Source organism: Bradyrhizobium sp. B025 (genome assembly GCF_042257955.1).
In the GTDB taxonomy this organism is placed as follows: Bacteria; Pseudomonadota; Alphaproteobacteria; order Rhizobiales; family Xanthobacteraceae; genus Bradyrhizobium; species Bradyrhizobium diazoefficiens.
The window spans coordinates 1151522-1209192 of record NZ_CP170150.1; the positions used below are offsets into that span (position 1 = coordinate 1151522).

Genomic DNA, 57671 nt, shown 5'->3' on the forward strand with positions numbered 1-57671 from the left:
TCAAGGGTCGGGGGCATGAGCGGAAAGCAGGTCATCGAGATCGAGCGCGATATCCTGGGCAAGAATAATGGGATTGCGGCGGTCAACCGGGCCCTCTTCCTTGCCGATGACGTTCTCGTGTTTAATCTTTTATCCAGTCCCGGTGCAGGTAAAACGACGCTGCTGGTCCGTGCCGCGTCCGAGCTCAAGCGCAGCCGCCCGGTCGGTGTCATCGAAGCGACCAGCAGACCTCGAACGACGCTGAACGTATTCAGGCTGTCGGCGTGCCAGCCGTTCAAATCAATACCGGCAAGAATTGTCATCTCGATGCTGCAATGATCGGCGGAGCTTATCGCCGCTTGCCCCTGCTTTCAGGCGGCATTCTCTTCATCGAGAACGTCGGTAATCTGATCTGTCCCGCTGCCTTCGATCTTGGCGAGGCCTGCAAGATCGTGGTGTTCTCGATTACGGAAGGTGAAGACAAGCCCCTCAAATGTCCTGATATGTTTGCTGCTTCATCCCTCGTGGTGATCAACAAGATCGATCTGGCGCCGCTGCTTGAATTCGATTTGGAAAAGACCATCGAGAGAGCTGGCCCCGCAAATTCGGACAGTAGCTTGAGTGGATTTTCTGCCTGACAGCGGCGAGGATTCTTGCTGCGAATCAGGAGCGAAGATGACGAAGAAGAGCCGCCGGACGCATTCTCCGGCATTCAAGGCGAAGGTTGCTTTGGCTGCGGTCAAAGGAGACAAGACACTGGCGGAGCTGGCGCAACTGTTTGATGTTCATCCGAACCAGATCACGATCTGGAAAAACCAGCTCCTGGAAGGCGCCGCCGGCGTGTTTGGGCATGACAAGACATCGGCCGAGACGCCGGTCGATTTGAAGGCGTTGCATGCCAAGATCGGCGAGCTGGCGTTGGAAAACGATTTTTTGTCCGGCGCGCTCACCAAGGCGGGCCTGCTGAGCGCAAAGCGATGATCGACCGCGGTCATGATCTTTCTATCGTGCGCCAGGCGAAGGTCCTGAAGCTGGCTCGCAGCACGGTCTACTATGAACCTCGGCCAGTTTCGGCCGAGGACCTTGCCTTGATGCGTCGGCTCGATGAGCTGCATCTCGATTATCCCTTCGCGGGAGCGCGTATGCTGCGATCGTTGCTGCGGCGGGAGGGGGTATACGCCGGTCGCCGCCACATCGCGACGCTGATGAAGCGCATGGGGATCGAGGCGGTCTATCGTCGCCCGAACACGAGCAAGCCGGCTCCGGGTCACAAGATCTACCCGTACCTGTTGCGCGGATTGAAGATCGAGCGGCCCGACCATGCGTGGGCAATGGACATCACCTACATTCCGATGCGGCGTGGCTTCGTCTATCTCGCGGCGGTCGTCGATGTGTTCAGCCGACGGGTCCTGGCCCATCGCGTCTCGATCACAATGGAGGCGGCCTTCTGCGTCGAAGCGGTCCAGGAGGCGTTGGCGAAGCACGGCAGGCCCGCGATTTTCAACACGGACCAGGGCAGCCAGTTCACCAGCCTCGAGTTCACCGATGTGCTGCTGGACGCGAAGATCGCCATCAGCATGGATGGCAAGGGCGCCTGGCGCGACAACGTGTTTGTCGAGCGGCTCTGGCGCACGGTCAAATACGAAGAAGTTTATCTCCGCGCCTACGACAGCGTGTCCGAGGCGCGAGCGTCAATTGCCAAGTATCTGGCCTTCTACAATCAGGGACGCCCTCACTCGAGCCTTGACGGGCGCACGCCCGACGAGGCTTACTTCGGCACGCAAGCTATGGTGATGGCCGCATGACCGTCGCCGACGATTTTGTCGTCGCTCTGGTCGGGCTACGCCCTCCCGACGCAACGACAAAATCGTAAAGCCCCGCGTTCAGCATAACCCGGCAGGAATCCACTTAAATCCAGCGGGGCGCTGTCCAAACAACCGGGGCCAGCTCTGAGTATGCCAGACGGGTCAACCCAAAGATTGACGTGCTTGTCGTTTCGGCTCGTACTGGCGAGGGCTTTGGCGCGCTCTACGCCTGGATCAACAGGCAGGCGCGCCGTCAGAGGCGCGCCTTAGAGGACGCAAGGCGATGAGCGCCGCAGCCACCTGCGATCGAAAGCGACTGCGCGTGCGCGTGAGTGGAGCAGTGCAAGGGGTTGGCTTTCGTCCCTACGTCTATGGACTAGCCATGCGGTACGGATTGGCGGGATTTGTCATCAATGGTCCCGAGGGCGTTCTCATCGAGGTCGAGGGGCACCGTACGTCTGAGTTTATTGCCGCGTTGCCGCAGCGTGGAGAGGCTGGCCCGGTCATCGTTGTCACCAGTGCAAATCTCTACGGCGAACCCCTGCTGATCGATAACGTGGAGGCGTTGAGACAGCTCAAGGGGGTCGCCGACCTGGTCGTGACCCATGATCGCGATATCTTGGCGTGCGCTGATGATTCCGTGGTTTCGGTGGCCGCTGGCCGGGACCAATTCATCCGTCGTGCTCGCGGCTATGTTCCCGAGCCAATTCGGCTTGCAAGGTCTGTCCCGCCCGTGCTCGCCGTCGGCGGGATACTGAAGTCGACCGTCACCATCACGCGGGACGACCAAGCGTTCGTCTCTCAGCATATTGGCGATCTAAATACGGCCGAAAGCATCCGTGCGTTCGAGAAGACGATCCGGCACCTCACATCGAGCCTCGGCGTGGAGCCTGTCGCCGTCGCCCATGATTTGCATCCCGATATGGCTTCTACCCGGTTTGCGGAAGCAAATGCTCGCGCGCTAGTCGCGGTTCAGCATCACCATGCACACGCTGCCGCAGTAATCGCTGAGCACGGCCATGCGGGACCTGCGCTTGCCCTGGTGCTCGATGGCCATGGCTTTGGCTCCGACGGCGGTAACTGGGGTGGCGAATTATTGTTGTGCGAAGAGACGTCGTCCCAGCGCATCGGGCACTTAGCGCCCCTGCAGATACCGGGTGGAGATCGTGCAGCCCGCGAGCCGTGGCGCATGGCCAGCGCAGTATTACACGGGCTCGGCCGGGGTAACGAAATCGGGCAGCGCTTTGCCGCGCAGCGGCAAGCCGGCTGTCTGTCGGACTTGCTCGATCAGCCGGGCGGGACCACCACGACCAGTGCGGGACGGTTGTTCGACGCGGCAGCGGCGCTGCTAGGTATTGCGAATCTGCAGAGCTATGACGGCGAAGCAGCGTTGAAGCTCGAAGCGCTGGTGCGGGGTACTACGATTCTGGAAGCCGGCTGGACGATCGAGGGCGGCGTGCTGTCCCTTGGTCCGCTATTTTCACGTTTGATTGCTGATGACATTGACGCTGCCGGAGGAGCCGGGCTGTTTCATGGCACGTTAGCCGCTGCCTGCGTTGACTGGGTCACACGCTCTGCGCGGACAACCGGCATCAATACCGTGGTTCTGAGCGGCGGCTGCTTCCTGAACGCGGTGCTGGCGGACAAAATCCCGCGGGGGTGCAGCGATGCCGGTCTTACCCCCCTGGTACCGCGACGGCTGCCGCCCAATGACGGCGGTTTGAGCCTCGGCCAGGCCTGGATTGCGGCTCTAAAGATTGCTCAACAGCCGCCCGCCGGGCAGGAGCTGCCTGATATGTGTCTTTCGGTTCCGGCAAAGATCGCGAAAATTCTTCCCAACGAAATGGCCCTCGTGTTCATCGATGGCGTCAACCTGGAGATATCGATTGCCCTCCTCGACGAGCTCGACGTCGGCGATTTCGTCCTGGTCCATGTCGGCTATGCGCTCGCTAAGATCGATCCGGCGGAAGCCAAGCGCACGCTAGAGCTCCTGCAGGAGCTAGGCGCTGCGAAGGAATGCCGATCGTGAAATATTCCAGCGAATTTCGCGACAAGACTATCGCGCAGGAACTTGCGCGAGCAATTGACGCTGAGGTCAGTTCACAACGAGCCTACCGGTTCGTGGAATTTTGCGGTGGACACACTCATGCAATCTCCCGCTACGGTCTTGAGGATCTGCTGCCCGCGAACGTTCGGATGATCCACGGGCCCGGTTGTCCCGTCTGCGTTCTGCCGGCGAGCCGTATCGACATGGCGATCCGGCTCGCCGAGCGGCCAGAGGTCATTCTGTGCGTCTACGGCGACCTGATGCGCGCGCCTGGGTCGCAAGGGCAGTCCCTGTTGCTTGCCAAAGCGCTGGGTGCCCACATTCGGATGGTCTACTCGACCCTCGACGCTATCCGGCTCGCCGAACAGACGCCGGGCCGCGAAGTGGTCTTCTTTGCCATCGGATTTGAGACCACGACGCCCCCGACGGCGGTCATGATCAGGATTGCCGAGCACAAGCGGCTCGAGGGCCTTAGCGTGTTCTGCAATCACGTTCTTACGCCCTCTGCGATGCACCGCATTCTCGAGAACCCGAAGATCCGCAACACGGGCGGGGTCCCCATTGACGGCTTCATCGGGCCTGCACATGTCAGCACCATTGTCGGTACGCAGCCTTACGAGCCCATGGCGGAACAATTCGAGAAGCCGATCGTGGTCGCCGGATTTGAACCCCTCGACGTGCTGCAGGCTGTCCTGATGCTGGTGCGGCAAGTGAACCAAAACCGCCACGAGGTGGAAAACCAATACAGCCGTGCAGTGACACGCGAAGGCAACCGGCGCGCCAAGGAGGAGGTCTCGCAGGTCTTCGAGCTGCGTGAGCAGTTTGAATGGCGCGGGCTTGGACTGGTACCCAACAGCGGACTGAAGCTGAAGCAATCATATGCAAAATTCGACGCCGAGACGCGCTTTGCGATCCATGACCTGCGTGTCGCAGACAATCCGGCCTGCGAATGCTGCGCGATCCTGCGTGGCGCCAAACGGCCGATCGATTGCAAGTTGTTTGGCAATATCTGCACGCCGGAAACGCCCATAGGAGCCTGCATGGTGTCATCAGAAGGAGCTTGTGCGGCGTATTGGACCTATCGCCGAGTTCGCGATGAGCAGGCGAGGCAGACGTCATGAGCGTGAAAGCCTATCAACGCAAGCTCGATGTGGAGAACGGACGCGTTGAACTTTCCCACGGGGCCGGAGGCCGTGCCATGGCACAGCTAATCTCCGGCCTCTTTCATCAGGCCTTCGGTAATGAATGGCTCGCCGGCTCCAATGATCAGTCGGCGTTCGATGTTACCGCAGGCAGGATGGTGATGACGACTGATGGCTATGTGATTTCGCCACTGTTCTTTCCTGGCGGCAACATCGGGTCATTGGCTGTGCGCGGCACGATTAATGACATCGCGATGTCCGGTGCGCGTCCTCTCTATTTGTCGGCCAGCTTTATCATCGAGGAGGGTTTCCGGTTTTCGGATCTCAAGACGATCGCGGAGTCGATGGGCGCGGCGGCATGTGCCGCCGGCGTCTATATCATTGCCGGGGATACCAAGGTGGTCGAGCGTGGCAAGGCGGACGGTCTGTTCATCTCTATGACCGGGATCGGGCTGGTGGCCGATGGGCTCGATCTTTCCGCTGACAAGGCAAAGGTCGGGGACCGTGTGCTGCTGTCCGGTAGCCTCGGTGATCATGGGGTGGCGATCATGTCAAAGCGTCAGAACGTTGCATTTCAAACCGAAATCGTCTCCGACTCAGCAGCGTTGCATAGTCTCGCTGCGGCCATGGTTGCCGCTGGCGGTGGCGGCATCCGGGTGATGCGCGACCCTAAGCGCGGCGGGCTCGCTGCGGCTCTCAATGAGATCGCGCTTCAATCAGAGCTCGGCTTCCATCTGCAGGAATCGATGATTCCGGTGAAGCCTGCGGTTGCGGCTACCTGCGAACTGCTTGGACTCGAACCGATCCATGTTGCCAACGAAGGCAAGCTCGTCGCGATCGTGGCGCCGGATTCTGCCGATGCCGTTCTCGCAGCCATGAAGGCGCACCCCCTCGGGTCCAATGCGGCCGATATCGGTGAGGCGGAGGCTGACGATCACAAATTTGTGCAGATGACGACCGATTTCGGCGGCCGGCGAATCGTCGACTGGCTGTGGGGGGAACAATTGCCTCGGATCTGTTGAACAGGCTGCGCAACGTCCATTTCTTGGCCGCCATTTACTGACAACGCCATTAGCCCTCAGCTCAACAAGCGTTTCGCTTGATAGGCAATCCTACCTAATTGGCAAATTGCCGTCTTTGCTGCTTGAGGAGTTCGGCGAGGCTGGATTTCGGTTGTTGGCTTTTCTGCGGGCCGCGACTGCAATTCGGAACGATTCACCGGCATCGCGCAGTTTTCGACGGCTAAGTTCAGCGAACAGGATCACACGATCTACCCAGCACCCCTGGGTTTGAAATCCTGCGAAGCCTCGCAAATATCGCTGAATTCCTGCGCCATTTTGCCCGGCTGCGTCGCGATATCGCTGCGCGCTTCCGATAAGAAGGCGCGTCAGGCAGGGAGTATTCAAATGAAGGTCGGAGTTCCAAAGGAAATCAAGGCGCACGAATATCGCGTGGGCCTTACCCCAGGAGCTGCCCGTGAATACGTGGCAGCGGGCCACCGCGTGATGATCGAGACCAATGCCGGCGCTGGCATTGGTGCAACCGATGGCGATTATCGCAATGCCGGCGCAACGATCTTAACTTCGGCAGCTGAGGTATTCGCATCGAGCGAGATGATCGTAAAGGTCAAGGAGCCTCAGCCGGCCGAATGGTCCCAGCTGCGTGAGGATCAAATCCTGTTCACCTATTTGCACTTGGCCCCGGACCCGGAACAGGCTGCCGGCCTCTTGAAATCTGGATGCATTGCAATCGCCTATGAGACCGTAACTGATGCTCATGGTGGTCTTCCACTGCTGGCGCCGATGAGCGAGGTCGCGGGCAGGCTTTCGATCGAAGCGGCGGGTAGCGCTCTAAAGCGGAGTACAGGGGGGCGAGGGCTGCTGATCGGTGGGGTGCCCGGGGTTCAGCCTGCCCGAATCGTGGTGATTGGAGGTGGGGTCGTCGGTACGCACGCCGCGCGCATGGCGGCTGGTCTGGGCGCAGAGGTGACCATCATCGATCGTTCGATCATCCGGCTCCGTGAGCTGGACGAGCTATTCGAAGGACGGGTTCGCACTAGGTTTTCGACCATCGAATCCGTGGAGGAAGAGGTATTTGCGGCGGACGTGGTGATTGGTGCGGTGCTCGTCCCAGGGGCAAGCGCTCCGAAGCTGGTCCGCCGGAGCATGCTGAGCTCAATGCGCAAGAGAGCCGTACTCGTGGACGTCGCTATCGATCAGGGCGGCTGCTTTGAGACATCGCGCCCAACCACTCACGCTGATCCAACATACGAAGTAGATGGCATCATTCATTATTGTGTGGCCAATATGCCGGGTGCCGTGCCGCTAACCTCGAGCCAGGCACTGAATAACGCGACCCTGCCGTTTGGTTTGGCTCTGGCCAACAAGGGTTTTTCCGCCGTACTCGAGAATCCACATCTGCGCGCAGGCCTCAACGTCCATCGGGGCCGGCTAACATACAAGGCGGTGGCCGAGAGCCTCGGGCTGCCCTTCTCCCCGATCGAACAGGCTGCGGCCTGATCCCAGAGGCCCTCATGGGCGTTTCCTCCCTGACTAAGGCCACCCTTCGGGGTGGCTCTTTTTTTCGGCTATTAATCAACTGACCTCCGCCAGTATTGATTAGGAGTGCGGAACGAAGCAGAGGATCACCGGACGAACGCCTGCCTCAACCGCCGCCAGGATAGGGAGACGATGTACCTTCCGGTCCCATTGAGTGAAGCCGACAAGATGCGCCGCGGGCGACCTGATACTTGCCCGGACAGCTCCATGATGTCGCGACACATCGATCATAGCCGCGGCAGGCGGCCTTAAGGATCTCGGATCGTTCCCTAATGCTGGAGAAGGTGGTTTACCTGATCGCTGACGGCCGTGACACCGATCATGCGCAAACCACAGGATCGAGATCAGATTGTCATGTTCGTTGTAGGATTTGCGACACCGTATCGGGTCGGCGACCTGCGTTATCGAAATTTCTTCAGATGAATCAAGCTCAAGATGTCTGGCACAAGACTTGATAGCAAGAAACTGTTCCGCACCTTTTGCTTATGGAATAGCACTGATGGCCTACAAGATAATCGCATCCCAATGCACGGTCTGCGGTGCGTGCGAGTTCGAGTGTCCCAATGCCGCGATTAGCCTGAAGAACGACATCTATGTGATCAATCCGTCCCAGTGTACCCAATGTGAGGGGCATTCTGACGCGCCAAAGTGCGCCGTGGTTTGCCCCGTGCCAGATACTTGCGTGCCCGCATAGGAGCGGCAGCCGATGAGAGGGGCTCCTGCACGAAGCATGATGAAGATAATATCCAAAACAGCCGCCTTTGCGACCCGTCTCCCGTTTTCCTCGCTCGCTAGTACCCACTTTTCTTGGAACGTGAGTCGTGATTCAAGGTCGGGATGATACCCGAAGCAAGAGAAGTCCACCTTTCGAGGAAAGATCGCAAGGTGCTTGAGGCGTGCTGTCGCTCACCGGTGACGTTGCAGCGCGATTTGAAGCGGGCGCGGATAGTTCTGTTGGCGGCGGATGGGCGCAGCACCCGGTCGATCGCCAAGGAAGTTGGGGTCCAGCCGCGGATTGTCAGCCTTTGGCGGCATCGCTATGCCGACCATGGCCTTGAAGGGCTGCAAGACAAGCCGCGGCCTGGCAAGCAGCCGATCTATACGAAGACGACCGACAAGCGGATTCTGAAGCTGCTGGATAAGCCGCCACCGCAAGGGTTTGCGCGCTGGACCGGCCCCCTGCTGGCCGAGGCGCTGGGCGATGTCGATGTCCAATATGTCTGGCGGTTCCTGCGCAGCCACAAGATTGACCTGGTGGCTCGCAAGTCCTGGTGCGAGAGCAACGACCCGAACTTTACGGCCAAAGCCGCCGATGTTGTCGGCCTCTATGTCGCGCCGCCGGCGAAGGCCATTGTGCTGTGCGTGGACGAGAAGCCCTCGATCCAGGCTTTGGAGCGAGCGCAGGGTTATCTGAAGTTGCCCAATGGCCGCGCCTTAACCGGCCAAAGCCACGATTACAAGCGGCATGGCACCACAACATTGTTTGCGGCGCTCGAAGTCGCCACCGGAAAGATCATCGCGACCCATTCAAAACGCCGGCGCCGCGTCGAGTTTCTCGATTTCATGAACAGCGTCACCGCGACTTTTCCGAACCGCAAGCTTCACGTCATCCTCGACAACCTCAACACCCATAAAAAGAACGAGGACTGGCTCAAGGCCCACCCCAACGTGCAATTTCATTTCACGCCGACAAGTGCGTCATGGCTCAATCAGGTCGAAGTATGGTTTTCCATCTTGCAGGGGCAGTCGCTCAGCGGCACCTCCTTCACGAGCCTCAAGCAGCTTCAGGAACACATCGATACCTACGTCAACGCATACAACGACAGAGCCGAGCCCTTCGTCTGGACCAAGAAAAAGGTCCGTCAACGCCGTTTCAAAGGCCGCCGTATCACTCAGCTCTGATTCCGGGGACTAGCCCCGTGTTCGAAGAGAGCTGGCCCCGGTTGTTTGGACAGCGCCCCGCTGGATTTAAGTGGATTCCTGCCGGGTTATGCTGAACGCGGGGCTTTACGATTTTGTCGTTGCGTCGGGAGGGCGTAGCCCGACCAGAGCGACGACAAAATCGTCGGCGACGGTCATGCGGCCATCACCATAGCTTGCGTGCCGAAGTAAGCCTCGTCGGGCGTGCGCCCGTCAAGGCTCGAGTGAGGGCGTCCCTGATTGTAGAAGGCCAGATACTTGGCAATTGACGCTCGCGCCTCGGACACGCTGTCGTAGGCGCGGAGATAAACTTCTTCGTATTTGACCGTGCGCCAGAGCCGCTCGACAAACACGTTGTCGCGCCAGGCGCCCTTGCCGTCCATGCTGATGGCGATCTTCGCGTCCAGCAGCACATCGGTGAACTCGAGGCTGGTGAACTGGCTGCCCTGATCCGTGTTGAAAATCGCGGGCCTGCCGTGCTTCGCCAACGCCTCCTGGACCGCTTCGACGCAGAAGGCCGCCTCCATTGTGATCGAGACGCGATGGGCCAGGACCCGTCGGCTGAACACATCGACGACCGCCGCGAGATAGACGAAGCCACGCCGCATCGGAATGTAGGTGATGTCCATTGCCCACGCATGGTCGGGCCGCTCGATCTTCAATCCGCGCAACAGGTACGGGTAGATCTTGTGACCCGGAGCCGGCTTGCTCGTGTTCGGGCGACGATAGACCGCCTCGATCCCCATGCGCTTCATCAGCGTCGCGATGTGGCGGCGACCGGCGTATACGCCCTCCCGCCGCAGCAACGATCGCAGCATACGCGCTCCCGCGAAGGGATAATCGAGATGCAGCTCATCGAGCCGACGCATCAAGGCAAGGTCCTCGGCCGAAACTGGCCGAGGTTCATAGTAGACCGTGCTGCGAGCCAGCTTCAGGACCTTCGCCTGGCGCACGATAGAAAGATCATGACCGCGGTCGATCATCGCTTTGCGCTCAGCAGGCCCGCCTTGGTGAGCGCGCCGGACAAAAAATCGTTTTCCAACGCCAGCTCGCCGATCTTGGCATGTAACGCCTTCAAATCGACCGGCGTCTCGGCCGATGTCTTGTCATGCCCAAACACGCCGGCGGCGCCTTCCAGGAGCTGGTTTTTCCAGATCGTGATCTGGTTCGGATGAACATCAAACAGTTGCGCCAGCTCCGCCAGTGTCTTGCCGCCTTTGACCGCAGCCAAAGCAACCTTCGCCTTGAATGCCGGAGAATGCGTCCGGCGGCTCTTCTTCGTCATCTTCGCTCCTGATTCGCAGCAAGAATCCTCGCCGCTGTCAGGCAGAAAATCCACTCAAGCTACTGTCCGAATTTGCGGGGCCAGCTCTGTGTCCCTCGGCATGTACAACGCACGCGAAGACATCGATGTGATCGTGCGTGCCCCTTATCAAGGCGCGACGATGCTCGTGTGATCTAACGAGCCTAAGAAGTTCACGTGGCGTCGAGGTAGCTCGCCTTGAGATCTAGAGCGCGAGATCGCGCACGTCATTACATCGCAGGTGAGCACCTGTAGGTTTCAATAAGTATGAAGGATTGGAAGCCAGACTTGCGGCCTGCTTCCGCCTTACACCGCAGAGCGTTGCTGTCGCGCATAAACTCAAAAACTCCGCCGTGAATTTCACGCGCGGCCGCCTTGTTCCATTTCGAACACCGCCAAACCAAGAGTCCCTCGCAAAGGCGAGATGTCGGATTCGCAACAACAGCCCGTCACCGTACAAGTCGCGCTAAGAAACTGTTGTTGTTCTAGTTTTAGTGCTCATGAGACCCTGGCATGCCGGTTGCAAAGTCTTGGATCAAGAAGCCGCCCTCCCAACAGCTAACCTTTTAAAGGACACCAGATGAGTCTCGCCACGACCAACAGCGTCGCAGAAATCAGGGCTCGCAACAAAGAGCTGATCGAGGAGGTGCTGAAGGTCTATCCGGAGAAAACCGCGAAAAGGCGTGCCAAGCACCTCAACGTGCACCAAGCAGGTAAGTCGGACTGCGGGGTGAAGTCCAACATCAAATCCATACCCGGCGTGATGACGATAAGAGGGTGCGCCTATGCAGGGTCGAAGGGGGTGGTCTGGGGACCAATCAAGGACATGGTTCATATCAGCCATGGCCCGGTTGGCTGCGGCCAATATTCATGGGGCTCGCGGCGCAACTATTACGTTGGCACCACGGGCATCGATAGCTTCGTGACTCTGCAGTTCACCTCCGACTTCCAGGAAAAGGATATCGTATTTGGCGGCGACAAGAAACTGGACAAAATCCTTGATGAAATCCAAGAGCTGTTTCCACTCAACAACGGCATTACGATACAATCAGAGTGCCCGGTAGGGTTGATCGGTGACGATATCGAGGCGGTGTCAAGGGCGAAATCCAAAGAATATGGAGGCAAGACCATCGTGCCGGTCCGTTGTGAGGGCTTTCGGGGTGTGTCGCAGTCACTAGGCCATCACATTGCAAACGATGCGGTACGCGATTGGATTTTCGGGCATATCGAGGCCGAGGGCAAACCAAAGTTCGAGCCGACACCATACGATGTTGCGATCATCGGAGACTACAATATCGGCGGCGATGCTTGGTCGTCGCGAATTCTGCTTGAAGAGATGGGACTACGGGTAATCGCGCAGTGGTCCGGCGACGGTTCACTGGCCGAGCTCGAAGCAACGCCGAAGGCAAAGCTCAACATTCTGCATTGCTACCGTTCCATGAACTATATCTCACGCCACATGGAAGAGAAGTTCGGCATCCCTTGGTGCGAGTACAACTTCTTCGGACCTTCAAAGATCGCGGACTCACTGCGCAGGATTGCGGGTTATTTTGACGACGAGATCAAGGAAGGCGCCGAGCGAGTGATCGAGAAGTATCAGCCGCTGGTGGACGCCGTGATTGCAAAATATCGCCCGCGCCTCGAGGGCAAGACGGTGATGCTGTACGTCGGCGGCCTTCGTCCGCGTCATGTGATTGGCGCGTACGAGGACCTCGGGATGGACGTCATTGGCACTGGCTACGAGTTCGGTCACAACGACGACTATCAGCGCACAGCTCAGCACTACGTGAAAGACAGCACCCTCATCTATGATGACGTCAATGGCTATGAGTTCGAGCGCTTCGTCGAAAAACTCCAGCCTGATCTTGTCGGCTCAGGCATCAAGGAAAAGTACGTTTTCCAAAAGATGAGTGTGCCGTTCCGGCAGATGCATTCGTGGGACTATTCGGGTCCATATCACGGTTATGACGGCTTTGCGATCTTCGCGCGCGACATGGACATGGCCGTCAACTCGCCAATTTGGAAAAGAACGAAAGCTCCCTGGAAGGAAGCGCCGAGCGCCAAGCTCCAAGCTGCAGAATAACGCAACTCGTCTCGCTCTCCGGGAAAGCCCGGGCGATTCCAATCTGATAGTGAAGGATTTCACCGATGCCGCAGAGTGCCGAACACGTGCTCGATCATGTCGAACTGTTCCGCGGTCCAGAATACCAGCAAATGCTGGCGAAGAAGAAGATATTCGAGAATCCGCGCGATCCTGCCGAGGTCGAACGTATCAAGGAATGGACCAAAACGGCCGAATATCGCGAAAAAAACTTCGCGCGGGAGGCGCTGGCGGTAAATCCGGCGAAGGCGTGTCAGCCGCTTGGCGCCGTATTCGCCTCTGTCGGCTTTGAGCGCACGCTGCCCTTCGTCCACGGCAGCCAAGGCTGTGTGGCCTATTACCGCAGTCATTTGTCGCGGCACTTCAAGGAGCCTAGCTCCTGTGTCTCTTCGTCAATGACGGAAGATGCTGCCGTATTCGGCGGTCTGAACAACATGACCGACGGGCTCGCGAACAGCTACAAGATGTACAAGCCCAAGATGATTGCGGTTTCCACAACCTGCATGGCCGAAGTGATCGGCGATGACCTGAACGCCTTCATCAAGACGTCGAAAGAAAAGGGCTCGGTTCCGGCAGACTTCGACGTGCCGTTCGCCCACACGCCCGCATTCGTTGGCAGTCACGTCACCGGCTACGACAATGCCCTCAAAGGCATTCTGGAGCATTTTTGGGACGGCAAGGCCGGAACAGCGCCGAAGCTGGAGCGCAAACCGAATGGAGCGATCAACATCATTGGCGGGTTCGATGGATATACCGTCGGGAACCTTCGCGAGATTAAGCGCATCTTGGAATTGATGGGCATCCAGCACACAGTTCTCGCCGACAATTCTGAAGTGTTCGACACTCCGACAGACGGCGAATTCCGGATGTATGACGGTGGTACGACGCTGAAGGATGCGGCGAACGCGATTCACGCCAAGGCGACCATCTCCATGCAGCAATGGTGCACGGAAAAAACGCTGTCATTTGCGGCAGAGCATGGCCAGGACGTTCTATCCTTCAACTACCCGGTAGGCTTATCAGCAACGGATGACTTTATCGTCGCGCTGTCACGCATCAGCGGCAAGGAGATTCCGGAGCAACTCGCGCGAGAACGTGGCCGCTTGGTTGATGCCATTGCCGACTCAAGCGCTCATGTTCATGGCAAAAAGTTCGCGATCTATGGCGATCCGGATCTTTGCTATGGATTGGCTGCGTTTCTGCTCGAACTCGGCGCCGAGCCGACCCATGTGCTGTCCACCAATGGCAACAAAGCGTGGCAGGAGAAAATGCAGGCGCTGCTTGCAAGCTCGCCATTTGGACAGGGCTGCCAAGTCTATCCGGGGCGGGATCTCTGGCACATGCGTTCACTCTTGTTCACCGAGCCGGTCGATTTTCTGATTGGCAACACCTATGGGAAGTATCTGGAGCGTGATACCGCAACGCCACTGATCCGCATCGGCTTTCCGATTTTCGACCGGCATCACCATCACCGCTCCCCCATATGGGGCTATCAGGGCGGTCTGAATGTGCTGGTCAAGATCCTGGACAAGATCTTCGACGAGATCGACAACAAGACCAACATTCTTGGCAAAACCGACTACAGCTTCGACATCATTCGTTGATGAGCAACTACACGTGCCATCGTCCAGGACTGGACGATGGCACGAGCACATAACGGTTGAGTTTACAATTTGTTGCCCTGAGAGGAAGCAGGATGAGTTCACTGGCGGCCACGGTCCAGGATATCTTCGACGAGCCGGGCTGCGCCAAGAATGGCAGTAAGTCTGAGGCGGAACGCAGGAACGGCTGTACCAGACAGTTGCAGCCGGGTAGCGCTGCGGGTGGCTGTGCTTTCGACGGCGCGAAGGTTGCGCTGCAGCCGTTCACCGATGTCGCTCACTTGGTACATGGCCCGATCGCGTGCGAAGGTAATTCCTGGGACAATCGCGGCGCGGCGTCGTCCGGCTCGGATTTGTGGCGCACCGCTTTCACAACCGATTTGAGCGAAACCGATATTGTATTCGGAGGCGAGAAGCGGCTGTGCAAAGCGATCAAGGAGATCATCGACAAGTGCGATCCGCCCGCAATCTTCGTCTATCAAACCTGCATCCCGGCGATGATCGGCGATGACATCAATGCAGTCTGCAAGGCAGCGTCGCGAAGATTCTCAAAACCGGTGATCCCGATCAATTCTCCGGGCTTCGCCGGTTCGAAAAACCTCGGTAACAAGCTCGCGGGCGAAGCCTTGCTCGACTACGTGATCGGCACGCGAGAACCGGACTACACCACGCCGTACGACATCAATCTGATCGGAGAATACAACCTTTCAGGAGAGCTCTGGCAGGTGAAGCCAGTGTTAGACGAGCTTGGAGTGCGAATTCTCTGCTGCATTTCGGGCGATGGCAAATACCGCGAAGTCGCTTCATCTCATCGCGCGCGGGCGGCAATGTTGGTGTGCTCAAAATCCATGATCAACGTGGCACGCAAGATGGAGCAACGTTACGGGATCCCATTCTTCGAGGGGTCGTTCTACGGTATTCAGGATTCAAGCGAATCGCTACGCCAGATCGCCCGCTTATTGGTTGAGCGCGGCGCCCCGGCAGATCTGCTCGGGCGCACCGAAGCGGTGATCGCGCGCGAGGAAGCGCGGGCGTGGGCTGCCATCCAGCCGTACAAGCCGCGACTCGAAGGCAAAAGGGCCTTGTTAATGACCGGCGGTGTCAAGTCATGGTCGGTCGTCTCGGCGCTCCAGGAAGCCGGGCTGGAATTAGTCGGAACCAGTGTGAAGAAATCGACCATGGAAGACAAGGAGCGCATCAAGGAGCTCATGGGGCAGGATGCCCACATGATCGACGACATGACTGCGCGCGAAATGTACAAGATGTTGAAGGACGCAGAAGCGGACATCATGCTATCGGGCGGCAAGTCGCAATTTGTCGCGCTGAAGGCGGCGGTGCCATGGGTCGATATCAACCAGGAGCGTTGCCACGCCTATATGGGCTATGCCGGAATAGTCAAGCTGGTGGAGGAGATCGATAATTCGCTCTCAAGCCCGATGTGGGAGCAGCTACGTCGGCCAGCGCCATGGGAGGCTTTGGCCAAAGCGCGGGAGCAGATGCAGTCCATGGCCGCGATCGCCGGCGATCCGGTCCTCGCCGAAACAGCGCGCCGCGCGAGGAATATCTGCGTGTGTAACAGGGTTGATCTGGGCACGATTGAGGACGCAATCTCCGTGCACGGCTTGAGGAGCGTCGCAGCGGTCCGAGAGCATACCAATGCGGCCGGTGGCTGCTGTCAAGGACGCATCGAAGATATGTTGATGTCCGAGCCATCTGATATGCGACAGGCCGCAGAGTAGGGAGTCGCCATGGCCCTGGTCACGGCGCCGACAAAAGCCTGCGTTGTCAACCCGCTGAAGATGAGCCAGCCGATCGGCGGCGCATACGCCTTCATGGGGCTGCGCGGTGCGATGCCGCTTCTGCACGGCTCACAGGGGTGCACATCCTTCGGTCTCACGCTCTTTGTCCGGCACTTCAAAGAAGCAATACCGCTGCAGACCACCGCGATGAGCGAGGTCGCGACCGTACTCGGCGGATATGAAAATTTGGAGCAGGCGATACTTAACATCTCCAAGCGCGCTAAGCCGAAGATCATCGGAATCTGCTCGACCGGTGTCACCGAGACCAACGGCGACGATGTGGAAGCGTACCTCAAACTAATCCGGAGTGCGTATCCGCAACTCACAAAGTTGCCGCTCGTATATGTATCAACGCCTGATTTCAAGGGCGCGTTCCAGGATGGGTGGGAGAAGGCAGTTGCACGCATGGTGGAGGTGCTGGTGGACCGGCCAAGTGCCAATGGCCTGCGGGACCCCTCGAAGGTAAATGTTCTACCGGGGTGTCACCTGACGCCCGGCGACCTTGATGAACTCCGTGCCTTGCTGGAGGATTTCGGATTGTACCCCTCCTTTCTCCCTGACTTGGCGGGATCGCTCGACGGGCATATCCCCGATGAGTTTACGTCAACGACCATCGGCGGCATTGACGTCGACGAGATCGCGAGCATGGGGCGCGCAGGGTGGACCATTGCAATCGGTGCGCAGATGCAGCGCGCGGCTGAGGTCATGCAGACTAAAACCGGGGTGCCTTTTCGTGTGTTCGAGCGACTGTGTGGTCTTCATCCAAACGACGATTTCATGATGTTTTTGAGCGAGATTAGCGGGCGCCCGATACCCTCGAAATATCGACGCCAGCGCAGTCAGCTCGCCGATGCTATGTTGGACGCGCACTTCCATATTGGCGGCCGCAAAGTCGCGATCGGTGCCGAGCCAGACCTTCTGTTCGATTTATCCGGCATGCTGCACGATATGGGCGCGCAGGTGACCGTCGCCGTGACGACCACTCAGTCTGAGGTGATCGAGCGAATCAGGACCAAGGAGGTTCTCATTGGTGACCTCGAAGATCTGGAAGGATTTGCAAAAGAAAAGCATTGCGATCTGCTGATCACGCATTCGCATGGAAGGCAAGCGGCGGGGCGGCTGAAAGTGCCGTTCTATCGCGTAGGTTTTCCGATATTCGATCGGCTTGGCGCGGGCCACCAAGTATCCGTCGGCTATCGTGGTACCCGCAATGTGATCTTCCAAATCGCCAATCTCGTGATCGCGCATCGCGACGAGAATGACCGACCTACACCCGATAGGTGGCGGACCACGCCCGGACTGCCACAACACGTGGGGCATCGCCGCTCCACTGGCGCGCCTGAAAGGTCAATTGCATGAAGGTCGCTTTTGCCACTCAGGATCTGAGACGCGTCGATGCTCATTTTGGCTGGGCAAAGAATATTGCAATCTACGATGTCGCGCCCAGCGGGCATGTCTTTCTTAAAGCTATCGAGTTTGAGGGCGATCTTGAGGAGGACGGCAGTGGTGACAAGTTGGCGCCAAAGATCCAGGCGATCAAGGATTGCGCCATCCTATACGTCGCGGCCATTGGTGGTGCCGCGGCTGCGCGAGTGGTGGCCAGCAAAATTCATCCTATCAAGGTGAGCAAACCGGAAAGCATTCACGTGTTGCTGGAAAAGCTCGAGTCGGTGCTGAAGGGCACGCCACCTCCCTGGCTGCGCAAGGTCCTTGCAAAGGACCAACCGCGATCGTTTGAGTTCGACGAATGAGATGATATGACCGCAAAAATAGCGCAGCAGGGCAGCGTCGTCGACGCACCATTTCTAATCGAGTTAGTCAAGCTTTGGCGCGCCCAGGATACCAATGAAGCCTGGGAAGGGAAGAGCGACCTTGATCTGCTCGAACCCTATCCTGAACAGGGAGAGACGACGCGCATTGCCGATCATCGGTGATCCCGATCCCAATACACTATGGCGGCTTGAGTTGTTCTTCAATGCGGTCGGCCTGTCAGTAGAGAGGGAGACCGGCATTATGGTTCAGCCGATCCTGAAGCTGCATCATGAAGGCTTCGGGCGCATAGTGCTCATCGCAGGGCGGTTGGTCGCCGTAAACAAGCAGCTGCGCGACGTGCATCGCTTGGGATTCGATAATTGCGTCAAGCTGGCTCAAGAGGGGGATAGATATGTCAGCGAGGGAATTGGCCTGATTCGGAAATTTCCAGACGTGGCTAACTATTGAGGATACTCACTCATGGGCGATCAGTGAAATACTGAAGGCCGAACTAAAGAAAGTGTCCGCCAAGGCGATACAGGCCAAGATGGATCTGCACGACCTTTCGGAAGAATTGCCCATCAACTGGACGTCGATTATGGCGGTGGCGCAGAAGGCGTACGATGTCTATGTCGAACTGGAGCGCAAGAGTCGCGAGCTAAAAGAGCTGGAAAATACTTGAAGGGCAATGCATGTCATTTGCAACGCGAGACGGCCGCGACTGGATGCCACAATACCTAGCCTCGATCGATGCCAAGAAGTGCATCGGCTGTGGCCGCTGTTTCAAGGTGTGCGGTCAAGATGTCATGACTTTGAAAGGCATCAACGAGGAGGGCGAACTCGTCAACCTTGACAATGACGCGGACGATGAAGTCGAAAAAAAGATTATGGTTCTGAACGATCAGGGCGCCTGCATCGGCTGCGGTGCGTGCGATAGGGTTTGCCCGGCCAGCTGCCAGACCCACGTCCCAGCCGCAGCTGCATGAGCGAAGGGGATCTATCTCCCGTTCGCCGCAGCGCGTGGAGGGAGGCCCCGCTGGATCAGGTCAATCCGCAACGGAGACTCGTGCCAGCCGGCCCGAATGGCCCGATTTTTTCCCTGAATGGCAAGACGGAACGAGCGGAGATGCGCATGGCCGAATGCTGCTCAGCCCCGAGGCAAGCCATACCGGCTGTCTGGCGCCTGCTTGCAAGTCTCGCTCGTATCGCAGGATCCGCGTTTTTTTCGAAAAGCGACTTGGCCTTGGGCGGGCGATCATATTACCGTCGTGGTCGTCTAGTCGGTTTTCCGAATAGGCACTTCCTTCGGAGCCAGTCGTGCTCATCCTATCCTGTGGCCTTCGGTTGCGGGATCGGCAGGAGCGAAAGTCTGCCGCGGTCCACGGGTTTTACAATTGTCCGGCCGATCATAGCCGCCGATCGCGTTGAAGCGCATGTGATGGTGGCACCTGTGTCTTCGCGATTCTATCCTGGGACCGGATGGTGCTGCTCCGAATTGGATGACAGTGCAATAGCACGTGCGAGTCGCGGACGCCGCGACAAAAGCACCGGGCAGCAATTCTGCGCGCACGCCGCCGATCCTCGATAGACGGCTGCATTGGTCAATGGCAGCGACGACCGAAAGTAAAGGGCGGTGCTGCAGATCTGCGCCGTTGAACGTCACATTTTTGATGATCAAGCGCGGACAATATCGCACGCCATCAGCCTGCGATTGCTGGCCAGCGGGTGCGTGACTCGCTTGCGGATTGCGCAGCCGCAGCCTCCGAGCGCCGGCAGATGCTTAGGTCAGGTTGTGGTCAGTTAGGTTGTATATTATGAACGCGAGCTTGCGCGGCATGAGCTCAATCGCGTGCAATGTTGCCGATAGGAGAGCGATCTGATGTATGGCAGAGTCGTTGGCTCATCCAGCCAATCCACAAGCGCTAATCAAGTTGATGAACCGGGAGATAGCCCCCGCTTTGCGGAAACACTTGCAGGTATGGAGCCAGGCGGGTCGTCATCTGAAACAAGGGCGTACTATCTGAATTCCGGTCCGCCCATTGTTGAGATCGACCAGCGTTCCTTCGATCGAGGGCTGCGGAGATTTTTGGGCCGCGACATCATGAACATCGCCATTAATCCGCAAGAGTACTCAGACTTCGTATCAAAGAAAGCTGAGCGGGCAGCAACGGTTGCTGGCAGCTATAGCGCCACTCACTATGATCCAGCCAGGCCCGTGCGCTTCTTCAGCTATCAATTGGGTGACGAAACAGTTGGCCTGTTGAGAGCAGGAGGTCCGGTTCGGATCAAGGGGGAGACCTTCCGGGAAAAGTTTGGGCGCAACGATCTCACGTCCGTGGTGGACCTTCGGGTCACTCATCCCCTGGTTGAGAACGCGGGCGATATTTAGAGCTGGCCCCGGTTGTTTGGACAGCGCCCCGCTGGATTTAAGTGGATTCCTGCCGGGTTATGCTGAACGCGGGGCTTTACGATTTTGTCGTTGCGTCGGGAGGGCGTAGCCCGACCAGAGCGACGACAAAATCGTCGGCGACGGTCATGCGGCCATTGCGGAGATAAACTTCTTCGTATTTGACCGTGCGCCAGAGCCGCTCGACAAACACGTTGTCGCGCCAGGCGCCCTTGCCGTCCAACGCGCCTAGTCGTCGGGCGCGTCCCCTAGCCACAACGCAATGCTGATGGCGATCTTCGCGTCCAGCAGCACATCGGTGAACTCGAGGCTGGTGAACTGGCTGCCCTGATCCGTGTTGAAAATCTCGGGCCTGCCGTGCTTCGCCAACGCCTCCTGGACCGCTTGGACGCAGAAGGCCGCCTCCATTGTGATCGAGACGCGATGGGCCAGGACCCGTCGGCTGAACACATCGACGACCGCCGCGAGATAGACGAAGCCACGCCGCATCGGAATGTAGGTGATGTCCATTGCCCACGCATGGTCGGGCCGCTCGATCTTCAATCCGCGCAACAGGTACGGGTAGATCTTGTGACCCGGAGCCGGCTTGCTCGTGTTCGGGCGACGATAGACCGCCTCGATCCCCATGCGCTTCATCAGCGTCGCGATGTGGCGGCGACCGGCGTATACCCCCTCCCGCCGCAGCAACGATCGCAGCATACGCGCTCCCGCGAAGGGATAATCGAGATGCAGCTCATCGAGCCGACGCATCAAGGCAAGGTCCTCGGCCGAAACTGGCCGAGGTTCATAGTAGACCGTGCTGCGAGCCAGCTTCAGGACCTTCGCCTGGCGCACGATAGAAAGATCATGACCGCGGTCGATCATCGCTTTGCGCTCAGCAGGCCCGCCTTGGTGAGCGCGCCGGACAAAAAATCGTTTTCCAACGCCAGCTCGCCGATCTTGGCATGTAACGCCTTCAAATCGACCGGCGTCTCGGCCGATGTCTTGTCATGCCCAAACACGCCGGCGGCGCCTTCCAGGAGCTGGTTTTTCCAGATCGTGATCTGGTTCGGATGAACATCAAACAGTTGCGCCAGCTCCGCCAGTGTCTTGTCTCCTTTGACCGCAGCCAAAGCAACCTTCGCCTTGAATGCCGGAGAATGCGTCCGGCGGCTCTTCTTCGTCATCTTCGCTCCTGATTCGCAGCAAGAATCCTCGCCGCTGTCAGGCAGAAAATCCACTCAAGCTACTGTCCGAATTTGCGGGGCCAGCTCTAACGACCAGTGGCAGCGAGTAGGCAAGCCTACGAAGTACCTTAGTAAGGTGGAGGATGATGATGCCGCCGCTGAATCGACGGTCCAGGCGGACTATTCTGACGAAGATGATCCGTCAGTCTATTTGGAGCGCGTCTTCACGGGGCTAAGCATGGAGTAACGCAACGGCGACCCTGAGCCATTTTTCGAAAGCTGAGAGCAGTGATATCGACACTCAGTTTCGAAAGCGAATTGTTGCACGATGAGCCGTCACCTTGCTTGAAGTGCATGTTGCCGAACGCGCATGGAGTAAGGTGGCTGCAATAGCAACACCGAACCTGAAGTGATGGGCGTTTGACCGTTCAAAGCGCGGGCGCAACAGTCTTAGTTCAAAGGGGGCGCGCGCTCGCTGCGCGCGCCCTGCGCCGGCTGGAAGCGAGCACATGGCTCTTCTGCGAAGGCCGCGACGCCGTGAGACATACGCCATCGGAGGGCACCGTGGCCCCGCTATGCGGCGTGGCCATTAACGAGCAGCAGCGACATCCGCCGCGTTTGGCCGTCCGGCAAGCCCGGAGCGCGGAGCAGCAGTTCTGCAGCTAGCACGGAGGGAACGAGAAGGCTCAATGTTCCTTTGTCTGAAATATACGCCGCTGTGCAACGAGATCTGCTGAAATAGCCAAGTTTGCGCGTCGGATGACCAGACACGATTCGTTTCGGCGCTCGTACGGTTATTGCAGGGGCAATTGCACAGCGACAATTAAGTCTTGCAAGAGCAACCTATGCAGCCAACTCTCGTCTATGCGATTTGCAGCTTTAACGACATTCCGAGCCGCCAGGCCATCGGATTTCATCTTATGGTCCTCGAAGATGACGGCAATCACCGGCCGTGGCCCGTCATTGTGGTGCGATGGGGCAAGAAGGTGCTTGGCTATGTCAATAAATGCCCGCACCACAGCGTCAATTTGGACTGGGAGCAGAACGAATTCCTCGATCCAAACGGTATCCGGCTGATGTGCGGCAAGCACGGTTCGACCTTCGAACTCGGCACCGGGCGGTGCGTCGAAGGTCCATGTCAAGGTAGAGCGCTTACGCCGATCGCGTTGGTAGTTGTGGATGGCGACATCTGCGCCGTCGGTGTGCATCTCGCGGAGGACGATGCATGAGCCAACAACTGAAGACCGCCCTCAGACCGGGCGGTTCTCGTTGCGGTTTTTCACAGCCTCCATCCTCTTTAGTCCGTCGTCATACGAGATTTCCTCATAGGATAGATCGAGATCCCTTGTGGCATCGAGGAGGTAATCAAGCTTGCCGGCCGGATCGAGCTTCTTGATGTCGTCCTTGTTCAGCCCGACCAAGTCCATCATCTCCTTCCAAACCGTGGATTCATCGCAGGGTAAGACGTGGAAGTTAATATCGCCGAGCTTAACTCGATACTTCGCCAGCAAATCGATGTTGTTGCAGAAAATGAAATAGCTGCCGATTGGGCTCAAGGCACCGTCGAGGACGGTCGCGACGTCAACAAGATACGCGAAGGAATGTAGGTAGCCGGCCAGCACGGGGATAGTGCGTTCTCCGTTTTGGGCGATCGTCAGAACCTGCTCAATGGAATAGTCTGGCGGTCGTTTCTCGTCCGCGACCTGAGTCTGGAACTTTAGTGCGACGTCGCCGCGAAAGCCGAACCGACCCGGCTTGGTGGTCGCGCCTTTGAATACGGCGTTGAGAAGGCGGCTCTCCTTCTCAAGTCTGCCGAGTGCAGTGTTCTCGATAGCGGTCATTAAATCTGTCCTTGATCTATGCTCTTCACCGACGCGTTGTCGGAGCCAGATGCGATGCAAATTGCCTGCCGTCGCCTGCGTGGCGGCGTTCAGTGAAGCTCGGAAAGAAAACGCGCCGGTGGCTGGCACCGCCTTACGTGCCTTGTCAGGAACCCGACATCCGTTGCCAGCCAAGGGGCGCGGAAATGAGCATCATCAGGCGTCTGCGCGCTGGCACGTGACTTGCTCTTAGCTGGGCCTAAGCTGACGAGGCAAAGACGTGATCAACCTGACCGATAGCGCAGTCAATGCAATCAAGAGCGCGATTTCATCTTCGGAGCGGCGGGCGGGTGGTCTGCGCGTCATGATCGAAGCAGGCGGCTGCAATGGATTCAAATACAAGATGGGCATCGCCGATGAGCCAAAGCCTGACGACACCGTGATCGACTGCGATGGGCTCAAGGTGTTTGTCGATAGCAAGAGCCGAGAGCATCTGGCCGGCACAACCATCGATTTCGTGCTGGCACCGGAGAGCTCTGGCTTTACCTTTCATAACCCGAACGCGGCCACCAACTGCTCCTGTGGAAAATCATTCGGCTGATGGAAACATTGATCAGGCGATAAGGAAAGGGCAATGAACCACACCGGCCGAACCAGACCGACTGAAGAACTCGTCGATCCCCACGATGCGAGAGGGTCCCGTTCGCTGCGCGAACGAAGAGATCGGACCCAATCGCCAAGCCGAAGCTGGCGCCTGTTAGCTGATCGGCACGATAGCAGCATGCTCTTGGCGCGGCTCGACAATGCTGGCAAGCCGTACAAGCTTCCGAGCGTGAGTCTAGAAGGGATTCAGGGGCACCTGGTAGGTAAGATCGGAGGTTTGGATCGCCTGGTCCTCGTTGTTGCTGCAGGCGGGGTGGTGCAGTGAGCGAGAATCGAGCGCCGATTTACCTCGATAACAATGCAACGACGCGAACTGATCCATCCGTCGTGCAAACCATGTTGCCTTTCTTCACTGAGCAATTCGGCAATGCCTCGTCCGCGCATGCCTTTGGCAACGAGGCCGCAATTGCGGTGAGGCAGGCACGGAGAAGCTTGAGCGGCCTGCTAGGTAGTGCATACGATCACGAAATCGTCTTCACCTCGGGAGGGACCGAAGCCAATAATGCCGCAATCCTCTCGGCACTTGCAACCCAGGAAGGTCGAGACGAGGTTGTCACCACTTCGGTTGAGCACTCCGCCGTACTTGCGCTAACGGAGCAATTGGCGGCAAGGGGAGTCAAGACGCGCATTATTGCCGTAGATGCTTGCGGCCGGCTCGACATCGAGGCGTTTCGCTGCGCGCTTGGGCCACGCACAGCGATTGCCTCGGTTATGTGGGCCAATAACGAGACCGGAACGATATTTCCCGTGAAGTGTCTGGCCGGGTGGACCCGTGAGGCGGGAGCGCTATTTCACACAGATGCGGTGCAGGCCATTGGTAAAGTACGCTTAAACCTAAAGGACAGCACGATCGACATGCTTTCACTATCCGCGCACAAACTGCACGGCCCGAAGGGGGTAGGTGCGTTATATTTGCGTAAAGGGACAAAATTCCAGCCGCTGATCTGCGGCGGATCACAGGAACGAGGGCGGCGCGCTGGGACCGAGAATATTCCCGGAATCGTCGGACTAGGAAAAGCTGCCGAACTTGCGGCGGAGCGGCTTGAACCCGAGCGCATCCGCATTGGCGCGTTACGTGACCGCCTTGAGCAGGGAATTTTGCGCAATGGCGAGTGCGTTGTGCTTGGCGACATTCGCAATCGTTTGGCGAATACGACTAATATTGCCTTCGACCATCTCGAAGGTGAAGCGATTGCCCACCGTCTTAACCGGGCGGGCATCGCCGTATCGCTCGGGTCAGCCTGCAGGTCGGGCTCAATGCAGCCATCGCATGTTCTGCGTGCCATGCAGGTGCCTGCGTGGCGGATGCACGGCGCCGTGCGCTTTTCTCTTTCGCGCGAAACCTCCCTCGCCGAAGTCGATGAGGCCGTGTGCGCTGTGTCAGATATCGTGACTCGCATGCGCGCCAGCTCCCGCGCCACGGTCAGGGAGCAGACCTCGTGAAAATCATGATCCGCCGCTCTCCGGACACGGGCTTGTCAATCTACGTGCCAAAAAAGGATATCGAAGAGTCAATCGTGGCCTCCGAGTACGAGACCCTATGGGGCGGCTGGATCAAAGTCGCTAACGGTTGGGTGCTCGATTTGCCCGAGATGGCGAGCGACACACGGTTACCGATCACAATCGACGCGAAGAAGCGGGATGAGAGCGGCGACGATCCATGAAGCGCTCACGGAGATGAGCGCTGTCGATGCGGCGGATGCAAAGGTTACTCTCGCGGACCTTGGCGCCCGCCCTGGGGACCGAGATCATTGTCGTCTCTCTCGTCCTGGCATCAGGGAATTGAAAATGCGATGTGCTGAGCACACCAGATGCATCGGTCGGCTTATTCGCCGGTAAGTCGGCGCTGTCTCGGGGCTTTGGGGGTCGACTGGCTGCGGCGCAGCATATCAAGATCAGCAAACGTCGGCCCGCCGCGACGGCATTGATGAGGCGGGGTTTACTCAGCCAGTCGGGACAAGGCGATTGCACCATCATCTTTGGCCCTCATTGCTGCCTGTCATATTCGGACGCGTGTTGCCCTAGTATTGGCCTTATGATGTCCGGCTTCCCCAGTTCGGATCGGGCCAATTGAGAGCGGCAGCGCGCGAAAGCCCGTTCAGATGAGCTGGATCGGGGCGAGCCCCGCGAGAGTGAAAAGCACACGAGATGGAGCCCCGAGTGAGAATGGCGACGCATCTGTCGCTTTGCCAACAAGCTCATCATTGCTGTCTTGCAAGTGCCAACGCTATCGCTGCGCCTACTCGGTGTACTGTGGTTGCATTCGCATCATCCTCGCCACGGCATGCAAGTTGCTAATCTTCCTGAAGCGCGCTCTAGGATGATCTGTGGGCGTCGATGCTTGCAGGGGAGTGATCTCGGTCGTGGAGCGCGGAAAATATATCAAAGCAGCGGTCAATAGCGGGAAGATCATGCAGTCCATAACCGAGCATAAGGGCTGCCGCGCTTCGGCGAAGACCGGGCGGGCGAGCTGCGGCTCGCAGGCCGGCCGAGGCGATCTGCCGGTCGAAATCTGGGAAAGGGTGAAAAACCATCCCTGTTACAGCGAGGATGCGCACCATCATTACGCTCGCATGCATGTCGCGGTCGCACCTGCCTGCAATATCCAGTGCAACTACTGCAACCGAAAATACGACTGCGCCAATGAATCGCGTCCGGGTGTGGTGAGCGAGAAGCTCACCCCTGAGCAGGCAGTGAGAAAAGTGATCGCGGTCGCGACGACCATTCCGCAGATGACGGTACTTGGCATCGCTGGTCCCGGCGATGCCCTGGCCAATCCAGCAAAGACGTTCAAAACGCTCGCGTTGGTCACCGAGGCTGCTCCTGACATCAAGCTGTGTCTGTCAACCAACGGACTAGCGCTGCCAGACTATGTCGATACCATCGTGAGGGCCAAAGTTGACCACGTCACCATCACCATCAACATGGTCGATCCTGAAATCGGAGCCAAGATTTATCCATGGATCTTCTTCAACCACAAGCGATACACCGGCATCGAGGCGGCAAGGATACTCACCAATCGCCAGCTTCAAGGGCTCGAGATGCTTAGCGAACGGGGCATTTTGTGCAAGATCAACTCGGTGATGATCCCCAATATCAATGATGACCACCTGGTCGAGGTCAACAAGGCGGTCACGTCGCGCGGTGCCTTCCTTCACAATATCATGCCGCTGATCTCCGTACCCGAGCACGGAACAGCATTTGGCCTCAACGGTCAGCGCGGTCCGACGGCTCAAGAATTGAAGACGCTGCAAGATGCTTGCGAAGGGAAGATAAACATGATGCGGCATTGCCGGCAGTGCCGCGCTGATGCGGTCGGTCTACTCGGCGAGGATCGCAGCGCGGAGTTCACCAATGATCAGGTGATGAAAATGGACGTCCATTATGACCTAGAGATGCGCAAGGCTTATCAAAAAAGGGTAGAGAATGAGCGCGTCTCCAAAGTCGCGGCCGGTCAAAAGGAGTTGGCGGGAGTCTCCGGAGAGATGAGCGCGATCACTGTTCTAGTAGCCGTCGCAACTAAGGGCTCGGGATTGATCAACGAGCACTTTGGACATGCAAAGGAATTCCAACTGTACGAGCTCTCCACATCCGGCGCCAAGTTCGTCGGGCTACGTCGTGTGGAGGGTTACTGCCAGGCCGGCTATGGCGAGGAAGATAGGCTATCCGTGATCATGCGCGACATCCGTGACTGCCACGCGGTCTTCGTGGCTAAGATCGGCGGCTGCCCCAAGAGCGGCCTGATCAAGGCTGGGATCGAGCCGGTCGATCAATTCGCCTATGAGTACATTGAGAAGTCGACGATCGCTTGGTTCAGGGCCTATGTCGGCAAAGTAAAGCGCGGGGAGATCCAGCATGTGCAGCGCGGCGTGCCCCCGCGTTGGCCTGGAGATCGGATCTCTGCGGCGTAAGGAGGAATATGTGCCATTCAAAATCATCGCCTCGCAGTGCACGAGCTGCTCAGCTTGCGAGCCTTTATGCCCGAACGTTGCTATTTCGGAGAAGGGGGGAAACTTTGTCATTGAAGCGGCGAAATGCAGCGAATGCGTGGGGCATTTTGACGAACCGCAATGTGCCGCTGCCTGTCCGGTCGACAACACCTGCGTGGTTGACAGGGCCTTGCCTCGCTACCAGGCGCCCGTCTGAAGTGTGGAGCCTGACCGGCAATGCAATCGCTGGTGCTGAACACGTCCCAAACGTCGCGCTGCGAACTGGCGGCTCCGCAGGCGCCGGCGTCTGCTCTTACGGACGGTGGCCGCTCTGGATTCCTGCGATGGGGCTGTTGCTGGCGGGCAGCACAGCCTGGCGACATTTCGGCGCTCGAGGGCGCCTCGTGATGCGGAGCAGAGTGTCCCCTCGGCGTGCCCCCGCGCCGTCGGTGCATGAGGAGCGAAATATGAACAGAATTCTCCGGGATAGCGACGCCGTCGAGCTAAGCGACCCACCCGCCTTCAGCTTTGGCCAAAAGCTTCGCGCCAATCGCGTCATCCGGAATGATGGCACCTATCCCGGCAAGGAGATCGGAGACGTCTTGGTCAAGAAGGGGGAGGTGGGCTACGTCGTCTCGATCGGCACGTTCTTGCAGCAATTCTACATCTACGGCGTGGAGTTTTTGGAAAGCGGCCACCGCGTTGGCATGAAACGCAAGGAACTTGAGCCAGTGGATGCAGGCGAGGAGGTCGATGATTTGCCACTACCGGAGGAGTCATGACTCAGCGAGGTTTTCCAAAATATTGGTGGGGCCAGCGGGGTAAACCGACAGCCGACCTGATCAAGCACCGCTCATCGGTCGATACGGAGACGGACGGAGCTTCGCTCGCCGCCAGGCCGAGCCGCCAGACCGTCATCGATACTCTCAACAACAAAGCGCATGAGCCTATCTTTATCGTTGATTTTGGTGAGGAGCTGCTCATCTGCTGGAGTTCAAGAGAACATCAAAAGGCATTGAAGGGAGGCTTTCATCATGAATTCCGCACTGATGAGGAAAGTAAAACCGGGGTTGGCGCGTCATCCCAACGAGCTTGATCGCAAACGGATCGAACGCGGCTTGAGCGCGCGGAAGCGCTATCTCTACGTCTCGCCAAACGTGACGCCCGTGTGGGGCGGCTACTGCATCGAGAGTCCCTGCTGCTCGCGCAATATCGACAAGGATGGCGCGCTCGTCGATGTCGCGCTGATCCTTTATGATGGCGTGACCGGGATCTGGAAGCTGTTTCGCAAAAATCATGCGGGGGGAGTCTGGGAATTTTACAGCCTCTATCATCGCTTGATCCCTGCAATCGACGAATTGAATGCGGATCCTGAGCGCCTGTTCTGGCAATGAAGGACCACCGTCCCCGAGGATAGAAGAACGACGATGGCGATCACGACCGAGGAATTGATCGAGATCGAACGGCTGCTTGCTGCCGATAGCGACGGCATGGGTCCCTTTGTCCAGCTGCGCCGCGGGCGGGGCGTGATGCGTGAGTTCGACACTCAACGCGGGCGACCGGGATCGCATTGGCCAAAGGAATGTTGGGCCGTGAGCAATGAGCCGGCCGAATACGGCGCAGTGCTGTGCAAGCCTACCGATGATGTCTTGGAGTGGTGTCGCATGGTCGAGCAGTGCTACGACGCGCATCTGCAATCACGTGAAGGAGTCCCGCTAAGATATTCGAAATCGACCACATTACAGTCGAGCTTGTCGGGTGTCAGCTCGTGATCGTAAGCGGCCAAAATAAGGAATCGGTATGAGCTTGCAACAAATCATCATCCACGTCCGCTTCGCCCCGAATGGGCGGGTGATACAAATCGGCCAGCGTCCAGGGAAGCTCACTCCGAACGGGTGGTTCGATGTCCTCAACACCCGTGCCAGCTCGGCTTATCAGCCGCTCGCTCGTGGCCGCGGGGTATTCCGGTTGAGCCGAACTGCTGTCGATACCTTAAAGCAGGAAACGGCGGGGCCGGGTTGAGCGAACCGGTAACCGCGATTTGATGAGTGAACAGATCGAGGGCGACGCCGTCTCTCCGGCCGACATTATTGTTCTGAGCGAGGCCATGGGCATTCAATCGCTGATAGCGGCGAGAACGTCGGCATTGCCGCAACTTCCCTCAATTGTGAGGCGCGCTATGACGCATTTGGTGTGCAACTTGCTCTTCGAGAAAGTTGATCGGGGGGATTGTTGCATGAATGAGAGGTCTCGATGCCGGGAGAAGAGGTTGTCATTGATCAGCAGGCGACCTTCGGACGTGAAGGTGCCTATCGCTCATCTCAGCGACGACAGCGAGTAAGGCGCCCGACCATTCCGACTGCCTTCGCAAGCGGGAGTTGGTGTCAGCAGGTGTCCATGCGCCAATGGACGGTCATCGTTGGACATTGCGGGCGGCTATGCGCTCACATCTCATCCCGACAGCTGAAATTCACTATCAGAGGATAGGCGCGTGAACTCAGAAAAAGAATTTCATCTCCCTCAACTCTATAGGCACCATGTCTTTGCGTGCAACACGCAGCGTCCGCCAAACCATCCCCACGGCAGTTGTGGCGCCTCCGGCGCGCAAGCTCTGTGGGATCGAATGGGCAAGGCGATCGAAGCGCAAGGCCTCGACGATATTGGCTTCGCGACTGCGGGCTGCCTTGGCTTTTGTAACTCTGGTCCTTTGCTGGTTGTCTATCCCGACGGAGTCTGGTATCGCGCGACCACGCCTGAGGATGTCGACGAGATCGTCATATCCCACCTCAAGCACGGCCAACGTGTCGACCGGCTTGTGATAGTGCTCAAGCGAAGCTAGAGGCGTCGCTTGGCGGCCGCTTGCCGGGTTAGCTAGCATGGTCGGCTCGACGTTGGGGGGCGGATCGTCTGAGATTAACCGGGCACTTCGCGGCCAAGATTAGGCTGTCAGCGGCGTATCGCCTTCTTATCAGGCAAATGGGAAAATGGCTTCGGTCTTAAGCGTGGCGAAACAGACGTATGATCATATTCTGAGTCGACGTTTGTGTAATGTTACTCACGTGCTGCGCGATTCGTAACTTGCAGCGCGAGCAACGCCAGCGGTTCCCTCTCTTGCGAGCTGACGCGTCGATGGCGCGTCAGCCGGCTTTCCGTGTCAGTCCGGCGAGAGTAGGAGACGAGCTCGATGATCCTGCTGGGATCCGAGTTTATCAAACGGCCTCTCCACTCTGGCTCTGCTCTAACGTCAGAACTTGTAAGCGACGCCGCCGCTGACGAGCCATGGATCAATATGGGCGCGGCCCGTAACGGCAATCGCATTGTTTAAGGTGGCCGAGTACTCCGGCCGCAGCCACAGCTTTTTAACGTCAAAGTTGAGGCCCCAGTGGCGATCGAGCATGTAATCGAAACCGAATTGGACTGCCGCGCCGAATTGGTTTTTGATGTTTAGATCCGTGACGGAAAGCCCGGCGAGCGAAGTATTGGCTGCCGATTGGTTGAAGAATACAGTGTAGTTGATGCCCGCGCCGACATAGGGCTTAAGCGGCCCAAAATCGGTGAAGTGATATTGCAGGGTCAGTGTAGGAGGCAAGAGCCAGGCTTTGCCGATATCGAGCCCTGTGAGCGCGCCATTGCCGCTGACGTGATGGCTGGTCACGCCGAGAATGAGTTCGGCGGCTAAGTTAGCTGTGAAGAAATAGGTGATGTCGAGCTCTGGTATAGCTTGATCGCTGATCGAAAGCCCAGAGTTGGGTGATGACAGCAACGGCGTCCCTGGAACGTTGACGGAACTGCCTGCGGTATCCGGCAAAACGCCAAGCACGCGCAGGCGGATCATCCACGGGTTGCGGGGTTCAATAGGGGGAGCTTTATAGTAGACCGGCGCCGGACCCAGATCAGCACCACGTACCGAGTTGCTGGCCAACGAGGTCGCTAGCGCGAAGACCGATACAGTTGCCAGGACTGTTCTTGCTCTCATCGAATTCTCCATTCCAAAAGTCGCGCGAGAAGCCGCGCAAGGTCTCTGTCACACATAAGGAACGGCGAAAGATTTGATACCAATCAAATATGGGAGCGATCGTGCCGCTCAGTTGCATCAGGATCACAGCTGCGAAACACGTTTTGCTAAAGGAAATACTCGCGCCAAGCAAGCCGCAAGTCGAGAACGTCATTCTTCTGGTGTGATCGTCCGGAACAGGCTCATTCGCTTGATCCCATCTTCGGGCAGCGCGTGCGAGTTGCTTGGTGCAGGCATCCCTGGAGATGCTCCTGCGTCTGGTGGCCAAGCAGCGACAGCGCGGGCTCGCGATCGAGCCCGGCACATCGTATTCCGTCTAAGTCGATCAACGGTCGTCGTATCAGGAGTGGATCACTCACCATCAATGCGAGTGCGCTCGCCGCGTCGATAGAATCGAGATTGACTTCGCCCGACTTGACACGAGGCGCGGCTCGGTTGAACCAGGAGCCGACGGGCATATTGCGAAAGAAGCTGCGCAATTCGTCCGCATGCCATGGCTCCTTCAAGATGTCCTGGACGACCACGTCATGACCGGCGGACTTTAGCGCTTGAATCTGACGCGCGTTCGTGGCGCAGCCGGGCTTCTGATAAAAGATGATTGTAGCCACGGCGTACCTATGTAGGCGTGCTATGCTGGGCGAATAGCACAGGGCTGCTGCTTCCCGGGAGCCATTCGAAGTTCTTGACAGTCAACGTCAATATCAGCGCATGGTGCGCCCTCAGCGAATTTGCAAAGCCGCTGGCCCGTCTCATTTTGACTCCGTCCGGCATCTTTACTCCTCACATGGCTGAGCTTGCGCGAGCGGCAGCAAGTTCTGTTCCACAATGGCGGCATCGGCTAAGTCAGCCTATTTGGCTGTTGGCGTTCATGTTTGCGATTGTTTGTTCGTTGTCTGACAGCCGGGCAGATCTTGTCAGATCCAAAACAGCCTACGATCGCGCGCCGGCTGGTTGCTTTTGGAAACGTAATCAGAAGCTTAAGGTGCCGGGTTAGACCTTGGCACGGCTGTTGCTGATAAGCGGCAGCAACACTGAGTGAGGGCTGAGTGCACGCCGACGTGTAAGGCGAGCGATGCGCTCCTTCCCTTGAACCCGTGTGCCCCCGCTTCTGCGAGGGAAGCAAAGCTCGCAAAAGAAGCGCGCAACGTTTGGCAAATCGGTTGATGGAGAGCAGCATGGCTTCACTAAGACAAATCGCCTTCTACGGGAAGGGCGGAATCGGCAAGTCCACCACTTCGCAGAACACGCTAGCGGCGCTGGCAGAGATGGGTCAGAAGATCCTGATTGTAGGGTGCGATCCGAAAGCGGACTCGACTCGCCTTATTCTGCACGCCAAGGCTCAAGACACGATTTTGAGTCTTGCCGCGAGCGCCGGCAGCGTGGAGGATCTAGAGCTCGAGGACGTAATGAAGGTTGGCTACCAGGACATTCGCTGCGTTGAGTCCGGTGGCCCTGAGCCAGGTGTCGGCTGCGCCGGCCGCGGTGTCATCACCTCGATCAATTTTCTTGAAGAGAACGGAGCCTACGAGAACATTGACTATGTTTCTTACGATGTGCTTGGCGACGTTGTTTGCGGTGGCTTTGCGATGCCAATCCGCGAAAACAAGGCGCAGGAGATCTACATCGTGATGTCTGGTGAAATGATGGCAATGTATGCCGCAAACAATATTTCCAAGGGGATCCTGAAATACGCGAACTCAGGTGGGGTGCGGTTGGGCGGCCTGATCTGCAACGAGCGGCAGACCGACAAGGAATTGGAACTGGCGGAAGCGTTGGCCAAGAAGCTTGGCACTCAACTGATCTACTTCGTGCCGCGTGACAATGTGGTGCAGCATGCAGAGCTGCGTCGCATGACGGTGCTTGAATATGCACCCGATTCCAAGCAGGCTGATCACTATCGGAAACTAGCGGCCAAGGTTCACAATAATGGCGGCAAGGGCATCATCCCGACCCCGATCTCAATGGATGAGCTCGAGGACATGCTGATGGAGCATGGCATTATAAAGGCCGTGGATGAATCAATCATCGGCAAAACCGCCGCCGAACTCGCAGCCTCGTAAAGGCCGCGAGTCGCCGCCTTGCGAAGGCGAGCGACAGATGCCGGTCTCCCTCACCCCCTTCCCGGGGGGGCCGGCATACTGACGATCGGCCGCGAAAACCAGAGTGCGCCGTGACGAACCACGCATTGTGAAAAACCGCAGAGTTATGTCCGAGCCGCACGTCCTTCCGTTCACGACTGCCTGTGCTGCTGACGCCAATAGCCAGTTGCACAAGGGAATTTCAACCTACCGGCTGCTCACCGGTGAACATCCTGCAAATGCCGATATCGCCATCGACAGCAATCTCGATCGCCATGCCCTGGCGTCTATCCTGGCGGCTGCCACGATGGATGGTGGCTGTCTGTCTGAGAAAGTTGGCCTGTCCGGCGTTGAATTGGCGGTCTTACTGGAGCAGCACTTTCTCCCAACCGGGATCAGGGCCCCGGAGCAGGCCGCGCCCTTCAAGCGGGAAGAGGATGAGGAGATCGCAATGCTTCGCGATCTGTTGCTCAAGCATCGCTCGACGGAAGGGGATATCGGCCGGTGGCTGGCTGCGATGATCGCGCGCCGCGCCATGGAGCCGGACCATCTTTGGGAAGCTCTCGGCTTGCGTGATCGTGGCGAACTCTCGCTCGTGATGAGCCGGCATTTCGCGCCGCTCGCCGCGAGCAATGTCAACAATATGCGTTGGAAGCGCTTCTTCTACCGCATGCTTTGCGAGGACGAAGGCCTTGCGATGTGCACGACACCCGTGTGCAATCAATGTAACGAATTCAACATCTGTTTCGGTGAAGAAAGCGGTGAGAGCCGGATGGCCGAGCGTCGGCGCGATTTGCTGTTGCAGGCCGCAGCATGGCCGGCTGTGTCCAGCGGCCGGGCATCTGAAACGCCAGGAGAGACCGCAGTCGCATCGTTATCCGAAAAGGCTTCAGCGCATTTGTAGGCCGCAGGTCGGAGGAGGGCGCGGATCACCAACTTGGATGCGAGCGGACGGCCGTGTGGTTAAGGCGGCAAGATCGAGTGCTAGGCTACAGTTCACCCGTGTTGGTGCGCCGCAACGGACCTGTCGCACCAAAGGGCAACGCGTTCGGCCTCATAGCGCTGTCGCATTTGCCACGATGCATTTGCTGAACAAGGTCATAAAGAGAAGCGTGACTTCTTGCACTAGGTCGGCCGTTAGGATCACAAAGACTGCGGCGGTAACGGCGGGCGCGGTCAACAAAAACATCGCGTCCGCGCAATTATCGAAGCAGATCTTCCGCTTACCATGATGGAGTGCCGCACGGACCCGGGAAAGAGGCGCCGACGCAGGGTCGACGCAAGGGTGTCGATGAAATATGTGGTCCCTTGCCACAATATCCATGCCGTCTTCGGGCTGTGTAGTCATCAGGAGCTAACGATGGAAAAGGTCAACCAAGTGTTAGGATATACCGGGCCCGCGAACTTCAGGTGTCAGTCATGAGAAGTCTTTCCGCGCCGTCACCGAGTTCTCATCAGATTGAGCGCAACCGCAAAACCCGCGGGCGCGTTGTCGTTACTGTTTCGGATCCGCTCAATGTGGGCGCTCACCAGAGCTAAACCGAAGGAGAATATTCGATGATCAGCTCATCCCCAGCAACCGGTATTCTAGATCGACTCGGCAAGGCCTCATCGGCAGAGGAGTTTTTTTCGCTGCTTGGCGTCGAGTACGACCCTAAGATCGTGAATGTCGCGCGCCTTCACATTTTGAAGCGCATGGGACAATACCTCGCACAGGAGAAATTTGCTGGTGCCGCAGAGCCGGAAATCAGAACTCGATGCAAGGCGATGCTGGAACGGGCATATGGAGATTTCGTGGCATCGTCACCGATCGACGAGCGAGTGTTCAAGGTTTTGAAGGATGCCGTCTCAGACTCCAAGAAGGCTGCGGCCTTCGTTCCTTTGAGCGAGTTGAAGTGACCTAGCGTTCCACTGTAAGCGAAGTCTGTCCGGCGGACGCCGAGGCGCTCCGTTAATGCGGCTTTCTATTTATCGCGGCAAGTCTCTTAGTCATGGCCCGGCCAACGGCTGTCGTATTCCCGACCCATGTCCGGATTATTCGTGACCAGGTATCAGCAGCTGTTTGATGTGTGGCGCAAGCCAATACGTCCCACTGACTTCAATCGTCTTTGCAACTGGTACGACACTTGCTGTTGTCCTGCTGATCTGATCATCGATGCCGACAGATGGTGGCGCCCGCGGTGAGTTTGAAGGAGGACCCATGATGCTGCTTACATTGCCTGCCGAGCCCCCCTGCGGCATCATATCGAGGCCTACGATGCCGTCAGGTCTGTTCGCAACGGTCTTTGACGCGGTCGCAGTTTCGTAGTGACGGTGAGATGGTAGTCAATAATAGGTGTCCCCTTCGCGCGGCTCTTGCGGCGGCTATGCACAGTAGCGTCCGCATCAAATCGGCCCCCGATCCCGCTCAAATGTGTCTGCATCTCATCGCAGATAGAAACTGCGCTACGAAAAGTGGTGCCCTCCTCCCACACGGAGTGCCAGCGCTGGAGGCTCGGCACGGTCGCGTGACAGAAGCCTTGCCAGGACCTCCATCGATGGTACCGGCGAGGCGCCGCGAACGGACTAGTCAACTAAGGCATGGAAGTGGCCGGTCAGGATCACCTCGTCCTGGCCGGCCACGGTGGCGCTCGTCGAGCCCGGCACCCAAGGATTCAGTTTGCAAGATCCCTCCAAAGCCGGCCGAATGGGTGCGCCAATTGCGACGACGCGTATTGTGGTGCGACTGGTCCGAGCGCGCAGGCGGGCAGAGCAGCCAGCCACTTGCCGGCCAAAAGTGAACTTCGGTTAACGAAAGCGAAAAAGCAACCCGTGGCGCGGGCGCGCCTATCTCCAGAGGAATTTAGACTATGAGCAAGGTCAGCAAAACGGCGATGCCAGCAGGGGCCGGCCGCGGAGCAGCCAAAAAAGAACTGCCGGAGCACTTCAAGTCGTACAAGCACGTCTGGGTCTTCGTCGAGCTGGAGCGGGGCCAAGTGCATCCCGTTTCCTGGGAGCTCATGGGTGCGGGGCGTGGTCTTGCCGACAGGCTAAAGGTGAATCTTGCCGCTGTCGTTGTCGGTCCGGAGGGGCAGCACACACGCAACGCCGCACTTGAAGCCTTTTGCTACGGCGCCGATCTGGCCTATCTCGTGAGCGACAATGTGTTGTCGGATTACCGCAACGAATCTTATACGAAAGCGCTCACCGAACTCGTCAACACCTACAAGCCCGAGATATTACTGTTGGGTGCCACGACGCTTGGTCGCGATCTCGCAGGTTCCGTGGCGACGAATCTATCGACGGGGCTTACTGCCGACTGCACCACGCTGGACGTGGACGCCGACGGTTCACTTGCGGCGACGCGGCCAACTTTTGGCGGCTCGTTGCTCTGCACAATCTATACCTTGAATTACCGCCCGCAGATGGCCACGGTCCGCCCGCGAGTGATGCCGATGCCTGCACGCGTTATGCGCGATGCCGCTCGTATCGTCGTTCATCCGCTCGGCCTTGTAGAAGACGATATAGTCACGAAAGTATTGTCCTTCCTACCCGACCGCGATGCAGAAACTTCCACTCTGGCCTATGCCGATGTTGTGGTTGCGGGCGGCCTTGGACTGGGATCGCCTGAGAACTTCCGGTTGGTACGCGAGCTCGCAGCTCTGCTTGGGGCTGAATATGGCTGCTCGCGTCCTCTCGTGCAAAAGGGCTGGGTTACGTCTGACCGGCAAATCGGTCAGACAGGCAAAACCATCCGGCCGAAGCTCTATATTGCCGCGGGCATTTCCGGTGCGATCCAGCACCGGGTCGGCGTCGAGGGCGCGGATCTGATCGTCGCCGTTAACACGGACAAAAACGCTCCGATCTTCGACTTCGCCCATCTCGCGATCGTCAGTGATGCTATGCAATTGTTGCCAGCCCTGACGGCTGCATTTCGCGCGCGGCTTCTGCCAGATTCGCGCGCCAGGATCGCGGTCTAGAGGAGATATTGATGATTGAAGAGAGATTCGATGCGATCGTGGTCGGAGCCGGTATGGCCGGCAACGCGGCGGCATTGACGATGGCCAAACAGGGCATGAAGGTGCTGCAGCTCGAGCGGGGCGAATATCCCGGATCGAAAAATGTGCAGGGGGCCATCCTCTATGCCGACATGATGGAAAAGCTGATCCCCGAGTTTCGAGAGGAGGCGCCACTCGAACGCCACCTGATCGAACAGCGGTTCTGGATGATGGACGATCGCTCGCATGTCGGCATGCACTACCGTTCGGAGGACTTCAACGAGCAGAGGCCGAACCGCTATACGATTATACGCGCCCAGTTTGACAAATGGTTTTCTTCAAAGGTGCGGGAAGCTGGCGCGATCGTGCTTTGCGAGACCACCGTCACAGAGCTCGCGCAGGACGATCGTAACAGGGTCGTCGGTGTTCGTACAGATCGCCGTGACGGCGAGATACATGCTGACGTCGTCGTTCTGGCCGAAGGGGTCAATGGCTTGCTCGGCACGCGTGCGGGCCTGCGCGCCCGTCCGGCACCCGATAACGTTGCGCTCGCGGTGAAGGAAATGCACTTCTTGCCCCGTGAAACCATCGAAGCACGCTTCAATCTTAAGGGGGATGAAGGCGTCGTGATAGAGGCTGCCGGTACCATTTCCCGCGGCATGACCGGGATGGGTTTCATCTACGCCAACAAAGAGTGCATTTCGCTTGGCATCGGTTGTCTCGTCGCCGACTTCCAACGCACGGGCCAAACGCCGTATGGCCTGCTCGATGAATTCAAAAGGCATCCCTCTGTGGCGCCACTGATAGCAGGGTCCGAAGTAAAGGAATATTCGGCGCATCTCATTCCCGAAGGCGGTTACAAATCGATCCCACAGCTTTATGGGGAGGGCTGGGTCGTCGTGGGCGATGCCGCCCAACTCAACAATGCCGTTCATCGTGAGGGCTCCAATCTCGCGATGACATCGGGCCGTATCGCGGCCGAAGCGATAGGTCTGGTCAAATCGCGCGGCGAACCGATGAGTGCAACAAATCTCTCAATCTACAAAAAGATGTTGGACGATTCTTTCGTCATCAAAGATCTCAAGAAGTACAAGGATTTGCCACCCCTCATGCATACCCACTCCGAAAATTTCTTTCTCACTTATCCGCAGCTTATCTCCAAGGCGATGCAGAACTTTGTGCGCGTCGATGGTACGCCCAAGGTTGAGAAGGAGAAGGCGAGCCTCAAATCCTTTGTCAAGACGCGGTCATGGTCAGGTCTGGTCGGCGATGCTTACCGTTTTGCCAGGGCCTGGCGGTGATCGCGACAGTGTGAAGTCCAACAGTGGAAGGCAAAAGCATGAATGTCGAACCCTCCGTGCGCGTCGAAGACAAGCTGTACTACAACCGTTATCTTGTCGACGCCGGGCACCCTCACGTCAGGGTACGTGCGCACAAGACGCCATCGCCGCAGCTCCTCACACTTTTGAAGGCCTGCCCGGCGCGATGCTACGAGCTCAACGACAACGGCCAGGTCGAAGTTACAGTTGATGGCTGCATTGAATGCGGTACCTGCCGCGTGATCGCCGAGCCGACCGGCGACATCGAATGGAGCCACCCGCGCGGCGGATATGGTGTTCTGTTCAAGTTTGGGTGATGACAGAGCGAAGGGTGGTGCGGCGTTAGCCGACGCAATCTCACTGTATCTGTGGCGCGCTCACTGTCACCTGCATAGCGCCGGGTTGTTTGAGAAGACACCCGTCATCGCAACGCGACGCAAGACGTGACATGCAGATAAGCAGCAAAAGGCTCGTTGTGGCGCCACTGAGTAGCGCCACGATGCCGTCGATCTGATGGCAGAGAAAAGATCAGTCTCCTGCCTGAGGGGAGGCAGGCCCAGCGGCCTCGAGTGCGATCGCCACTGACTGTGTGATCGCAGCAAAGCGCACGGCGGTCTGGATCGTCTCCGAATTGACGCCCGCGGCTCTCAATGTCCTCTCATGGGCATCAATGCAGATACCGCAGCCGTTTATGGAGGAGACAGCAAGCGACCACAGCTCGAAATCGGACTTGTCCACGCCGGGATTGCCAATCACGTCCATGCGCAGCCGCGGCGGCATCGTCTTGTATTCTGGGTTGGAAGCGAGGTGAACGAAGCGGTAGTAGACATTGTTCATTACCACTACGGAGGCCGCAGCTTTCGCTGCGGCGATCGCCACAGATGTCATCACGCCCGAGGCTGCCGATTCCACCGCGGCAATCAGGGCTGAATTGCGGGTGGCAACTGCACTCGCTACCAGCACCCCGTATTTTCGCCGCGGCGAAAGCGTCTCATCGGCCATCAAGGAGGTCAAGTTAATCCTGACATCCTTCGCGAAATCGGGAATCTTGTCGTAGATTTGTTCGATCGGCGACATGCTGCGTCACGCAACCTTCAGTGTTTCCCCGCCGATTTCGCGGTTGCAGGGACAGAGCTCGTCGGTTTGCAGCGCGTCTAGAACGCGGAGTGTGTCCTTAGGACTGCGGCCCACACTCAGATTGGTCGCATAGACGTGCTGAATCGTGTTTTGGGGGTCAACAATGAAGGTATAACGATAGGCAACCCCTTCGGGTGAACGCACCCCGAGGCCATCGACGAGCGTTCCCTTTGTGTCGGCAAATTGCCAGATTGGTAGATTGTGCAGGTCGACATGTGAGCGCCGCCAAGCAAGCTTGCAGAACTCGTTGTCAGTCGAGCCACCCAGTACAACCGCATCTCGGTCAGCGAATTCCTTGGAAAGCCGAGCAAATTCTGCGATCTCTGTCGGGCAGACGAAGGTAAAGTCCTTTGGGTAAAAGAAGATGATCTTCCATTTCTCCGGAAAGCTCATTTCGGTCAGCGTCTCAAACGCACTCTGCCCTTCCTCTTCCTGCGCTTGAAAACCGGGCTTCACGCCTGTGATGTCGAATGGCGGCAACTGACTTCCAATTCCGAGCATGGTGTCCTCACAAACTTGCTTTTGTAGATCGTGACCTCACTGGTGGAGCAAACCATATGCCACGCATTCTTAGACCTAGAATTGGCGCAACAAGACCAGCCCAGCGGCTTGGATACAGGCGCCTTTGAGCACGAAAGTACACGGGCGCTGGCTACGCGGTTGGCGGGAAGACGGCAGCCAGACCTAAACCGAAGCAATCTCGTCCCCGACCGGTAGGCACTGCACAGCCGGCCTGGCCGGGCTATGGCAGTTTGGCGCTCGCCGCTGGTAACTGCGACGTCGTGCCGTTCAAGGTCCACAATCGGCGCGTTCGCAAGGCATCGAGGCGGCGCAGCAGCGGACGCGGGAGCTAAGGCGGCTTCCGCAAATGGCGAAGGGTTTCGATGGGCGTGCGCCGCCCGGTATCGTTCCGACCAATAGCCGCAGCTGGGGTTGAACGGCGCCGGCCGCAAGGCATGTTTTTCGGAACGTCTGTTAAGTCCGGTACGCCTGGCTATCGTAACGATTCGGCGCGCAGGTCCGGTCAGCTCATTCCCGTTGTTTGGCGAATTTGCTGATCGCAAGGAGATGGGGTCCTGCTGCGAAGCGCCCGGGAGACGGCGGGCGCAGCCTCGGCAACCGTTTTTGTCAAGACCGGATTGTTCTGCTGCCGAACGGTTGGGAAATCGAGATCTGTTCTCCCCTCGCAACGTTCGCTTGCGAGCATAATGTGTGTGCCCCCCTCGAGTGCCGCTGCACCTGTAAGGTGATGCCTTCCTCGCTGCGCGACATCCAAAGCGGAATCGGCAGGTAGCCTCAAGATCGTCTTTGGCAGGTAAAGAACTGCCCGGAGCGCTATTCGAATCTATCTCATCTAGACTATCGATGATGGCCGCGATCTTGCTGGTGTGTTTCTCGCGTCCAGACATAGCCGTCCAAGGTGCTCATGGGGATGTGGCAGGCCTTGCAAGCCACCGCTCGGCAGCCCGAGCGGAACGGCGCGCGCGACTTCCGCGAAGAGCTATGCGGGATTTTGGGTGACGAGGCGATCAGGCGGCGTGGTTTTCCGGCACTTGGATGACCTCGATGCCGTTTTCGAATCTGACACCTGCGATGACCTTCGGCAACTGATTTGTGCCTTTCAGCCGCCGCCAGGTCTTTGATGCGGCGCAGAGCAGCTTGAACACCATCAACTTGGCAGTCGTTGACGATAACGAACCTTTCGTGCGCACCGTTCTGTGCCGGACCGTCGCGAACACGCTTTCGATGGGATTCGCCGTCCGCAAGTGGTCCCAATGCTCGGCGGGGAATTCGTAGAACGCAAGCATTGCGTCGCGATCTTTCGTCAGGCACTCGACCGCCTTGTCGTACTTCGCTCCGTATTTCTCGGCAAAGACATCGATCGCCACTTCGGCCGAAGCTCGGTTGGACGCCAAATAGACCTCGCGCAGATCCTTCTTCATGCTGGCCTGTACCGACACTGCGACTTTGTTCAAGATATTCGCGGTTTTGTGCACCCAGCACCGCTGATGTCGCGTGGCGGGAAAGACCTCGTCGAGCGCCTTCCAGAAGCCGAGCGCGCCGTCACCGACGGCGATTTCCGGGGCGATCTTCAGCCCACGGGTTTTCGCCTCGACGAGCAGTTCGTGCCAGCTCTGCGTGCTCTCGCGCACGCCGACCTGGAAGCCGATGAGTTCCTTCTTGCCTTCCGGCGTCGCGCCGATCAGCACCAGCATGCATTCGCTGTGGTCTTCCATGCGAGCCTGCAGGAAGACGCCGTCCGCCCACACGTATACGTACCGGCGCGCCGACAGATCGCGCTTCTGCCAACGCTCGTACTCGAGCTGCCACTCCGTCGTCAGTCTGGAAACCACCCCCGGAGAAAGATTCGGCGCATCCTTGCCCAGGAGCGCCGCCAGCGCCTCCTGGAAGTCGCCCGTCGAGATGCCTCGCAGGTACAGAACCGGCAAAAGTGCATCCAAGCTCTTCGTGCGCCGTGCCCACAACGGCAGGATCGCCGAGGTGAAGCGGATCCGCTCGCCATCGCTGGTCACCGCGCGATCGCGAATCTTTACCCGGGCGACTTCGACGGCGCCGATCCCCGTCTGGATCGTCCGCACTGGACCATGGCCGTGCCGCACGAGGCGGTCGCGGCCATCGGGAAGCTTCAAGCCCTTCATCGCGGCGAGAAACGCCTCGGCTTCCATCTCGACAGCCTGCGCAAGCAGCTGCCGAGCACCAGATCGCAAAATATTCGTCAGTGGATCGTCGATCTCATCGGGCTGACGCAGTGGGACAATGTTGCTATGCTCGTTCATGGCGTATCGCTCTCCTTGAGGTTCTGGCAGGCTCGACACCCGCCTCGATACGCCGCCTATCTCATTCCGTCATCACCCAGTTTCCCGCATAGCTCTTCCGCGAATACTTCCGCTCCAATACTGAGCCGTAGGGCATCAAAGGAGCGGCGCGTGATGCGCGCCAAAAGCGGCACGCCAGAGTGGCCAGTTTCAAGGGTCAGAACCAAGGTGACCTCAGCATCGCCGTGCGGCAGAGAGGCCGTTATGCGTGCTCGAAATACATTGAGGATAGAGCTTGCGCGCGGAGGTTCGCACGCAATGCTGACGTCGCCGGCAGCGATGCGCAGCCGCAGCCTTGCGCCCGGCCTTAGCGGTACTGCTGGTATCAGAAAGCGCGCGGATTTGAGGCGGAGCTTGACCAGCCCGTAGCGCCCGTCATAACCGCCGACCATAGTATCCAGACAGATTGCCGCTTCACTGCGGCTGGCGAGCGCCGGGTCGCTCTGGGTGACATTGAGCGGACCGGCCGCAGTCACGGTGCCATCTTTCATCATGACGAGATGATCGGCGAGACGTTCGATATCGGTGATGTCATGGCTGATGTAGATCATCGGCAACGCAAGCGATTGCAGGATGCGTTCGAGAAATGGCAGGATCTCGCATTTGGCGGAGCGGTCGCGCACAATGAGTGGATCGTCCAGCAGGAGTAGCCGAGGCTGGCCTAGCAGCGCACTGCCAAGGGCAAGTCGCTGCCGCTCGGTCTTGGAAAGATGTGATGGCGTACGCTCGAGCAGTGGCGCCAAGCCGAGCAATTCGACCACACCATCAAAATCGATCAGTGTCGGTTCCGAGTTTGACGCGTTGTATAAAAGGGTGCGTCGTACCGACAAATGAGAAGAGAGGATCGGTAGCTGAAATACATATGCGACGCGACGCAGATGAGGCGGTCGAAACGTCGTCTCATCTTGCCAAATCTCCCCATCAATCGCACAGAAGCCATTCGGCAGACGCTGCACGCCAGCGATGCAGCGCGCGAGTGTAGTTTTGCCGCACCCAGGCGGACCAAAAATCGCTGTGACGCCTTTGGCCGGTACGCTGAACTGCGTATCAAGCAGAATGCTCGCGAGCGAGCCGTTGAAGGCAACCTCAATATAGCCCTTCTTGGCTTCTTTGGTGAACCCGCCCATGTGCTGTATCTTCCATCTAAGTGAGGAGCCTAGCGGCTGCACTGGAGGTGATCGTTATGCTGCTGGCCATCCAGTCTATTCCGCTCCAGCACGGCGCTGCTGCTCGCAAGAGGGTATAAAGTGGGAGGGAGGCGTGCAGAGCGGTTTCAAGTCCGGAGCCTTGTTGAGCAGCTCCACGCCGGTGGATCGTGGCAATCGGTACGGTGGCCGGCGCGCTTACCTTAAGAGTTAAGCGCCGCCTTTCCAGCAACGCGAGGTCTTTGGTCTGCTTGGCCGGGCCGAGGCCTTCTGGTGAATGTTGAATGGCGCGGCTTGAGAGGTTGGGGGGCAAAGATGCCGGCTCACGCCAAAGCTGAATACTGGCCCGCGGCCGGAAATCGGCATCAATGATCCCACAGCTTCGCGAGCCGATTTGAAGTCTGCCCAGTAGCTGATCGTAGCCTCTGCACTCTCAGGTGCGACCAGCATCAGCGCCAGGTCGATTAACATGAATCGAATAAGTCTCATTGGAACTCCGGCTCCGCCTGAGCCGCTTCCTTCCCGGCAACTGGCTGATACTTACCCAGCAATCCGCGTGCCGTTCGAAGTGATAACTGGGCGGTTAGCGGCAAGGGAGGCGTTTTATCTGTCTCCACTCCGCGTCTTAAATCGCCGCATCCTATTGTAGGACTTTGACGCTCGCGTCTCCAACCGCACATGCAGGGCCGTGAGGCGGCACCCAAGGATCATGCCAAGCCTCTCGCGTTCGAGATCGTGCTTTGGCGAATATGCGGCCGTAGAGCTCGTCAATGATGCACAACTCCATGCCATCCGACTGACGCGCCATCCGATCTACTCGGCGGAGAAGGCCTGTAGACGGTCGCTTGGCGAAAGCGCTGACCGAGATGATATGCGGTGCCCGCGCGCTCAAAGTGCTTGAATCGACCGTAACGTCAGGTTGTAGGCATGGCGAAGCAGAAAACCATATTGGGAGCCAACATGGGCACATAAGTGCTAAACGGCCGATCTCTGTTTGTCGCGGTCTTCGCAATGCGTGTTGCGAGTGGCGGGATAATGATTCGGAGCGCGGCAATCATTGCAGCCGGCCCGCGAGAAGCGAGACTCATGGCTGCCGAGGCATTCCAATCCGGTAAACAGATCACCTCTCGGGGCAAAGAAAAACAGAGAAGCACAGGCGTCTTATGAGGGGTTTGGTCAATCAAGAGCGACGAATGGGCTGGACTTGCAATGCGCATCGCTTTGCAGCCGTCCTCGCTGCGATCGCGATCGCTGCGACATGGTGCACAGGACACGCTCGCGCGCGAGATCGGCGAGCCGAGGAAGTCTTGGCGTCGTGCAAATCAGACGTGATCCGCTTCTGTGACCGCTTTACAGGCCGTAGCGATGTTGACGTGGCCATGTTTTGTCTTAGGGACAATTTCAAAAACTTGCACCGCGAATGCCGGCGCATGATGCCAACCGCGGCAAACGAAAACGATGCACCGAGACAATCGCTCAACAAGCGCCCGGTAGGCCCTCATCGAGAGACGCGGCAGTTGCGAACTCGAACGATAGTGAAGTATTCAGACTGACGGGCGGCGGGGTTGGCCAGCTTGGTGGCTGAAGGTCGACCGGGCTGGAGCATCAGCCTGCCGAGGCGCAGTCGGCTGGGTGGGACCGATCCGTGATTGGATTGGCTCGATTAGCGATACAGTTGCCCAGGCGTGGTGCGGCCTTGAATTTCGAGTTTCGTGCTGCAGCAGTTGCGCTTTGTTCAGCGCTGTAGCCATTCGCGGCTTCGAGGTTTTGTGAAGTTGCTTTCGTCTCTCTGTGGCTGGTCCCAAGGGCAATCAGCGTCAGCTGTGGAGGCAGTGGACCGTACTGTCATCAATTTATGGCATTGTGGCCCGCGACTACGTATTTTTGCGGAAGTGGCTAAGTCGGCTGCGACAGCCAATGATTGCCGGAATATCAGCGCGTTTGTTTCATCGCGGTTGCCTTAGATTTCTCAGGATTACCTTCGGCTAGACTGAGCTGTAACAGATTGGGCTAGGAAACCTCTTTTGTTAGCCGCTGATCGATTTCCCCATGCAACCGCTTGATACCATTGCGGCGTTCTCTATGGGCGCTTCAGGGGAGTCGCTTCGCCCGATTGTGGTGCTCCTGACCGAATACACTTTAGAGCTCAAGGCGAAAGGAAACGCCGTCGACGAGAGCCGTTCAAAGGCAGAGAGCTGTTCATGCAGACGCTTCTCAAGGGCCTTGCGTTCGGTGCCAGGCAGGTCGGTGTTAAGTAGCCGGCGGCAGCGCCAGATTCCGTTTCGCAGCCATCTGATCTCACTTAGCGTATCATCAATCGAAGTCATCACGGATGTTGATCCTTAAGTGTAAAACATGGCGATGCTCGTCGAGCGGTCGTTCCCTGGCTCCGCATTCCTGCCGGATAGTTGAGCCGACAACGGCGTATCGCCCGCTCGTGTCCGGAGGAGGCGAGAAGTCCGATGTATGCGACGCTTATAAGTCAATATTATCCTACGCCGCGCGTTTGGCGAGAAATCGCGGCAGATCCTCGCGGTTTCAATGCGCCGCGAACGTGTGTCCTGCACAATTCCAGCGCTCATAGGGTTAAGCGTGTTTAACGCGAGATCAACAAGGCGCACTAGCTGCTCGAGTTATTTGGTCGCGGCGCAGCTAGGCTACACTGAGCTCGACACAGAAAATCTGTCGTACCAGTGACAGATGCACCTGTCCGATTATCCAGTCGGAAGGATATCGTGAAGAGCCGCCCGATCGCCGTTTGCCGGTTCACGTGACCAATGTTAAAATGGCTGGGAACTCCGCGTCGAAGAGAATTAGCGAGCCCGCGGTGTTGACATCGGGGCGCGCTGCGTCTCGTAGCCAAGCGCGTTAGCGCGATAGGCTGCAAGCTTTTGAGCTCAGCTATCGCCCAAGCGTTTGACCCCGGGGAGAAGTATGGCCGCCTCGCCTCACGTCACAGCAAAGTTGCCGGCCTAAACGCGCTGCTGCCGGCGGACCGGCACCCGCCACCAGCCGGTCCAGCACAAAGTGATTCGTCTGCGGAGAGCTGAGCCCAAGGTTACGGAATTACAAACGCCATCCGTCATTTCGTCGCTCCGGACTGCGTCAGGTTATCGACAGGTGGCGCTCGTATCATGAGCGCCGCTACTCCCTTGCAGGCTTGGCTCAATGGGCGCAGAGCTCGCAGGCGAGACCGGTGGACTGCAATATCAATTGATCCGCGAGCGAAACGCCGTCTGGATTCGCTACACTGTCTGCAGTGGGTGCTAGTTGCAGAAGCGTATCCGGGCCATTCGTGCCTGTCGGCACGCTTGTGGGATCGCACCTCACTCCTTGTGGGCCGGTGGCGCGTCAGCCATAGTGGAGGATTGGCGGTTCTAAGATGCGCCGCCCCGGCGCATTCGCTTCATTTTGCTACCGAAGAAACGATATCGATGAACACAGAACAGCTCGTCACTCGTATTCCTTCCGCAACTTCCGATTTGGAAAGCTCCGAACCAGGCTCTCCGGCCGCACCGCTGTGGGGAGAGACCTTGGCCGGCGTGCACACGTCCGCTGCCGGAGCGGTTGCCTCGCCGGAGGAGGTGCTGGCCAACTGGGCTGCCGAAGACGGGCAGGGGCAACATGGGGATCGGCAACAAGCGGTAAGCCGAACGTCGGCTTGGCGGTGGACGGGTGATCTCAATCAGCCGCTAGATCTGTCGTCTCGGTCCCTTACCGCCTTGCCTGCGCCCATTTTGGCCGAGGTGCGCCGCCTGAATGTGGATCACAATCAGCTCGACAGCCTGCCCGAGACACTTTCGACCGGCCTCCAGCGGCTCTAGGCCATCAGCAATGGGCTGACGCGCCTGCCTGCAGAGACCGTGAACTACCATCACTAGGCGTTCCGCCTGGCGGTCGCCGAAGATCTGCGGCAGGCAGCCGTCAGGCCCCGTTTACGCGAGCAGTATTTCGAGTTGGCTTCGGGAGCGAACGGGAGCTGCGAAGATCGCGTTACTTTGGTCTGGAACGGCATGCAGACCGCACGCCTGAACGCTGATGTCGAGGACGGACTCTATGACGGGCGCCTCGGCGAACTGCTCCAGAACGACCGCGTCTTGTTTCGCTTGGAAGCGCTTGACGGGATCGCGCGCGAGAGGGTCAACTCACTTCGCCGTGCCGATCCCGACGCGGATGTCGACGAGATCGAGGTTTATCTTGCCTACCAAGCCCAGCTGCGGGACGCCCTGGAGCTGCGGCACAACGCTCCCGACATGCGCTTCATGAATGTGTCTCAAGTGACCGAGGCCGATGTGGCCAGGGCCGAGGCGTCGGCGCGGGACGGGAAGCGGCGGAATTTCGGGACTATTTAGCGACGCGATGGCAACCATGGAAAGCGTGGTGAGGCGTATGGTACCCCAAGATTATGCTGAAATGCAGGAGCGGCTCGTCGGCGTGATGGGTGTACAATTTGAAACCCGCTTGGATGAGCGACTGGCTGAGCATGGTCTGACGGGCGATGCCGATGCCGAGCCGGTCCTCGGCGCCAGATACGAAACGAGATTGCCCGCGCGATCAAAAGCGCGCTCCTGCATCAGGTCCTCGGGAAGCTCGGCCTTCAGCTATGAGCGCACCTCCGAAGGAGGGTCCGTCGATCCGCCTCGCCGGTCACAAAAGTCAAAATTTAATCGACGCCTTCCGGGACGGACTGCCTGCATGACGGACTGTCTGCATGAGCCATTGCCGAATGAGCTCTGTTAATTGCGCCCGTGCGTCCGTGCGGACGATCATGGTATAGGATGGACATCCAAGAGAAGATTAGCAAAACGCAATGCGTTCACGTTGCGAGCGCCGTTGAACTCAGCGCTCAACGGCCTCTCATAGGCCAGACAAATAGATGGGGGATCAGACCGATCTCTTCAAGTCGCCCTCGTGCAACGTAGGCTACCGATGTCCGTCCCCCGCGGCCGATCCCACCTTCGCAGCGTCACACTCGAATCCAGATCGCGAAACATGCCGTAATTCCGCCGGATCCATTGATGCAGCTCGGTGGACCAGTCCTTCTCGTTGCGCAGATACCCAGTGAAGGAAAAGCCAAGCCGATCTATATATCTCTTAAGGAACAGCGGTAGTGCGGAAATTCGAATCACCCGATCGCCGTCCATCGCTTCAGGTAATCCGCCGCGCAGTGCGAATTCATTGTGGATGATGACCAGCGAGGCCGGGGGAATTCGCCGCCGCAGCATCTCGTAACCACGAAAGGAGATGCGATCTGCGCCCGCGACGAAGAGTACGACAGGGGTGACACAGCACCGCGCCGTCTCCTTGACGAAGCCAATCTCCTCGCACATCTTGAAGAATTCGTCGAAGGCGTGAAAGCCGAGATCGATTACTTTGGGTACACGATCGTGAACGATGAGAGGGTCCATCAGCTGCATCTTGCCGTATGTGTCGATCACATCCGCGGTCTCCGTGATGTTGGGCAGGTAGTCGAGCAATGATGGCTCTTTCAAGTTGACGTCAAACGACAGCGTTGTACCGTCTTTCAGCAGCAAGAACTCGCTCATGGCCCGAGCGATGAGGGTTTTACCGACCTGCGGGCTAGGTGAGCAGATGATGTAGATGGGGGTCGCTAACATAGCCAGCAGATCAATTTCGTTCTGTGCGTGGGCTCGAGCTTGCCGGATATACGGCTACTTCTCGCCGGCCCGGGTGGCGGACTTGGCCCCGGCCAATTCCGTCAAGTTGATGCGATCAAATTCGCTCCAGACATTTGCCAGCCAGTGCCGGACATAGCCGCGCAGCACGAAGGAGTTGTTCGCGGGTTCATCATTGCGTCCCTTGTTCGCGACGAAGTCTATGAACGGGACGGACGCGACTTCCACCTGCTCATACGCCATCTCGTTAAGCTTCGGGATGGTCAACTCAGTCGCATGTTTGATGCGATGAAAATAGGAATTATAAGTAGCTTGATCCCACTGGAAGAATTGAGTGTCGTTGATGAAGTTCTTGACCAGGTAGTACTTTGCACCGGTCATGAAAGTCGCGGTTTCCTCGATCTCGTCTAGCGACGCGATAGATGATCCCAGGATGTGGAACACGGCAAATGTGATCTGGCCAGACCGTGCCGAGTCCAGAAAGCCGATGTTGCGCAAGGAAGCCAGCGCAGAGGACAGTAGGCCTGCGCGAGCATCGATGACAGTGACGGACAGCCCTGAGTTCAAGGTATCGAAGATCTTCATCTGGTCCGCCGTCGCAGTCATGTCGACGATCTCAGTGATCCCGGGGTAAAAGCGCTTCAGCGTTCCCCGGGGCGACTCCGTGTCGAACGCGCGTATTTGCACGTTATTGACGCTAAAGTAGTCCAGTAGCGTTCGTGATACGGTCGTCTTGCCGACTCCTCCCTTGTCCGCACCGACTACAATTACCACTGGCTTCACCATAGAAACATCTCCTGAGCTCTTGCTATTGCCGCGCGCAAAGTGCGCTATCGGCGCGTCACTGCTTTGGGTGCGAACATGGCGGAAAGAAGGGGCAATGAACCGCCGATGCGAGAGCTCTGCAACTGATAAGCGTTTTCAACATCTAGCGAGTAACGTCGCGTGATGATGCAGCTCCGGCAATGGGAGTAATCACTTGTACTGGTGATTTACGTGAGGTTTGTGTGCGGCTGGAATATGCGGGGCAAGAATCAAAGTCTGCCCATGGTGATCGTTGGATTGCCGTAGGTTCGCTATGGATGCTGTCGCTGCCGCTATCAAATTTTAATGGGAGACCGAGTCTTACGTAGCGTCAGATTGCGAGCTCGATGAAAGCGCAAATCGGGGGGATGCTAGGCGGTCCGACTATGGCTTCGCAGACCATCAAAGGTCTACTGGATCAGATCGCCGTCTTTTCGGCATGCCGAGGAATATCTCCACGAGCTAAAGGTGAGTGGCTAAAGGCCTCTCTGCGCGCGAGAGCTAAGCACATGGGCTGATAGAAAATAAATTGGGCGGCGTCGTCGGGCCGGTGTCTAGCTGATCGGCGCCCGGCGGGGGTGTAGTCCTGGACGGCACAATGGCCGCCTGCGCTGCGTCCTTTGGGGCGCGGCCGACGATAATTGTGAGCAGACCCCCGCCCCACAGCCGCTGCGCTGCTCTCTTTGGCGTCTTCCAGCGTCACCGCATCGACGACGGCATTCTGGTTTTCGAGATAGTCGATAGGCAACTTGTCAAGCTGATGCTGCAGTAGCGTTCGCGCCAGTTTTGATGATGTGTTGAGAGCTACCAGTTGCGAGCCCTTCAGGTAGGACTTTGCGTCATCGAGCTCCTGCTGAGTCGGTCCTTCCGCGGCGATCTGTCGGACCTGCTTCTCGATTTCTTCAACCGTTTCACCGGCCCGATCGGCGCAGGTGCCGCTGGTACCGAGAAACATGGCTGAATGATCCAGCCAGACAAGCTGCTCACGGACTGAATAAGCCAGTCCGCGCTTCTCGCGGACTTCGCGGAACAGGCGTGACGTCAGGCCGCCGCCGCCGAGAATGTGGTTGACGATACAGGCGGGCATGAAACCCGGCTCGCTGCGACGGACGGCTGGACCGCCAAAAGTCACAACTGTCTGCGGCACATCGAGCTGAATAAAGACCCGCTGCGGCGGCTTTGCTGCGATGACGTCGGCGACCGGCATCGCTTCCGCGTTGCTCGGCAGGCTGCCAAAGGTCTTATCGAGCAGCTTGCAGACGGCCCCTGGATCGACCCCGCCGACCACCGCGATTTTGAACGTGTCTTTTTGCAATGACGCGCCGGACATAACCCTTGAGATCCTCGGCCTCTATCTTCGGCACGCTTTCCAAGTAGCCATCGACTGGGCGAGCATAGGGATGATCCCCAAAAGCGACTTCGAGGAACTTGCGGCGAGCCAGCGACGAAGGATTGGTTGAGTCGTGCCGAAGGCGCGCAAGCACAGCGGCACGGTTCCGTTCGACGTCGGCGGCCTCAAAACGCGGCGAGGTTAGCGCGATCCGTAAAAGCTCGAAGGCCTCCTCCGCGCTGTCATTGATCGTGCGCAAGGCACCGCGGAAGTGATCATGGGTCACGTGAAAACGCAGTTCAATGGCATGGCGGTCCAGCCGCTGATGAAAGGTCTTGAAGTCAAATTTGCCGGAACCTTCCTTGAGCAGCCCAGAAACCATGTGGGCTACGCCAGGTCTTTGAGCGGGATCCTGAGCCGCGCCGCCGGTGAAGGCATATTCCATCGAGATCAATGGGACAGTGGAGTCCTGCACGAACCAGGCTTCTATGCCGCAAGACGAAATCAAACGCTTGATCCTGGTCCGGTCCAGTGATCGTGGTGCGGCATGCGAATTTGACGAAGCGAGCACCGCCATGGAGAGGGAGGCTCCTCCAAGGAGGATCCCGCGTCGAGTGCAAGGATGGATCACTAGAGCGTCTCCCAGTGTTGCGGGGTAGACTCTTTGACGAGATAGCCGGTTACCGCTCGTTTCTTGTCGAGCCATATCCGCGCGGCCTCATGCACCTGCGGTGCGCCGACCGCGCGGATGTCGTCCGGCCAGCGTTGTACATCCTCGATGCATAGTCCCGTCGTCAGGGCGCGGCCATACCAGTGAGCGAGCAGTTCCTGACTGTCTTGGGCGTAGGCGACTTGCGCGGTTAGCCGCGTCTTCGCCCGCTGGAGATCTTCGGCACTCGCGGGATTACGGGCAATACCGGCGATTACCTCGTCGATGCAGCGCTCGATCAGGCTGAGGTTGGCGCCAGGCTTTGGTATGACGGAAATCTCGAATAGCGATGGATCGAGCGCGGCAGAGTGGTAGCTCGCCCTGGCGGTGACCGCGAGCTGCTTTTCGACAACCAGCGAGAGATAGAGATATGAGTTAATGCCGCCGCCCATCAACTGCTCGAGCACCTCAAGCGCTGGACCCTCGCCCGCGGCCGCGCTGCGAGTCGAGGGTACGAGATAATAGCGGCGCAGGGCCGGCTGCTCGACGCGGGCATCGGCCAGTGTCACTCTGCGCTGCGCGGCCGGCGGCGGTTCCTGCGGCCGCAGGCGTTCCTTGGGAATCGAAGGTTGCGCGGGGATGCCGCCAAACGTCTCCTTCACCATGGAGCGCATTTCCTTGGTGGCTACGTCGCCAGCGACAATCAGGATCGCGTTGTTAGGTGCATAGAAGCGCCGGTAGAAGGCAAGCGCGTCCTCTCGGGTAAGCTTTTCGATTTCCTGGCGCCACGCGATAATAGGGTGGCCGTAGGGGTGGTTGAGGTAAAGCGCCGCCATCATCTGCTCAGCAAGCCGGTTACCTGGATGGTTGGCGACCCTCATATTGAATTCCTCCAGCACGACGTCTCGCTCGGAGAGCACGTTCTCGTCCTTGAGAACGAGACCGGTCATGCGGTCGGCTTCAAATTCCATCATCTTGCCGAGGTGCTCTCGAGGCACGTGGTGGAAGTAGCTGGTGAAGTCGAACCCGGTAAAGGCGTTCTGGTAGCCGCTGGCGCGCAGCACGGCCTTGGAGAATTCATCCGCCGGATGTTTGGAAGTACCCTTGAACATCAGGTGTTCGAGGAAATGCGCAAGCCCCGATTTGCCGGGCGGTTCATCCGCGGAACCGACCTTATACCAGATCATCTGAGTGACGACTGGTGTGCGATGATCCTGGATCACAACCACCTGCAGGTCGTTCTGAAGCGTGAAGCATGCTGCTCGATCTGATCTGACCGTGCCGGCATAGACGCTAACCGCCGGAGTGGTGCGCGTCGTCGAGTCCAAGGCTTCAGGTGGCCAAATGTAACCGTCGACATGTCATGAACACAACCTTGCGCACAACGTCTCAGGAGAACTTGGCGTCTCTGGAGATTTGGGGGTAGATCAAGCGCGATATACGCTGGCACAACACTCAGCAGCTTGCCGTCACACATCTCGCTCTACACGATGAGCGGCTTGACGATTTGTCTGCCAGCGAGCAGCTCCTCTGAGTACACTGCGCCGAAGTAGTCCAGGATGAACGTGCGACAACAGCGTAGTTTATCGGCCGCGCGCATCAGGTGCCGCGGGGGAGCGCGATTGAGAAGATTTGCCGCAAAAGCCCATCGGTTGTTGACGCGCGAGGTAAACAAATGCTCAGCGATAGCTTCGATGAGACAGTGGAAGTCACTTGCCGGCCGTCGCGGTTTACGTAAGGCAAAGGGAAGCCGAGCGCACCGCTCACCGTCCTTAAATCACCTGCCAACAAGTCACTCAGATTAAGGATACCAAGGGCACCGCAGATCGCGGTCATGTGATTTGCGGTTGCAAGCCGGAGCCTGGTTGGCGCATGTTAACTACTTCGCTATTTCTCCTCTCTCTTATCTGAACGACAAGATGCCAGAAGGGCGTGGATGTAGCAGTGCCGAGCGGGTTTGATGAGGATGTGATCCTCCCGGAGGACGTTCATGCCGGCAAGATTCTGCCAACCAATCATGCCGTCCGCTGCCGGCGGCTAAAGGGCTGAAAACGGTTTGCGAGCAAGTTTTTTCCCGGGAAGGCAGAGGAGGAGATCCTCACATGGCAGGACCGGGTGTCATGGAGATCGTGCGCCGCCATCGCGCGCTGTAGCTTCGCAGTGCCGATAGACCGCGTCATTTCGGCTGATACAAGGAGGCTCTTTGCTGGCGCAAGCTGCAGATCAGGAGGAACACGAGGCTGCGGAGTCCGAGAGATAATCGATCTGCTGCTCGTCCGGCTTGATTCCGCCAGACGAAAGGACCCACAGCGCAGTCCAACTCCGCCTGCGGATACGGAAAAGATGTCGGTGCTCAAGAGTACATGCAGCAGGAAATGAGATAGAGGCCTGATCTTGCCCCGCCGATCCGGCCAATCGCTCTTCGTGTGATGCCTGTAGGCTCTACATAAAGTCATATTCCTCATCATACGGATCGTTCGCGGGCTTCGCTACACTCTCGGTATACTTGGCATTGCCGCTGTTGTCTTCAGTCGCGGCAAGATACAAAGGCGGCTTACCCGCCCGCTGCCAATTGCCGCCTTCGTTCTTCCATTTGTCATCGTGCTTGGTGGGATCTAGCACCATCATCGAGTCACTAACCTCAAGAAAGCCCAACGCTGCCGCGCGGGCTTTCGCTTCCGGATTGGAAGAGTGGGAGAGAACGAGCGGTTTGTTTCCGTCGATCTGGAGCTGATGTTCAAGCAAGATATCGCCCGCGTTCTCGACGAGCGGATGAGTAACCCGGAAAGCTATTGTTGAGGTGATTTCATCTCGTCCAGGAAATTGATGGCGCCAATCATTGTTGCCCTTGAACAGCTCACTCATGCGGCCTCCGGGTTCCGTTCTCAGAAGCCCGACGCTCTTGTTCCCAAGCTGATAGCTGAAAAAGCACGATTTCTCCGAAATAGACTTCGTGCCGAAGCGAAATGCAGTGTCCGCTGTGCGTGAGCCTTTTCGGAAACCCAGCGCGAGTATCGCTGCGGATTGGCAGCAATATCCTCTATGTCTCCTCCATAAAAATCTGCCAGCTTATTCTCAAACGAAGATTTTGAGATCTCAACCACCGGCCGCTCGTCAACCAGCGCGTATGGCGGGACTGCTGCCAAAGATGCATCAACGGAGCAGCTCGATGGCGCCAAACTCAGAGCAGAGAATACATCCAAGAATCTTGGGCTATCCGTGTGGGAGCCATCGTCCGAGCTCGTTCCCATTTCATCGAGCTCGGACGCACGTTCGCTGTTAGATAGAGCTTTAGTGTTTTGAAACATAACACGTCCTGTTATGTCGGCGAGGCCGCGCCGGAGTGGGGTTCCGCGCTCATAGTAAGCCTAGCTGTCGGCAAGCTGACAGCTAAGCATCACGCTTCGCTATTCCTGCCCGCTCTTGATCGCCTTATCTTGAACGAGCCAATGCTTTCCGGCTGCCCGCCTGAGGTGCTGCGCTGGCATCGCCGGCGTCCATCTTGCCTTGAAGGGCGAGGGACAGTCCGAAATTGTTGCGCAGCATCGGGTTTGCAGGTTCCGCCGCGAGAGCTTGGCGGTATAGCTCTTGGGCTTCCTGATGACGGCCCTCGTGATCGAGAACAACTGCTTTGGCATTTAATGCGCGCAGGTCGCCAGGGGTTGCCAATAACACGCCGTCGAGCACCTCAAGAGCATCATTCGGACAGTTGCGTGCCAGCAGGGCTCGCGCAAGAGGAATAGCCGCATCAATGTTGTTCGGCTGTTGCTTCAATGCGTCGCGCAGAGCCCCTTCATCAGCATCTCGGCCAAGCGCGTGCGAAATGCGCTCGCGCGCGGCGGGGTCGATCTCTTCGCTGTCTGCGAGGTCTGATGCGGACCTCTGCTGCGGTGAAAGGCCATGTTTGTCTGCGGTAGCGCAACCAGCGAGCAGCACAACAGTCAGCATCGCAAGCAGAGCCGGCCGCAGCCTTGGACTGGCGGAGCACAGATATCGGCGGAAGCTGGTGTCATTAGATTTCATCGGCTACTCACAAGGTAGTGCTGCGCACTCTTAGCTTGCAGCTGTTAGGAGCCCTCCTGAGGAAGGCGCCTTTGGAAGCTTGACGGATCCGATCGGCCGGACCGTGAAGTCCGCGGCGAGATCTTGATAGGACAGAACAGGCAAGTCGATTCCGTTGCGCGTGAGAAAACCGCGCACGAAACGCCGGATATCCATCGAACCGAGGACGACAGGCTGGCTCTTACTTTGCGCGATGGTCGCATGAATCTGACGAAATTGTGCAAGCAGCTTTTCGCTCTGCCATTCATCCAAGACGAGATATGGGCCTACGGCCGTTTCCCGTACTGCGCCGCGGATGATTTCCTCGCTCTCACGCTCGATGATAAAGGCGACCACGACGCGATGGGCATTAGCATACCGGAAGCAGATTTGGCGTTTTAAGGTAGCACGAACATACTCGGTGAGCAGGACGGCGTTTTGCTCGCGCTCGCTCCATTCTGCCAATGCCTCCAGAAGCAAGCGGGTATTGCGGATTGGAATGCCTTCATCGAGCAAGCGGCGCAGGACCTCGGCGATCCGAGGGACGGTGGCCGTACGCAGTACCTCCTTCACCAGATCAGGGTATTCCTGCTCCATCCGAGCGAGCAATTGGCGGGTTTCCTGAATACCGACCAGGCGCTGTGCAAAGCGCGTCAATGTGGAATGGAGACGTAAGGCAAGAACTTCGCTTAGCCGATGATATCCGATTCC

At 58.0% G+C, this 57671-nt stretch carries 51 protein-coding genes and 4 pseudogenes (1 of these 55 cut by a window edge); 39 read left to right on the forward strand and 16 right to left on the reverse strand.

The annotated features are described in order from the left end of the window. Nucleotides 1-15: 15 nt before the first annotated feature. The 9 genes from ACE10W_RS05515 (at nucleotide 16) to ACE10W_RS05555 (ending at nucleotide 9433) form a co-directional block, all read left to right on the forward strand. The gene (locus ACE10W_RS05515) at nucleotides 16-318 is read left to right on the forward strand and encodes a hypothetical protein (protein WP_014497976.1); all 303 of its coding nucleotides are present in this window, start codon (nucleotides 16-18) and stop codon (nucleotides 316-318) included. After that, on the forward strand, nucleotides 264-617 hold the full coding sequence (hypB, locus tag ACE10W_RS05520; RefSeq protein ID WP_231166591.1) for a hydrogenase nickel incorporation protein HypB: 354 nt from the start codon (nucleotides 264-266) through the stop codon (nucleotides 615-617). Before ACE10W_RS05515 ends, hypB begins: the two co-directional genes overlap by 55 nt. A 37-nt stretch (nucleotides 618-654) precedes the next feature. Beyond that, nucleotides 655-1784 (forward strand): IS3-like element ISRj2 family transposase gene (locus tag ACE10W_RS05525; RefSeq protein WP_109866565.1). Its coding sequence is split into 2 segments (ribosomal slippage): nucleotides 655-907 and nucleotides 907-1784, totalling 1131 coding nucleotides; the frame shifts between segments, so codons are not numbered across the junction. 283 nt (nucleotides 1785-2067) lie between these two features. Next, entirely contained in the window at nucleotides 2068-3813 is a 1746-nt protein-coding gene (hypC, locus tag ACE10W_RS05530; RefSeq protein ID WP_011084544.1) for a HypC/HybG/HupF family hydrogenase formation chaperone, read from the forward strand. Further along, nucleotides 3810-4952, forward strand: a complete 1143-nt coding sequence (gene hypD / locus ACE10W_RS05535) for a hydrogenase formation protein HypD (RefSeq protein ID WP_026312945.1) — start codon at nucleotides 3810-3812, stop codon at nucleotides 4950-4952. Before hypC ends, hypD begins: the two co-directional genes overlap by 4 nt. Next, on the forward strand, nucleotides 4949-5995 hold the full coding sequence (gene hypE / locus ACE10W_RS05540; RefSeq protein ID WP_026312944.1) for a hydrogenase expression/formation protein HypE: 1047 nt from the start codon (nucleotides 4949-4951) through the stop codon (nucleotides 5993-5995). Before hypD ends, hypE begins: the two co-directional genes overlap by 4 nt. A gap of 384 nt (nucleotides 5996-6379) precedes the next feature. Continuing rightward, entirely contained in the window at nucleotides 6380-7492 is a 1113-nt protein-coding gene (gene ald, locus ACE10W_RS05545; RefSeq protein ID WP_011084547.1) for an alanine dehydrogenase, read from the forward strand. A gap of 538 nt (nucleotides 7493-8030) precedes the next feature. Next, complete coding sequence (locus ACE10W_RS05550; RefSeq protein WP_011084548.1) at nucleotides 8031-8225, forward strand: 4Fe-4S binding protein; 195 nt, start codon at nucleotides 8031-8033, stop codon at nucleotides 8223-8225. Nucleotides 8226-8368: 143 nt separating this feature from the next. Continuing rightward, the gene (locus ACE10W_RS05555; protein ID WP_039183858.1) at nucleotides 8369-9433 is read left to right on the forward strand and encodes an IS630-like element ISRj1 family transposase; all 1065 of its coding nucleotides are present in this window, start codon (nucleotides 8369-8371) and stop codon (nucleotides 9431-9433) included. 173 nt (nucleotides 9434-9606) lie between these two features. Here ACE10W_RS05555 and ACE10W_RS05560 read toward each other — a convergent pair. Beyond that, nucleotides 9607-10736, reverse strand: a protein-coding gene (locus ACE10W_RS05560; RefSeq protein ID WP_375762585.1) for an IS3-like element ISRj2 family transposase whose coding sequence is annotated in 2 segments (ribosomal slippage) — nucleotides 9607-10484 and nucleotides 10484-10736 — 1131 coding nt in all. Because the reading frame shifts where the segments join, the coding sequence is not laid out codon by codon here. A 598-nt stretch (nucleotides 10737-11334) separates the two neighbouring features. Between ACE10W_RS05560 and nifD the strand changes: the two genes are divergently transcribed. The 9 genes and pseudogenes from nifD (at nucleotide 11335) to ACE10W_RS05605 (ending at nucleotide 20396) form a co-directional block, all read left to right on the forward strand. Beyond that, entirely contained in the window at nucleotides 11335-12837 is a 1503-nt protein-coding gene (gene nifD / locus ACE10W_RS05565) for a nitrogenase molybdenum-iron protein alpha chain (RefSeq protein WP_018648292.1), read from the forward strand. 65 nt (nucleotides 12838-12902) lie between these two features. After that, nucleotides 12903-14459, forward strand: a complete 1557-nt coding sequence (gene nifK, locus ACE10W_RS05570; RefSeq protein ID WP_011084553.1) for a nitrogenase molybdenum-iron protein subunit beta — start codon at nucleotides 12903-12905, stop codon at nucleotides 14457-14459. 92 nt (nucleotides 14460-14551) lie between these two features. After that, nucleotides 14552-16195, forward strand: a complete 1644-nt coding sequence (nifE, locus tag ACE10W_RS05575) for a nitrogenase iron-molybdenum cofactor biosynthesis protein NifE (protein ID WP_011084554.1) — start codon at nucleotides 14552-14554, stop codon at nucleotides 16193-16195. Nucleotides 16196-16204: 9 nt separating this feature from the next. After that, the gene (nifN, locus tag ACE10W_RS05580) at nucleotides 16205-17614 is read left to right on the forward strand and encodes a nitrogenase iron-molybdenum cofactor biosynthesis protein NifN (protein ID WP_011084555.1); all 1410 of its coding nucleotides are present in this window, start codon (nucleotides 16205-16207) and stop codon (nucleotides 17612-17614) included. Then, nucleotides 17611-18006: a nitrogen fixation protein NifX gene (gene nifX / locus ACE10W_RS05585; protein WP_011084556.1), complete on the forward strand. Its 396-nt coding sequence runs from the start codon at nucleotides 17611-17613 to the stop codon at nucleotides 18004-18006. Before nifN ends, nifX begins: the two co-directional genes overlap by 4 nt. 6 nt (nucleotides 18007-18012) lie before the next feature. Then, nucleotides 18013-18475 (forward strand): annotated as a pseudogene (locus ACE10W_RS05590) (NifX-associated nitrogen fixation protein). 52 nt (nucleotides 18476-18527) lie between these two features. Further along, nucleotides 18528-18689: a CCE_0567 family metalloprotein gene (locus ACE10W_RS05595; protein ID WP_011084558.1), complete on the forward strand. Its 162-nt coding sequence runs from the start codon at nucleotides 18528-18530 to the stop codon at nucleotides 18687-18689. Between the two features lie 10 nt (nucleotides 18690-18699). After that, on the forward strand, nucleotides 18700-18993 hold the full coding sequence (gene fdxB / locus ACE10W_RS05600; protein ID WP_011084559.1) for a ferredoxin III, nif-specific: 294 nt from the start codon (nucleotides 18700-18702) through the stop codon (nucleotides 18991-18993). Between the two features lie 893 nt (nucleotides 18994-19886). Next, complete coding sequence (locus ACE10W_RS05605; RefSeq protein WP_304550871.1) at nucleotides 19887-20396, forward strand: hypothetical protein; 510 nt, start codon at nucleotides 19887-19889, stop codon at nucleotides 20394-20396. A gap of 157 nt (nucleotides 20397-20553) precedes the next feature. Here the strand turns inward: ACE10W_RS05605 and ACE10W_RS05610 are convergent. Next, nucleotides 20554-21580, reverse strand: a pseudogene (locus ACE10W_RS05610) (IS3 family transposase); the annotation flags it as partial. Nucleotides 21581-22425: 845 nt separating this feature from the next. On the opposite strand from ACE10W_RS05610, the gene ACE10W_RS05615 reads away from it, so the two are divergent. Continuing rightward, nucleotides 22426-22809 carry a Rieske (2Fe-2S) protein gene (locus ACE10W_RS05615; RefSeq protein ID WP_018647465.1) on the forward strand — a complete coding sequence of 128 codons (384 nt, stop codon included), beginning with the start codon at nucleotides 22426-22428 and terminating at the stop codon, nucleotides 22807-22809. A gap of 21 nt (nucleotides 22810-22830) precedes the next feature. Here ACE10W_RS05615 and ACE10W_RS05620 read toward each other — a convergent pair whose 3' ends face one another. Further along, complete coding sequence (locus tag ACE10W_RS05620) at nucleotides 22831-23421, reverse strand: hypothetical protein (protein ID WP_014497969.1); 591 nt, start codon at nucleotides 23419-23421, stop codon at nucleotides 22831-22833. A 259-nt stretch (nucleotides 23422-23680) separates the two neighbouring features. Here ACE10W_RS05620 and ACE10W_RS05625 point away from each other — a divergent pair, with 259 nt between their 5' ends. From ACE10W_RS05625 to ACE10W_RS05675, 11 genes are all read left to right on the forward strand, one after another. Further along, entirely contained in the window at nucleotides 23681-24001 is a 321-nt protein-coding gene (locus ACE10W_RS05625; protein ID WP_011084564.1) for an iron-sulfur cluster assembly accessory protein, read from the forward strand. Between the two features lie 33 nt (nucleotides 24002-24034). Continuing rightward, nucleotides 24035-24328, forward strand: coding sequence for a hypothetical protein (locus tag ACE10W_RS05630; protein ID WP_131234256.1), 294 nt, complete (start codon nucleotides 24035-24037; stop codon nucleotides 24326-24328). Then, nucleotides 24325-25506, forward strand: a complete 1182-nt coding sequence (nifS, locus tag ACE10W_RS05635) for a cysteine desulfurase NifS (protein ID WP_011084565.1) — start codon at nucleotides 24325-24327, stop codon at nucleotides 25504-25506. Before ACE10W_RS05630 ends, nifS begins: the two co-directional genes overlap by 4 nt. After that, nucleotides 25503-25727 carry a putative nitrogen fixation protein NifT gene (gene nifT, locus ACE10W_RS05640; protein WP_011084566.1) on the forward strand — a complete coding sequence of 75 codons (225 nt, stop codon included), beginning with the start codon at nucleotides 25503-25505 and terminating at the stop codon, nucleotides 25725-25727. Before nifS ends, nifT begins: the two co-directional genes overlap by 4 nt. A gap of 747 nt (nucleotides 25728-26474) precedes the next feature. Continuing rightward, nucleotides 26475-27974 (forward strand): nitrogenase cofactor biosynthesis protein NifB, encoded by a 1500-nt coding sequence (gene nifB / locus ACE10W_RS05645; protein WP_011084568.1) that lies wholly within the window; start codon nucleotides 26475-26477, stop codon nucleotides 27972-27974. A gap of 10 nt (nucleotides 27975-27984) precedes the next feature. Then, a complete protein-coding gene (locus ACE10W_RS05650; protein WP_011084569.1) occupies nucleotides 27985-28209 on the forward strand; it encodes a 4Fe-4S binding protein in 225 nt (74 codons plus the stop codon). Nucleotides 28210-28459: 250 nt separating this feature from the next. Then, a complete protein-coding gene (locus tag ACE10W_RS05655; protein WP_026312710.1) occupies nucleotides 28460-28774 on the forward strand; it encodes a nitrogen fixation protein NifZ in 315 nt (104 codons plus the stop codon). Next, a complete protein-coding gene (locus ACE10W_RS05660; protein ID WP_014497965.1) occupies nucleotides 28771-29088 on the forward strand; it encodes a hypothetical protein in 318 nt (105 codons plus the stop codon). Before ACE10W_RS05655 ends, ACE10W_RS05660 begins: the two co-directional genes overlap by 4 nt. Further along, the gene (locus ACE10W_RS05665; protein WP_018647468.1) at nucleotides 29027-29386 is read left to right on the forward strand and encodes a DUF3024 domain-containing protein; all 360 of its coding nucleotides are present in this window, start codon (nucleotides 29027-29029) and stop codon (nucleotides 29384-29386) included. Before ACE10W_RS05660 ends, ACE10W_RS05665 begins: the two co-directional genes overlap by 62 nt. A gap of 33 nt (nucleotides 29387-29419) precedes the next feature. Beyond that, nucleotides 29420-29764 carry a hypothetical protein gene (locus ACE10W_RS05670; protein ID WP_011084572.1) on the forward strand — a complete coding sequence of 115 codons (345 nt, stop codon included), beginning with the start codon at nucleotides 29420-29422 and terminating at the stop codon, nucleotides 29762-29764. 719 nt (nucleotides 29765-30483) lie between these two features. Continuing rightward, nucleotides 30484-30831: a ferredoxin gene (locus tag ACE10W_RS05675; protein ID WP_011084574.1), complete on the forward strand. Its 348-nt coding sequence runs from the start codon at nucleotides 30484-30486 to the stop codon at nucleotides 30829-30831. Nucleotides 30832-31236: 405 nt separating this feature from the next. Here ACE10W_RS05675 and ACE10W_RS05680 read toward each other — a convergent pair whose 3' ends face one another. Beyond that, entirely contained in the window at nucleotides 31237-31980 is a 744-nt protein-coding gene (locus ACE10W_RS05680) for an OmpW family protein (protein WP_018647470.1), read from the reverse strand. 209 nt (nucleotides 31981-32189) lie between these two features. Then, nucleotides 32190-32615, reverse strand: a complete 426-nt coding sequence (locus ACE10W_RS05685; protein WP_011084576.1) for an ArsC/Spx/MgsR family protein — start codon at nucleotides 32613-32615, stop codon at nucleotides 32190-32192. A 567-nt stretch (nucleotides 32616-33182) separates the two neighbouring features. On the opposite strand from ACE10W_RS05685, the gene nifH reads away from it, so the two are divergent. From nifH to ACE10W_RS05715, 6 genes are all read left to right on the forward strand, one after another. After that, the gene (gene nifH, locus ACE10W_RS05690; protein ID WP_011084578.1) at nucleotides 33183-34067 is read left to right on the forward strand and encodes a nitrogenase iron protein; all 885 of its coding nucleotides are present in this window, start codon (nucleotides 33183-33185) and stop codon (nucleotides 34065-34067) included. 103 nt (nucleotides 34068-34170) lie between these two features. Next, the gene (locus tag ACE10W_RS05695) at nucleotides 34171-34989 is read left to right on the forward strand and encodes a nitrogen fixation protein NifQ (protein WP_018647473.1); all 819 of its coding nucleotides are present in this window, start codon (nucleotides 34171-34173) and stop codon (nucleotides 34987-34989) included. Nucleotides 34990-35642: 653 nt separating this feature from the next. After that, nucleotides 35643-35984, forward strand: a complete 342-nt coding sequence (gene nifW / locus ACE10W_RS05700; RefSeq protein ID WP_011084580.1) for a nitrogenase stabilizing/protective protein NifW — start codon at nucleotides 35643-35645, stop codon at nucleotides 35982-35984. A gap of 950 nt (nucleotides 35985-36934) precedes the next feature. Further along, the gene (locus ACE10W_RS05705; RefSeq protein WP_014497958.1) at nucleotides 36935-38044 is read left to right on the forward strand and encodes an electron transfer flavoprotein subunit alpha/FixB family protein; all 1110 of its coding nucleotides are present in this window, start codon (nucleotides 36935-36937) and stop codon (nucleotides 38042-38044) included. Nucleotides 38045-38055: 11 nt separating this feature from the next. After that, nucleotides 38056-39363, forward strand: a complete 1308-nt coding sequence (locus ACE10W_RS05710) for an FAD-dependent monooxygenase (RefSeq protein WP_011084583.1) — start codon at nucleotides 38056-38058, stop codon at nucleotides 39361-39363. A gap of 38 nt (nucleotides 39364-39401) precedes the next feature. Beyond that, entirely contained in the window at nucleotides 39402-39698 is a 297-nt protein-coding gene (locus ACE10W_RS05715) for a ferredoxin family protein (RefSeq protein ID WP_011084584.1), read from the forward strand. A 211-nt stretch (nucleotides 39699-39909) separates the two neighbouring features. Here the strand turns inward: ACE10W_RS05715 and ACE10W_RS05720 are convergent, their stop codons facing one another. The 4 genes and pseudogenes from ACE10W_RS05720 to modC form a co-directional block, all read right to left on the reverse strand. Further along, entirely contained in the window at nucleotides 39910-40458 is a 549-nt protein-coding gene (locus ACE10W_RS05720) for a carboxymuconolactone decarboxylase family protein (RefSeq protein ID WP_011084585.1), read from the reverse strand. Nucleotides 40459-40464: 6 nt separating this feature from the next. Next, nucleotides 40465-41019 (reverse strand): peroxiredoxin, encoded by a 555-nt coding sequence (locus tag ACE10W_RS05725; RefSeq protein WP_011084586.1) that lies wholly within the window; start codon nucleotides 41017-41019, stop codon nucleotides 40465-40467. 1028 nt (nucleotides 41020-42047) lie between these two features. Beyond that, a pseudogene (locus ACE10W_RS05730) lies at nucleotides 42048-43365 on the reverse strand (IS256 family transposase). Between the two features lie 7 nt (nucleotides 43366-43372). Next, nucleotides 43373-44482 (reverse strand): molybdenum ABC transporter ATP-binding protein, encoded by a 1110-nt coding sequence (modC, locus tag ACE10W_RS05735; protein WP_014497956.1) that lies wholly within the window; start codon nucleotides 44480-44482, stop codon nucleotides 43373-43375. 2067 nt (nucleotides 44483-46549) lie between these two features. On the opposite strand from modC, the gene ACE10W_RS05740 reads away from it, so the two are divergent. The 3 genes from ACE10W_RS05740 to ACE10W_RS05750 all read left to right on the forward strand — a co-directional run bounded on the left by ACE10W_RS05740 (nucleotide 46550) and on the right by ACE10W_RS05750 (nucleotide 48852). Continuing rightward, entirely contained in the window at nucleotides 46550-46846 is a 297-nt protein-coding gene (locus tag ACE10W_RS05740; protein WP_161170740.1) for a hypothetical protein, read from the forward strand. A 1088-nt stretch (nucleotides 46847-47934) separates the two neighbouring features. Continuing rightward, nucleotides 47935-48324: a hypothetical protein gene (locus tag ACE10W_RS05745; protein WP_038960313.1), complete on the forward strand. Its 390-nt coding sequence runs from the start codon at nucleotides 47935-47937 to the stop codon at nucleotides 48322-48324. A gap of 84 nt (nucleotides 48325-48408) precedes the next feature. Continuing rightward, nucleotides 48409-48852, forward strand: coding sequence for an NEL domain-containing protein (locus ACE10W_RS05750; RefSeq protein WP_231088699.1), 444 nt, complete (start codon nucleotides 48409-48411; stop codon nucleotides 48850-48852). A 546-nt stretch (nucleotides 48853-49398) separates the two neighbouring features. Here ACE10W_RS05750 and ACE10W_RS05755 read toward each other — a convergent pair. From ACE10W_RS05755 to sctV, 7 genes and pseudogenes are all read right to left on the reverse strand, one after another. Further along, nucleotides 49399-50118 carry a hypothetical protein gene (locus ACE10W_RS05755; RefSeq protein WP_011084599.1) on the reverse strand — a complete coding sequence of 240 codons (720 nt, stop codon included), beginning with the start codon at nucleotides 50116-50118 and terminating at the stop codon, nucleotides 49399-49401. A 54-nt stretch (nucleotides 50119-50172) separates the two neighbouring features. Then, nucleotides 50173-50922 carry a hypothetical protein gene (locus ACE10W_RS05760; RefSeq protein WP_011084600.1) on the reverse strand — a complete coding sequence of 250 codons (750 nt, stop codon included), beginning with the start codon at nucleotides 50920-50922 and terminating at the stop codon, nucleotides 50173-50175. Nucleotides 50923-51441: 519 nt separating this feature from the next. Then, nucleotides 51442-52847 (reverse strand): annotated as a pseudogene (locus ACE10W_RS05765) (M16 family metallopeptidase). Nucleotides 52848-52900: 53 nt separating this feature from the next. Further along, nucleotides 52901-54247 carry a pitrilysin family protein gene (locus ACE10W_RS05770; protein WP_018647480.1) on the reverse strand — a complete coding sequence of 449 codons (1347 nt, stop codon included), beginning with the start codon at nucleotides 54245-54247 and terminating at the stop codon, nucleotides 52901-52903. Between the two features lie 1114 nt (nucleotides 54248-55361). After that, nucleotides 55362-55784, reverse strand: a complete 423-nt coding sequence (locus tag ACE10W_RS05775; protein WP_011084606.1) for a hypothetical protein — start codon at nucleotides 55782-55784, stop codon at nucleotides 55362-55364. Between the two features lie 567 nt (nucleotides 55785-56351). Then, nucleotides 56352-56942 (reverse strand): tetratricopeptide repeat protein, encoded by a 591-nt coding sequence (locus tag ACE10W_RS05780; protein WP_011084608.1) that lies wholly within the window; start codon nucleotides 56940-56942, stop codon nucleotides 56352-56354. 30 nt (nucleotides 56943-56972) lie between these two features. Then, nucleotides 56973-57671 carry the 3' end of a type III secretion system export apparatus subunit SctV gene (gene sctV / locus ACE10W_RS05785; protein ID WP_011084609.1) on the reverse strand. It continues 1401 nt past the right edge of the window, so only the last 699 of its 2100 coding nucleotides appear in the window; its start codon lies off the right edge, out of view; the stop codon is at nucleotides 56973-56975.

What these genes read in the sequence shown, in the direction of transcription:
- ACE10W_RS05670 (WP_011084572.1), top strand. Translation starts at nt 29,420, where the DNA reads ATGGCGATCACGACCGAGGAATTGATCGAGATCGAACGGCTGCTTGCT.
- ACE10W_RS05630 (WP_131234256.1), top strand. Translation starts at nt 24,035, where the DNA reads ATGAACCACACCGGCCGAACCAGACCGACTGAAGAACTCGTCGATCCC.
- ACE10W_RS05555 (WP_039183858.1), top strand. Translation starts at nt 8,369, where the DNA reads ATGATACCCGAAGCAAGAGAAGTCCACCTTTCGAGGAAAGATCGCAAG.
- hypE (WP_026312944.1), top strand. Translation starts at nt 4,949, where the DNA reads ATGAGCGTGAAAGCCTATCAACGCAAGCTCGATGTGGAGAACGGACGC.
- ACE10W_RS05620 (WP_014497969.1), bottom strand. Translation starts at nt 23,421, where the DNA reads ATGACCGCTATCGAGAACACTGCACTCGGCAGACTTGAGAAGGAGAGC.
- nifH (WP_011084578.1), top strand. Translation starts at nt 33,183, where the DNA reads ATGGCTTCACTAAGACAAATCGCCTTCTACGGGAAGGGCGGAATCGGC.
- modC (WP_014497956.1), bottom strand. Translation starts at nt 44,482, where the DNA reads ATGGGCGGGTTCACCAAAGAAGCCAAGAAGGGCTATATTGAGGTTGCC.
- ACE10W_RS05680 (WP_018647470.1), bottom strand. Translation starts at nt 31,980, where the DNA reads ATGGAGAATTCGATGAGAGCAAGAACAGTCCTGGCAACTGTATCGGTC.
- nifW (WP_011084580.1), top strand. Translation starts at nt 35,643, where the DNA reads ATGATCAGCTCATCCCCAGCAACCGGTATTCTAGATCGACTCGGCAAG.
- ACE10W_RS05515 (WP_014497976.1), top strand. Translation starts at nt 16, where the DNA reads ATGAGCGGAAAGCAGGTCATCGAGATCGAGCGCGATATCCTGGGCAAG.
- ACE10W_RS05615 (WP_018647465.1), top strand. Translation starts at nt 22,426, where the DNA reads ATGCAGCCAACTCTCGTCTATGCGATTTGCAGCTTTAACGACATTCCG.
- nifD (WP_018648292.1), top strand. Translation starts at nt 11,335, where the DNA reads ATGAGTCTCGCCACGACCAACAGCGTCGCAGAAATCAGGGCTCGCAAC.
- ACE10W_RS05550 (WP_011084548.1), top strand. Translation starts at nt 8,031, where the DNA reads ATGGCCTACAAGATAATCGCATCCCAATGCACGGTCTGCGGTGCGTGC.
- nifB (WP_011084568.1), top strand. Translation starts at nt 26,475, where the DNA reads ATGCAGTCCATAACCGAGCATAAGGGCTGCCGCGCTTCGGCGAAGACC.
- ACE10W_RS05780 (WP_011084608.1), bottom strand. Translation starts at nt 56,942, where the DNA reads ATGAAATCTAATGACACCAGCTTCCGCCGATATCTGTGCTCCGCCAGT.
- ald (WP_011084547.1), top strand. Translation starts at nt 6,380, where the DNA reads ATGAAGGTCGGAGTTCCAAAGGAAATCAAGGCGCACGAATATCGCGTG.
- ACE10W_RS05605 (WP_304550871.1), top strand. Translation starts at nt 19,887, where the DNA reads ATGTATGGCAGAGTCGTTGGCTCATCCAGCCAATCCACAAGCGCTAAT.
- hypC (WP_011084544.1), top strand. Translation starts at nt 2,068, where the DNA reads ATGAGCGCCGCAGCCACCTGCGATCGAAAGCGACTGCGCGTGCGCGTG.
- ACE10W_RS05710 (WP_011084583.1), top strand. Translation starts at nt 38,056, where the DNA reads ATGATTGAAGAGAGATTCGATGCGATCGTGGTCGGAGCCGGTATGGCC.
- ACE10W_RS05745 (WP_038960313.1), top strand. Translation starts at nt 47,935, where the DNA reads ATGAACACAGAACAGCTCGTCACTCGTATTCCTTCCGCAACTTCCGAT.
- nifK (WP_011084553.1), top strand. Translation starts at nt 12,903, where the DNA reads ATGCCGCAGAGTGCCGAACACGTGCTCGATCATGTCGAACTGTTCCGC.
- nifX (WP_011084556.1), top strand. Translation starts at nt 17,611, where the DNA reads ATGAAGGTCGCTTTTGCCACTCAGGATCTGAGACGCGTCGATGCTCAT.
- ACE10W_RS05660 (WP_014497965.1), top strand. Translation starts at nt 28,771, where the DNA reads ATGACTCAGCGAGGTTTTCCAAAATATTGGTGGGGCCAGCGGGGTAAA.
- nifN (WP_011084555.1), top strand. Translation starts at nt 16,205, where the DNA reads ATGGCCCTGGTCACGGCGCCGACAAAAGCCTGCGTTGTCAACCCGCTG.
- fdxB (WP_011084559.1), top strand. Translation starts at nt 18,700, where the DNA reads ATGTCATTTGCAACGCGAGACGGCCGCGACTGGATGCCACAATACCTA.
- ACE10W_RS05740 (WP_161170740.1), top strand. Translation starts at nt 46,550, where the DNA reads ATGCAACCGCTTGATACCATTGCGGCGTTCTCTATGGGCGCTTCAGGG.
- ACE10W_RS05725 (WP_011084586.1), bottom strand. Translation starts at nt 41,019, where the DNA reads ATGCTCGGAATTGGAAGTCAGTTGCCGCCATTCGACATCACAGGCGTG.
- ACE10W_RS05760 (WP_011084600.1), bottom strand. Translation starts at nt 50,922, where the DNA reads ATGGTGAAGCCAGTGGTAATTGTAGTCGGTGCGGACAAGGGAGGAGTC.
- nifE (WP_011084554.1), top strand. Translation starts at nt 14,552, where the DNA reads ATGAGTTCACTGGCGGCCACGGTCCAGGATATCTTCGACGAGCCGGGC.
- ACE10W_RS05665 (WP_018647468.1), top strand. Translation starts at nt 29,027, where the DNA reads ATGAATTCCGCACTGATGAGGAAAGTAAAACCGGGGTTGGCGCGTCAT.
- ACE10W_RS05655 (WP_026312710.1), top strand. Translation starts at nt 28,460, where the DNA reads ATGAACAGAATTCTCCGGGATAGCGACGCCGTCGAGCTAAGCGACCCA.
- ACE10W_RS05715 (WP_011084584.1), top strand. Translation starts at nt 39,402, where the DNA reads ATGAATGTCGAACCCTCCGTGCGCGTCGAAGACAAGCTGTACTACAAC.
- ACE10W_RS05775 (WP_011084606.1), bottom strand. Translation starts at nt 55,784, where the DNA reads ATGAGTGAGCTGTTCAAGGGCAACAATGATTGGCGCCATCAATTTCCT.
- ACE10W_RS05720 (WP_011084585.1), bottom strand. Translation starts at nt 40,458, where the DNA reads ATGTCGCCGATCGAACAAATCTACGACAAGATTCCCGATTTCGCGAAG.
- ACE10W_RS05705 (WP_014497958.1), top strand. Translation starts at nt 36,935, where the DNA reads ATGAGCAAGGTCAGCAAAACGGCGATGCCAGCAGGGGCCGGCCGCGGA.
- ACE10W_RS05755 (WP_011084599.1), bottom strand. Translation starts at nt 50,118, where the DNA reads ATGTTAGCGACCCCCATCTACATCATCTGCTCACCTAGCCCGCAGGTC.